Source organism: Paenibacillus sp. NEAU-GSW1, assembly GCF_009737085.1.
Lineage (GTDB): Bacteria > Bacillota > Bacilli > Paenibacillales > Paenibacillaceae > Pristimantibacillus.
Genome location: NZ_WOVL01000035.1, coordinates 1 through 49,767, shown reverse-complemented (window position 1 = coordinate 49,767; position 49,767 = coordinate 1). Strand labels below are relative to the sequence as shown.

General features: G+C 49.9%; 49 protein-coding genes, 8 tRNA genes and 1 rRNA gene. 12 read left to right on the top strand and 46 right to left on the bottom strand.

The annotated features are described in order from the left end of the window. Positions 1-180: 180 nt before the first annotated feature. From GOM71_RS21480 to yyaC, 13 genes are all read right to left on the bottom strand, one after another. Positions 181-1,764: a 2-isopropylmalate synthase gene (locus tag GOM71_RS21480; RefSeq protein ID WP_156284807.1), complete on the bottom strand. Its 1,584-nt coding sequence runs from the start codon at positions 1,762-1,764 to the stop codon at positions 181-183. A 782-nt stretch (positions 1,765-2,546) separates the two neighbouring features. Further along, on the bottom strand, positions 2,547-3,608 hold the full coding sequence (gene tsaD / locus GOM71_RS21475) for a tRNA (adenosine(37)-N6)-threonylcarbamoyltransferase complex transferase subunit TsaD (RefSeq protein ID WP_367649740.1): 1,062 nt from the start codon (positions 3,606-3,608) through the stop codon (positions 2,547-2,549). Then, positions 3,608-4,144 (bottom strand): ribosomal protein S18-alanine N-acetyltransferase, encoded by a 537-nt coding sequence (rimI, locus tag GOM71_RS21470; RefSeq protein WP_483311059.1) that lies wholly within the window; start codon positions 4,142-4,144, stop codon positions 3,608-3,610. Before rimI ends, tsaD begins: the two co-directional genes overlap by 1 nt. Continuing rightward, positions 4,141-4,971 carry a tRNA (adenosine(37)-N6)-threonylcarbamoyltransferase complex dimerization subunit type 1 TsaB gene (gene tsaB / locus GOM71_RS21465; RefSeq protein ID WP_156284805.1) on the bottom strand — a complete coding sequence of 277 codons (831 nt, stop codon included), beginning with the start codon at positions 4,969-4,971 and terminating at the stop codon, positions 4,141-4,143. Before tsaB ends, rimI begins: the two co-directional genes overlap by 4 nt. Then, positions 4,952-5,455 carry a tRNA (adenosine(37)-N6)-threonylcarbamoyltransferase complex ATPase subunit type 1 TsaE gene (gene tsaE, locus GOM71_RS21460; protein WP_156284803.1) on the bottom strand — a complete coding sequence of 168 codons (504 nt, stop codon included), beginning with the start codon at positions 5,453-5,455 and terminating at the stop codon, positions 4,952-4,954. Before tsaE ends, tsaB begins: the two co-directional genes overlap by 20 nt. A gap of 18 nt (positions 5,456-5,473) precedes the next feature. Further along, positions 5,474-6,523 (bottom strand): thiamine-phosphate kinase, encoded by a 1,050-nt coding sequence (gene thiL / locus GOM71_RS21455; protein ID WP_156284800.1) that lies wholly within the window; start codon positions 6,521-6,523, stop codon positions 5,474-5,476. A gap of 25 nt (positions 6,524-6,548) precedes the next feature. Continuing rightward, the gene (locus tag GOM71_RS21450) at positions 6,549-7,424 is read right to left on the bottom strand and encodes a YitT family protein (protein ID WP_156284798.1); all 876 of its coding nucleotides are present in this window, start codon (positions 7,422-7,424) and stop codon (positions 6,549-6,551) included. Positions 7,425-7,680: 256 nt separating this feature from the next. Further along, entirely contained in the window at positions 7,681-8,763 is a 1,083-nt protein-coding gene (locus GOM71_RS21445) for an HD-GYP domain-containing protein (RefSeq protein WP_156284796.1), read from the bottom strand. 173 nt (positions 8,764-8,936) lie between these two features. Then, a complete protein-coding gene (locus GOM71_RS21440) occupies positions 8,937-10,631 on the bottom strand; it encodes a histidine kinase N-terminal 7TM domain-containing diguanylate cyclase (protein ID WP_253944968.1) in 1,695 nt (564 codons plus the stop codon). 104 nt (positions 10,632-10,735) lie between these two features. Continuing rightward, positions 10,736-11,917: a class I SAM-dependent methyltransferase gene (locus tag GOM71_RS21435; RefSeq protein ID WP_156284792.1), complete on the bottom strand. Its 1,182-nt coding sequence runs from the start codon at positions 11,915-11,917 to the stop codon at positions 10,736-10,738. A gap of 38 nt (positions 11,918-11,955) precedes the next feature. Further along, entirely contained in the window at positions 11,956-12,600 is a 645-nt protein-coding gene (locus GOM71_RS21430) for a DUF6483 family protein (RefSeq protein ID WP_156284790.1), read from the bottom strand. A gap of 28 nt (positions 12,601-12,628) precedes the next feature. Continuing rightward, complete coding sequence (locus GOM71_RS21425) at positions 12,629-13,456, bottom strand: alpha/beta fold hydrolase (RefSeq protein ID WP_156284788.1); 828 nt, start codon at positions 13,454-13,456, stop codon at positions 12,629-12,631. A 30-nt stretch (positions 13,457-13,486) separates the two neighbouring features. Continuing rightward, the gene (gene yyaC, locus GOM71_RS21420; protein ID WP_253944967.1) at positions 13,487-14,050 is read right to left on the bottom strand and encodes a spore protease YyaC; all 564 of its coding nucleotides are present in this window, start codon (positions 14,048-14,050) and stop codon (positions 13,487-13,489) included. A gap of 203 nt (positions 14,051-14,253) precedes the next feature. On the opposite strand from yyaC, the gene GOM71_RS21415 reads away from it, so the two are divergent. Then, complete coding sequence (locus GOM71_RS21415; RefSeq protein WP_156284787.1) at positions 14,254-14,481, top strand: DUF1128 domain-containing protein; 228 nt, start codon at positions 14,254-14,256, stop codon at positions 14,479-14,481. 120 nt (positions 14,482-14,601) lie between these two features. Here GOM71_RS21415 and GOM71_RS21410 read toward each other — a convergent pair whose 3' ends face one another. From GOM71_RS21410 to GOM71_RS21395, 4 genes are all read right to left on the bottom strand, one after another. After that, positions 14,602-15,063, bottom strand: a complete 462-nt coding sequence (locus tag GOM71_RS21410; protein ID WP_156284785.1) for a hypothetical protein — start codon at positions 15,061-15,063, stop codon at positions 14,602-14,604. 242 nt (positions 15,064-15,305) lie between these two features. Then, positions 15,306-16,904: a UDP-glucose--hexose-1-phosphate uridylyltransferase gene (locus GOM71_RS21405; protein WP_156284783.1), complete on the bottom strand. Its 1,599-nt coding sequence runs from the start codon at positions 16,902-16,904 to the stop codon at positions 15,306-15,308. Positions 16,905-16,941: 37 nt separating this feature from the next. Beyond that, positions 16,942-17,928 (bottom strand): UDP-glucose 4-epimerase GalE, encoded by a 987-nt coding sequence (gene galE / locus GOM71_RS21400; protein WP_156284781.1) that lies wholly within the window; start codon positions 17,926-17,928, stop codon positions 16,942-16,944. A 41-nt stretch (positions 17,929-17,969) separates the two neighbouring features. Then, entirely contained in the window at positions 17,970-19,142 is a 1,173-nt protein-coding gene (locus tag GOM71_RS21395) for a galactokinase (RefSeq protein ID WP_156284779.1), read from the bottom strand. A gap of 222 nt (positions 19,143-19,364) precedes the next feature. On the opposite strand from GOM71_RS21395, the gene GOM71_RS21390 reads away from it, so the two are divergent. After that, the gene (locus tag GOM71_RS21390) at positions 19,365-20,240 is read left to right on the top strand and encodes an AraC family transcriptional regulator (RefSeq protein ID WP_156284777.1); all 876 of its coding nucleotides are present in this window, start codon (positions 19,365-19,367) and stop codon (positions 20,238-20,240) included. Between the two features lie 81 nt (positions 20,241-20,321). Further along, entirely contained in the window at positions 20,322-21,566 is a 1,245-nt protein-coding gene (locus GOM71_RS21385; protein WP_156284775.1) for an NAD(P)/FAD-dependent oxidoreductase, read from the top strand. An 80-nt stretch (positions 21,567-21,646) separates the two neighbouring features. Here the strand turns inward: GOM71_RS21385 and GOM71_RS21380 are convergent, their stop codons facing one another. Continuing rightward, complete coding sequence (locus GOM71_RS21380; RefSeq protein WP_156284773.1) at positions 21,647-22,192, bottom strand: general stress protein; 546 nt, start codon at positions 22,190-22,192, stop codon at positions 21,647-21,649. Between the two features lie 122 nt (positions 22,193-22,314). On the opposite strand from GOM71_RS21380, the gene GOM71_RS21375 reads away from it, so the two are divergent. Then, positions 22,315-23,544 carry a magnesium transporter CorA family protein gene (locus GOM71_RS21375; RefSeq protein WP_216651799.1) on the top strand — a complete coding sequence of 410 codons (1,230 nt, stop codon included), beginning with the start codon at positions 22,315-22,317 and terminating at the stop codon, positions 23,542-23,544. Between the two features lie 62 nt (positions 23,545-23,606). Here the strand turns inward: GOM71_RS21375 and GOM71_RS21370 are convergent, their stop codons facing one another. Continuing rightward, complete coding sequence (locus tag GOM71_RS21370) at positions 23,607-24,575, bottom strand: Gfo/Idh/MocA family protein (protein ID WP_156284769.1); 969 nt, start codon at positions 24,573-24,575, stop codon at positions 23,607-23,609. 245 nt (positions 24,576-24,820) lie between these two features. Here GOM71_RS21370 and GOM71_RS21365 point away from each other — a divergent pair, with 245 nt between their 5' ends. Further along, positions 24,821-25,654 carry a lipase family protein gene (locus tag GOM71_RS21365; RefSeq protein ID WP_156284767.1) on the top strand — a complete coding sequence of 278 codons (834 nt, stop codon included), beginning with the start codon at positions 24,821-24,823 and terminating at the stop codon, positions 25,652-25,654. Between the two features lie 79 nt (positions 25,655-25,733). Here GOM71_RS21365 and trhA read toward each other — a convergent pair whose 3' ends face one another. The 8 genes from trhA to efeO all read right to left on the bottom strand — a co-directional run bounded on the left by trhA (position 25,734) and on the right by efeO (position 33,525). Further along, positions 25,734-26,378, bottom strand: coding sequence for a PAQR family membrane homeostasis protein TrhA (gene trhA / locus GOM71_RS21360; RefSeq protein WP_156284765.1), 645 nt, complete (start codon positions 26,376-26,378; stop codon positions 25,734-25,736). A 64-nt stretch (positions 26,379-26,442) separates the two neighbouring features. Beyond that, a complete protein-coding gene (locus tag GOM71_RS21355) occupies positions 26,443-27,147 on the bottom strand; it encodes an alpha/beta hydrolase family protein (protein WP_156284763.1) in 705 nt (234 codons plus the stop codon). A gap of 63 nt (positions 27,148-27,210) precedes the next feature. Beyond that, complete coding sequence (locus tag GOM71_RS21350) at positions 27,211-28,623, bottom strand: glycoside hydrolase family 26 protein (protein WP_216651798.1); 1,413 nt, start codon at positions 28,621-28,623, stop codon at positions 27,211-27,213. Positions 28,624-28,780: 157 nt separating this feature from the next. After that, positions 28,781-28,981 carry a hypothetical protein gene (locus GOM71_RS21345; protein ID WP_156284759.1) on the bottom strand — a complete coding sequence of 67 codons (201 nt, stop codon included), beginning with the start codon at positions 28,979-28,981 and terminating at the stop codon, positions 28,781-28,783. Positions 28,982-29,044: 63 nt separating this feature from the next. Then, the gene (locus GOM71_RS21340; RefSeq protein ID WP_156284757.1) at positions 29,045-29,374 is read right to left on the bottom strand and encodes a LapA family protein; all 330 of its coding nucleotides are present in this window, start codon (positions 29,372-29,374) and stop codon (positions 29,045-29,047) included. 97 nt (positions 29,375-29,471) lie between these two features. Next, the gene (locus tag GOM71_RS21335; RefSeq protein WP_156284755.1) at positions 29,472-31,310 is read right to left on the bottom strand and encodes an FTR1 family iron permease; all 1,839 of its coding nucleotides are present in this window, start codon (positions 31,308-31,310) and stop codon (positions 29,472-29,474) included. 45 nt (positions 31,311-31,355) lie between these two features. After that, positions 31,356-32,654, bottom strand: coding sequence for an iron uptake transporter deferrochelatase/peroxidase subunit (gene efeB, locus GOM71_RS21330; protein WP_156284753.1), 1,299 nt, complete (start codon positions 32,652-32,654; stop codon positions 31,356-31,358). 4 nt (positions 32,655-32,658) lie between these two features. Next, complete coding sequence (gene efeO / locus GOM71_RS21325) at positions 32,659-33,525, bottom strand: iron uptake system protein EfeO (RefSeq protein ID WP_156284751.1); 867 nt, start codon at positions 33,523-33,525, stop codon at positions 32,659-32,661. A gap of 200 nt (positions 33,526-33,725) precedes the next feature. On the opposite strand from efeO, the gene GOM71_RS21320 reads away from it, so the two are divergent. Beyond that, entirely contained in the window at positions 33,726-34,601 is an 876-nt protein-coding gene (locus GOM71_RS21320; protein WP_156284749.1) for an SDR family oxidoreductase, read from the top strand. A gap of 58 nt (positions 34,602-34,659) precedes the next feature. Here the strand turns inward: GOM71_RS21320 and GOM71_RS21315 are convergent, their stop codons facing one another. After that, complete coding sequence (locus GOM71_RS21315; RefSeq protein ID WP_253944966.1) at positions 34,660-35,250, bottom strand: hypothetical protein; 591 nt, start codon at positions 35,248-35,250, stop codon at positions 34,660-34,662. 297 nt (positions 35,251-35,547) lie between these two features. Between GOM71_RS21315 and GOM71_RS21310 the strand changes: the two genes are divergently transcribed. The 3 genes from GOM71_RS21310 (at position 35,548) to GOM71_RS21300 (ending at position 37,617) form a co-directional block, all read left to right on the top strand. Then, positions 35,548-36,309, top strand: coding sequence for a class I SAM-dependent methyltransferase (locus GOM71_RS21310; protein WP_156284747.1), 762 nt, complete (start codon positions 35,548-35,550; stop codon positions 36,307-36,309). 12 nt (positions 36,310-36,321) lie between these two features. Further along, a complete protein-coding gene (locus GOM71_RS21305; RefSeq protein ID WP_156284745.1) occupies positions 36,322-37,260 on the top strand; it encodes a hypothetical protein in 939 nt (312 codons plus the stop codon). A 120-nt stretch (positions 37,261-37,380) separates the two neighbouring features. Further along, on the top strand, positions 37,381-37,617 hold the full coding sequence (locus tag GOM71_RS21300) for an NHLP leader peptide family RiPP precursor (RefSeq protein WP_156284743.1): 237 nt from the start codon (positions 37,381-37,383) through the stop codon (positions 37,615-37,617). A 33-nt stretch (positions 37,618-37,650) separates the two neighbouring features. Here the strand turns inward: GOM71_RS21300 and GOM71_RS21295 are convergent, their stop codons facing one another. From GOM71_RS21295 to GOM71_RS21285, 3 genes are all read right to left on the bottom strand, one after another. Further along, positions 37,651-39,513: a sensor histidine kinase gene (locus tag GOM71_RS21295; protein WP_216651797.1), complete on the bottom strand. Its 1,863-nt coding sequence runs from the start codon at positions 39,511-39,513 to the stop codon at positions 37,651-37,653. 298 nt (positions 39,514-39,811) lie between these two features. Further along, entirely contained in the window at positions 39,812-40,543 is a 732-nt protein-coding gene (locus GOM71_RS21290; RefSeq protein WP_156284739.1) for a metallophosphoesterase family protein, read from the bottom strand. A 69-nt stretch (positions 40,544-40,612) separates the two neighbouring features. Beyond that, positions 40,613-41,440 (bottom strand): sugar phosphate isomerase/epimerase family protein, encoded by an 828-nt coding sequence (locus GOM71_RS21285; protein WP_156284737.1) that lies wholly within the window; start codon positions 41,438-41,440, stop codon positions 40,613-40,615. 222 nt (positions 41,441-41,662) lie between these two features. On the opposite strand from GOM71_RS21285, the gene GOM71_RS21280 reads away from it, so the two are divergent. Continuing rightward, positions 41,663-42,139, top strand: a complete 477-nt coding sequence (locus GOM71_RS21280; protein ID WP_173275886.1) for a DL-endopeptidase inhibitor IseA family protein — start codon at positions 41,663-41,665, stop codon at positions 42,137-42,139. Positions 42,140-42,185: 46 nt separating this feature from the next. Here the strand turns inward: GOM71_RS21280 and GOM71_RS21275 are convergent, their stop codons facing one another. Beyond that, positions 42,186-42,464, bottom strand: coding sequence for a YqkE family protein (locus GOM71_RS21275; protein WP_367649739.1), 279 nt, complete (start codon positions 42,462-42,464; stop codon positions 42,186-42,188). A 37-nt stretch (positions 42,465-42,501) separates the two neighbouring features. Between GOM71_RS21275 and GOM71_RS21270 the strand changes: the two genes are divergently transcribed. Next, a complete protein-coding gene (locus tag GOM71_RS21270; RefSeq protein ID WP_156284731.1) occupies positions 42,502-43,170 on the top strand; it encodes a tetratricopeptide repeat protein in 669 nt (222 codons plus the stop codon). Between the two features lie 7 nt (positions 43,171-43,177). On the opposite strand, the gene GOM71_RS21265 is transcribed toward GOM71_RS21270, so the two are convergent. The 4 genes from GOM71_RS21265 to GOM71_RS21250 form a co-directional block, all read right to left on the bottom strand. After that, positions 43,178-43,441, bottom strand: a complete 264-nt coding sequence (locus GOM71_RS21265) for a hypothetical protein (RefSeq protein WP_156284729.1) — start codon at positions 43,439-43,441, stop codon at positions 43,178-43,180. A 70-nt stretch (positions 43,442-43,511) separates the two neighbouring features. Continuing rightward, positions 43,512-43,913 (bottom strand): hypothetical protein, encoded by a 402-nt coding sequence (locus tag GOM71_RS21260; RefSeq protein WP_156284727.1) that lies wholly within the window; start codon positions 43,911-43,913, stop codon positions 43,512-43,514. A 33-nt stretch (positions 43,914-43,946) separates the two neighbouring features. Next, positions 43,947-45,578 (bottom strand): glycosyl hydrolase, encoded by a 1,632-nt coding sequence (locus GOM71_RS21255; RefSeq protein WP_156284725.1) that lies wholly within the window; start codon positions 45,576-45,578, stop codon positions 43,947-43,949. A 143-nt stretch (positions 45,579-45,721) separates the two neighbouring features. Beyond that, positions 45,722-46,957 (bottom strand): aminopeptidase, encoded by a 1,236-nt coding sequence (locus GOM71_RS21250; RefSeq protein WP_156284723.1) that lies wholly within the window; start codon positions 46,955-46,957, stop codon positions 45,722-45,724. A gap of 171 nt (positions 46,958-47,128) precedes the next feature. Here GOM71_RS21250 and GOM71_RS21245 point away from each other — a divergent pair, with 171 nt between their 5' ends. Continuing rightward, on the top strand, positions 47,129-47,614 hold the full coding sequence (locus GOM71_RS21245) for an SEC-C metal-binding domain-containing protein (RefSeq protein ID WP_216651796.1): 486 nt from the start codon (positions 47,129-47,131) through the stop codon (positions 47,612-47,614). A gap of 94 nt (positions 47,615-47,708) precedes the next feature. Here the strand turns inward: GOM71_RS21245 and GOM71_RS21240 are convergent, their stop codons facing one another. The 10 genes from GOM71_RS21240 to GOM71_RS21195 form a co-directional block, all read right to left on the bottom strand. Continuing rightward, positions 47,709-48,701: a Gfo/Idh/MocA family protein gene (locus tag GOM71_RS21240; RefSeq protein WP_156284719.1), complete on the bottom strand. Its 993-nt coding sequence runs from the start codon at positions 48,699-48,701 to the stop codon at positions 47,709-47,711. Positions 48,702-48,822: 121 nt separating this feature from the next. Beyond that, positions 48,823-48,899 (bottom strand) — tRNA-Pro (locus GOM71_RS21235). A gap of 13 nt (positions 48,900-48,912) precedes the next feature. Beyond that, positions 48,913-48,989, bottom strand: a tRNA-Arg gene (locus GOM71_RS21230). A gap of 8 nt (positions 48,990-48,997) precedes the next feature. Then, positions 48,998-49,072 (bottom strand) — tRNA-Gly (locus GOM71_RS21225). Between the two features lie 3 nt (positions 49,073-49,075). After that, positions 49,076-49,162: transfer RNA gene (locus tag GOM71_RS21220), tRNA-Leu, on the bottom strand. A gap of 21 nt (positions 49,163-49,183) precedes the next feature. Further along, positions 49,184-49,259, bottom strand: a tRNA-Thr gene (locus tag GOM71_RS21215). A gap of 14 nt (positions 49,260-49,273) precedes the next feature. After that, a tRNA-Asp gene (locus GOM71_RS21210) sits at positions 49,274-49,350 on the bottom strand. Between the two features lie 12 nt (positions 49,351-49,362). Then, positions 49,363-49,438: transfer RNA gene (locus GOM71_RS21205), tRNA-Val, on the bottom strand. A 74-nt stretch (positions 49,439-49,512) separates the two neighbouring features. Next, positions 49,513-49,587: transfer RNA gene (locus GOM71_RS21200), tRNA-Glu, on the bottom strand. Positions 49,588-49,643: 56 nt separating this feature from the next. Continuing rightward, a 23S ribosomal RNA gene (locus GOM71_RS21195) occupies positions 49,644-49,767 on the bottom strand; the annotation flags it as partial.

Here is a 49,767-nt window from a genome sequence, read left to right as displayed (position 1 = left end):
AATAGTGTAAGCTAAACATGGAATCGATAAATTCGTTTCCCGGGTATCCTATTGCCATTTTTCTGAATCCCCTCCCTTTAGAAAGACGAGATCCTTCATACGTGCGTTATTCTTTTCACAGAAAAAAGACTGTGGGTAACCACAGTCTCCTGGTGAAATTTACGATTCAGTTGCTTGCGATTAAACGACTTCCGCCTCTTCCTCTGCGCCATCATCCTGCTTCTTGCCCGTCATAATCGCTTGGTTGCAGGCAGCGACATAAGCTTGAGCTGCGGCAAAAATGATATCCTTATGAATCGATGTGCCGCGGAATCGCTCTCCTTTGTTAATAATCGTTACGACCGCCTCGCCATGCGCATCCTCGCCTGTCGATACGGAATGCAGCTCCAGATCCTCGAATTCAGCGGCAACCGGAATCGCCTGTTGAATACAATGGATGACCGCTTCCAGCGGGCCTTCTCCCATGCCGGAGTAAGAGCATTCCTCGCCCGCCGCGCTGTCCTTTACCGTAACGGTGGCAATTCGGGATTTATGGCTGCCGGCCAGCACTTGCAGATCGACCAGCATGTAAGGATCCGGCTGCGTAGCTGTCGTCTCGCCTGCGATGCGGATCAGCTCGTCGTCGGTTACAATTTTTTTCACGTCGCACAGCGCTTTAAAACGGTCATATACTTCAGTCAGCTCAGCATCTGCAACTTCAATGCCGTATTCGGAAAGCCGATGTTTGATCGCATGGCGGCCGGAATGGCGGCCCAGAATGATCATGCTGCGTGAAATGCCCATCGCTTCCGGATCCATTATCTCATACGTATTGCGGTTTTTGAGCAGTCCGTCCTGATGAATGCCGGACTCATGCTGGAACGCGTTGCGTCCGACAATCGGCTTGTTGAAAGCGATCGGATAGTGCATAGCGCGGCTTACCATTCGCGACGTTTCATAAATTTCTCGCTGATTGATGTTCGTCTCCAGATTCAGCGCCGATTTTCGCGTCTCGATAATCATCGCCAGCTCCTCCAGCGAGCAGTTGCCTGCCCGTTCGCCGACGCCGTTAACCGTTACTTCGATTTGTGTTGCTCCCCCGCGAATAGCTGCCAGGCTGTTCGCCGCAGCCAGACCGAGATCGTTATGGTTATGTGCGCTGTAACGGACCGATTGGCCGCCGCGAGCCTGTGTGCGGACGGTACGGAACAGCTCCTCAATCTCATCCGGCAGCGCATAGCCGAGCGTATCCGGCAGATTGATAATCGTTGCGCCTTCTGCGATTGCCGTCTCCACCAGCTCGATCACAAAATCGCGGTCCGAACGGGTCGAATCCATTGCTGAAAACTCAATTTCATTCACAAATTGTTTGCCGTACGCGATCATTTCTTTCGTTTGCTTCAGCACTTCGGCACGCGTTTTCCGCAGCTGATGCTGCAGATGGATATCGGATGATGAGATAAAGACGTGCAGACGCCGTCTTGCCGCATCCCGAGTCGCTTTAATCGCGGCATCAATATCCACTTTCATCATTCGGGCGAAGCCTGCGATCTCGACGTTTTGCAGCTCGCGGGAAATTTGCTGCACGGCAGCGAATTCGCCAGGACTCGAAAGCGCAAAGCCCGGCTCAATAACGTCAATGCCCAGCTTAGCCAGCTGACGGGCAATTACGATTTTACGTTCAGGATCAATTGAAGCTCCCGGCGACTGCTCGCCGTCACGCAGTGTCGTATCGAAAATTTGAATTTGTTTCGTCACTTGATTGTTCGTTTGTTGTTGGCTCATCGTTATACCCTCCGTTAGATGCTTATTTTGGAACAAAAAAAACCTGCCGCCTCTTCTAGGAAGAGACGACAGGCTTTTGGCCGACCGTGGTACCACTCTCATTGGCTGAACCGTTAGATTCAAACCCGCTTGACGCCCGATTACGGTGGCCGGCCGTAATGATGTACGCAACCGCTTTAATGGCAGCTTTCCATCATTCCGCTCCCAGGCGAGTTCGAAAGGAAGCTTTGACTGCGTCGCACCGACCCGCAGCTCTCTGGTGAAGCAAGCAACTTGCTTGCTGTCATTTTCCCGGCTTCACTATCTACTATTCCTGTTCACAGCGTTAATGTCTATGTGATTGTGTTCGTTACGTAATTGTTTTTCCTTAATACGCGGTCAGACAATAAGAAAAGCCCGTCGTCTCTATGATTCAAGAGACGACAGGCTGTTATGTCCTGCGCGGTACCACCCTTGTTGACTATCGTTCGCTTGCTCAGTTACGAGCAGCATTCGTTAGTCCACCTTAGGCACATCGCCAACTCCGGATGTTAGTCGATGCGCACCCGATTACGGAGGTTAACCGTAACAACGTACTCGCTTTAGCTGCCATGGCCAGCTGCTGCCTCCGTTGATCCGCTCCCAGGCGAGTTTCAGGCTTCCTTCGACTGCGTTGCACCGTCCCGCAGCTCTCTAAATCCCGGATTGGCCTTACTATTCCTGTTCCTTGCGTTTGCAAAGTATGGAATTAAGTGATGTTGCTTATTATATTCCCCAAATAATATTCTGTCAATTCAATTTATTTAATTATTTTTATTGCCGGCCCAGCCTTCCAGCGAAAAGTTAGGCTCCGCCTTCATATCAAGCGGCGTAAACTCGCCGCGCTGCCATTTCAAATAGGCCGCAGCTCCAATCATCGCCGCATTGTCCGTGCAAAGGCGATGAGGCGGAACGAGCAAAGGGGTCGATTCAGCCTCGCAGCGAGCTGCGAGCGCCTCCCGCAAACCGCGGTTAGCTGCCACGCCGCCGCAAAGCAGCAGCTGCTTCGCACCGTATTGTTTAACGGCGCGAAGCGATTTTTCGACAAGCACTTCAATAACGGATTCCTGGAATCCTCGCGCCAACGCCGCTTTATCCAGCTCTTCGCCCTTCATGCCTGTCTGGTTAATGACCGCAAGCACCGCCGATTTCAATCCGCTAAAGCTGAAATCATAGGAATCAGCATCAAGCCACGCGCGAGGCAGCTCGATCGCCCGTTCGGACTCCCCTGCCAGCCGGTCGATATGAGGCCCGCCCGGATAAGGAAACTTCAGCGCGCGCGCCACTTTATCGTAAGCTTCACCGACTGCGTCATCGCGAGTTCTGCCGATCATGCGGAAGCTGCCTTCATCCTCAAGCAGTACCAGCTCCGTATGACCGCCGGATACGACTAGCGCCATGCATGGATATTCGAGCTCATGCACAAGCTGATTCGCGTAAATGTGACCCGCGATATGATGCGTGCCGATAAGCGGTACATCGAGAGCCAGCGCCAAACTTTTTGCCGCTACAATGCCGACAAGCAGCGCGCCGACAAGACCGGGGCCTTGAGTGACAGCTACTGCCGAAATATCCTCGAGCTTATAGCCGGATTCTTCAAAGGCTTGCTCGATCATAAGCGTGATTACTTCTACATGCTTGCGCGAAGCAATTTCCGGCACAACGCCGCCAAACCGCTCATGCACTTCGATTTGACTTGAAATCACATTCGACGCGATCTGTTTGCCGCCAATGACGACCGCTACCGACGTCTCATCGCAGCTCGTCTCGATCGCTAACAATACGCCTTTGCTTTGGTTATCTAATTGTTCATTCCCATTTTCGATCACGATTGTTGCTCCTCCGTATCGCCGTCATCTTCTCCGAAATGTCCCCTCGGGTCATTCGACCGCTCCTCGGAAAGCTCTGCCCACATAATGAGAGCGTCCTCCTGATTGTCCGAGTAATAGCCCGGCCTGATACCGGACGGCTCAAATCCCATTTTTCGATATAGCCGCTGGGCGACTTCATTGGATACACGCACTTCCAGCGTCATTTTGTTCGCGCCAAAGCCGACTGCCCTCCGCTGCAACTCAACGAGCAGCCGTTCGCCCAGCCCATTGCCTCGCCATTCCGCGCTTACGGCTATATTCGTCACATGGGCTTCATCTATAATAATCCACATGCCGCCATAGCCGATAATTCTGCCCTCGTGCACCATTACATAATAACGCGCGAACATATTGTTAAACAGCTCGTTGCGGAACGCTTCAGATGTCCATGGCGTAGTAAAAGCCTCTTGCTCAATTTCGACGATCCTTGCAATATCCTCCAGCGTCATCGCCCGAAAACGCACTTGCTCTTTCGACATCGCTGCTGTCATCGCTTCGTTTCCTCCGCTTGCGCTTGCTCCGCCTGTTTCGCCTTCAGCTTCACTTCCGCTTCCGTCAGCTGCGTGTAGTTCGGCGTAAAGGTGTGAGCATTATCGATTTCGCCCGCATCGAGCCTTAATTGTCCAAGCTCAGCTACATAGCGTCCTTCCAGTTCATACGGCTGAAGCCGCACCTCAACGCCCGCTTCGCCGCAAAGCTTCTGCAGACGCAAAGCCTCCGCTTCATGCAGCGACAAATCGCCAGCGAGCCAAATGCGGATCGCTCGTTGCGACGCTTCTCCGGCAATTCGCTCGGCAATACGGTCGACCCATTCATGCATTAAGCGCACGCCATCGTCGGCAAATCGGCTCCATTCGCCTTTCGGCGACATCGCAAATCCAGCTGTATATACTTGACCTCGCCGCGCGTCCATAATAGGCAGCACCCATTCCGTAATTAGCGATTGAGAGGATGAGGTGACAAAATTGTTCTCAACCGAGCTTTTCAAAGCTCCATAAGCGATCGCTTCAAGACTGGACACGCCTACGAGCGGCTTTTTCCACGCCCATGCCAACGTCTTCGCAGCCGCCACGGCAATTCTCATGCCTGTATATGAGCCCGGCCCGCTGCCGACAGCAATCGCGCCAAGCGCTTCGCTGCTTACGCCGCATTGCTCCATCAACTGTTTTAAATGGACAATAATATGGACCGAGTGATTGCGCTCGGCAAGCGACTGTATCTCGCCTAACGTCACCGATCCTTTTCGAATTGCGGCAGCCATCGCTGCCGTAGATGTATCGAAAGCCAATACAGGCCGATCATTTTTTTCCGCTATCATCGTTTCCTGCTCCTATCCCGTTCCACTCCGCACACCATAAGGCATACGGCTCGCCGATGCCCGTTAGACGGAAACGCCGTTCACCGTCACCGCCATGCTCGATATAAATATTAAGCCGATTTTCTGGCAGCAGTTCCTCAATTAAACTTGCCCATTCCACAATCGTCACGCCATTGCCGAAAAAATATTCGTCCAAGCCGAGCTCGTCCGCTTCATCCATCGACAGCCGGTACACATCCATATGGTAAAAAGGCATGTCTGCCCCGTCATATTCTTTAATGATCGTAAAGGTCGGACTGTTGACGATTTCTTTGACGCCAATCGCTTTGGCGAAATATTGCGAAAACGTCGTTTTGCCCGCGCCAAGGTCGCCGTCCAACGCAAGCAATGCGCCTGCATGCGCTTTAGCTGCGATCTTTTGCGCCAAAGCAGCCGTCTCCCGCTCGTCGCGCACTATAAATAATGCTTCTCCAGACTTGCTCATCAAACGTTCACCCGCTTACTAGCTAAAATGATTATAGCCTCGCTTCTCCACCCTAACCGCCCGCTCATCATCCTGTCGGACAAGATAAACAGCCGGTTCCCCAGCCTTTTCCTCCACATTGCCGATTATGTAGAACGGCAATCCTTCTTCGCGGAAGGCCGATTGCATCGCCTCGGCATCCTCCGTCTCCATCGTGCCAAGCAGGGCGTAATCTTCGCCGCCGTACAGCATCCAATCCAGCGGGTTGATGCCAACGCTGCCTGCATAGCTTGCCATGCTTCCGCTGCGAGGCAGCAATCGCTCCTCCAGCACGAGCGAGCAATCCGACGCTTCAGCAATTTCCCACGCTTCGCTGGCGAGTCCGTCGCTCACGTCGTTGAGCGACGTGCAGCTTCCGCGCGCCAGCAGCAGCCGTCCCGCCCGCACGCCGGGCTCCGGGCGGCGATGCGCCTTCAAGAGCGCGGCAACCGCGCGCTCCTCAACAGCGCTCGCGCCGACTGCCCGCTGCGCGAGCAGCCAGTGCAAGCCGGCCGCCGACATGCCGACAGGCGGGCCGGTCAACACAACGGCGTCGCCGGGCTTCGCCCCGGAGCGCCGCAGCGCCTTCCCCGCCTCGACGGCTCCCGTCACCGTCACGGCGATAACCAAATGCAGCGGCGACGACGTCGTATCGCCGCCCACAACCGCTACGCCGTAGCGTTCCGCACAGGCGTAAAGCCCGTCGTACAGCCGGCGCATTCGCTCCGGCCCGTACGACTTCGGCACACTGACTGACACCAGCGCGTGCAGCGGAATGCCGCCCATCGCGGCGATATCGCTAATGTTAGCGGCCAATGCTTTATAGCCGACGTCTTCGTCCGACATCGTCACATCGTTGAAATGAACGGTCTCTACCATCGTATCCATTGCCATAACCAGTTCATACGGTCCCGCGATGCCGGCAACGGCTCGCCTTGTATCGACAACCGCCGCATCGTCGCCGATGCCGAGCACCACGCCGCGGCTTCGCTGCCATTCCGCGCTTTGCCGCTCCGCCGTCCAATGGCGGATGCTTGCGAATTCGTCCAATGCTACTGTCTCCTTCAAACCGCTCCTAATGTATATCCCGTTTCTTAAAGCGTCCGCCCTTCACATCGTGAATATTGCCGACCGCAAGAAATGCAACCGGATCGAGCTCATGCACGATCGATTTCATTTTTGCCTCTTCAAGCCTCGTAATGACGCAGAAAATAACTTTTTTCTGTCCGCCGGAAAAGCCGCCTTCCCCGTGCAAATAGGTAACGCCGCGGCCTAATCGATCCATGATCGCTTCGCCGATCTGCTGCGATTCCTCGCTGATGATCCATACCGACTTCGACTCCTCAAACCCTTCAATTGTAATGTCGATCAGCTTAAAAGCAATGTAATAGGCGACAAGCGAATACATTGCCCGATCCCACCCGAATACGAAGCCTGCGCTGCATAAAATAAACAGATTGAAGAACATGACAATTTCGCCAACGGAAAACGGAAGCCGCTTATTAAATAAAATCGCGATAATTTCCGTCCCGTCAAGCGATCCGCCGAAACGGATAACCATCCCGACGCCAACGCCCAGAATAACCCCGCCAAAAGTGGCGGCCAAAAAATATTCTTCCGTCAACGGACGGACCGGATGGAGCAAGTAGGTGCCGATAGACATAACGCTTACGCCGTATAAAGTCGACATTGCAAACGTCTTCCCGATCTGCTTGTAGCCGAGTATCAGGAATGGCAAATTGAGCATGAAAAGAAAAATACCGAGCGGCAAATTGGTTAGATGAGACGCAATAATCGAAATACCTACGATGCCGCCGTCGATAATATGATTCGGCACGAGGAAAATCTCTAGCCCTACCGAAACGAGCACAGCGCCAATCGTAATAAAAAGTATACGGCGCAGCACCTCTAGCTTCGGCAGCTTCAAATGCTGATGATGTTGCTCCCCCATACGAGACCGCTCCTCTCCTCAGAGTCGACCTTTTTACTCTATTCTACCTTAAGAAGAGCGATATTGAAACGGGCAAGGTGAAACGGCTATCGCAGTCCTTTGGCAGCGCGGCGCGTTTCAATCCGAGAATTCTAAGCACAATATAAAGTGCATACTTATAAATCCTTAGCATTCAACCATAAGCAAATCCCCCCGCTTCGCGGCTGATGCCAGCGCTTGGCGAGGGGATTTCAATGCCCATATTTCACTGCAATGTCTATATCTCTTTCACGATCGTCAAGTGCAGTTCGTCCTTTAATTCCAGATCGTAAGGAGTCGCCGGTTCTTTACCGTCTGCCTCGCGAATGATGCGTATGCGCGGGCGATGCAACGCAAGCTCGCTGTTCACGGATACAACGCCAATCTGTCCCGAGCTGAGCAGCAGTGTCGTCGACACCGGGTAAATCGAAATATGACGGCAAAACAACTTGATCAAATCAAAATCAAAATACGTATTGCCAGCCGCAAACAAAAATTCAATCGCTTCCGACGGCGTATAACGCTTGCGGTGCGGCCGCGGCGAAGTTAAAGCATCGTACACATCGGCAATGGCGACAATTTGAGCGTACATATGAATTTCATCACGCTTTAGCCCTCTCGGATAGCCCGTGCCATCGTAGCGTTCGTGATGCTGAAGCGCGCAGTGAGCGGAAACGATGGAAATATCGTGATATTTCCGCAGGATGTCAAACCCGTCCTTCGTATGGTTTTCCACTATCGCCCGTTCTTCCGGCGTCAGCTTCCCCGATTTATTCAGCAGCTCCTTAGGCACTCTCGTCATGCCAATATCGAACATTAACGCACCAACGCCCAGCTCCTCAAGCTGATTGCGGTTATAGCCTTTGGCGATTCCCATCACGCCAGCCAGCACCGCGACGTTGACTGCATGCTGAAACAAATAACCGTCTGTCGTATGTATGCTGGTAAGATTAACGAGCACATTCGGCCTAGTCGACAGTTCCGTCATAATCTCGCCAAACACATTGCGGAAAGTACGGCCCAAATCGGGCGCTATCGCTCTTCCTTTTATTGGAGACTGTTCTTTGAACGAATTCATCGTTTTATAAATGACATCTGCTGCATGTCTTCGCGTTTCATCGCTTAACGTTTCATCCGGAACTAAATCTTCAGTTAATCCATCTTCAATATAGATAACATCAATTCCAAGTGTATGCAGACGATTAATAAAACGCTCGTTGAGCTCGACCCCTTCGCCAAGAAGAACGCTCCCATTGTCTTGGAAAATGGGCTTCGCGAGCTTGTCCCCCGGTTTCACCAATCCAATTTGCACTCTTCTCATCAGCTAGTTCCCGCCTTCGATCGTTTTTCTTGCGCTTTCCGGATTGGTTTTTATTTTATCAGATTAGAAGAAAAATGACTATCTCTCTGCTTGATACTTGAATCGAAATCTGTCGATTCACACAACAAAAGAATATAAAAAAGACAAGGAGAACCGATATCTCCTTGCCCCTATTAAGCGAGCTTTCGTTTCACGACTTGGTTGCGCCCGTTGTACTTCGCTTCATACAAAGCAGCGTCCGCCAGTGACAACAATTCGCGCAAGAAAGCTTTCGGATCGTCGAGCACCCGCTGGTCAAACTGATCGATCGATACAACGCCCATGCTGATCGTCACCGAAATCGGCTGGTTGCCGTTCCCCGAATTCATCACGTTATGCTCCACTGCTTCTTTCACCATATCGGCGATCAAATCCGCTTGCTCCCGATTCGTATGCGGCAAATATACGGTAAATTCCTCGCCACCATAACGGGCCAGCACATCTGTCAAGCGAAGCGAGCCTCTTACCGCATCGACCGTGCCGCACAGCACTTCATCGCCGACAAGATGACCGTACTTATCGTTAATCTGCTTGAACAGATCAATATCAAATAAAAAGATCGAAAAAGGGACGCCGTTCTTAATGTTGACCGCTACCTCTTGCTCCAGCTGCTGAAGCAAATATCTGCGGTTAAAACAACCGGTTAAGCTGTCGGTGATGGCCATGCTTTGCAGCTTCTTGTTCGCTTGGGAAAGCTCGTCCTGCATAACCATCAGCTCGCGGTTGCGAATATGAAGCAGCTCGTTTTGCGAGTTCGTCTCCTCCAGCAAAAGACGCAATTGCGTAATATCGTGGAAGGTCAGCAATCTTCCGATCGGCACTCTTTTCTTGTGGCCAAAGATAGGCGCATATTGGACAACCGCATAGTTCTGCTTGTCCAAATGAAGCGTAATTTCCATCTCCAGTCTCTCAAGCGGACGCAAGCGCTGCTCTGCGAAAAACGATTCCAGTTCCTCCGCAGCTAACTTGGGCAGCTGCGAGGCGATCGCCTCGTGTGTAAACCGCTCCCCGATCCGCAGCTTCAGAACGGTTCTCATTGCTTTATTTACTTCGATAATAACATCGTTTTCATCAAGCACGATGATGCCGGTCGACATCGTGTTCATAATGTCCTTGCGGACGTTCTCGATAATGTCGAGCACGCGATGCTTCGTTATGACATGCACCAAATATAAGGACGCAATAGCTATGCCTACGGAAATGATCGGATAATAAGAGCCGAAATAGCCGATGAAAATAATATTAATGAACAAATCGGCTAAGCCGAAGACAATCAATACGTACAAACCGTTCAAGGCCGTCCTCACCAGCTTCTTGTGCCGCGACGAAACATCTTTGCGTAGCGTATAGGCGACAATGAAAAAAGATACGCATAAATAGAGGAGCACTTGAGTGACCATGAACCAGAAGAACGGACCGTTCTCAAGCTGTGCGGTCAGAAAGCGATCGGACATATCGGATTTATCCTTCAAACTAAGAAACATGCCGTAAGGATTTACGAAAGCGAAGAGGGCCGACAGCAATCCGGGAGCAGACAGCAGCGCCAGCCTTCGCGCGCGGATTACAGGCGTTTGTCCCGTCAGAACGACGATGAATATAAACCAGCCGACTCCGATGAGCGATAATGACACATAGGAGCAGCTTAGATAAAACAGTTTATATTGCGGATCGTCCGTTGTGTGGGCAATGGATTGGAACAATGGCCAAACCATAAACACACTGTGCAAACCCAAATAAATTTTATGAAGCAGCGTTATCGAATTTGCGGTAAATATATAGAAAAACAAACCGAACAATACGATAAACACGCCAAAGTCCAACCAAATCATCGATTCCAATTATGGTCACCCATTCGTCTGAGCCATCTATTTCCATTGTATCAAATGATTTATAGAACGACAATTACTTCTCTATCATCCTATTATTTTTTAATCTAGCGGGTCGGCAACCGGTCTGCAAGCATCTTCTCGAGCGACGGAGACAAGTGCAGAAAATCGCGGTATTGCGTATACTGCTCCCATTTTTTCATTGAAACGGCCGACCTCTCTCCGCGAACGGCGCGAATGAGCAAATTTTTCGGCGTGTGCTCTGGATCAATAAACTCCAGCATCTGCACCTTATAGCCTATCGTCTCCAGCAACGTGCCGCGGGCCGCATCAGTGGCGAGCGCGGCAAACCGCTCCTTCAGCAGCCCTTGAGAAAGCAGCGGCGAGAGTGTTTCATTCTCGATTTGCCGAAATGCTTCATGCTGGCAGCAAGGAACCGACATGATAACCGAAGCATCCCATCCTACCGCTTTAGCAAGCGCCGCATCCGTCGCCGTATCGCAAGCATGAAGCGTAACGACCATATCGGCTTTGCTCAAGCCTTCGTATTCGGCAATATCGCCAACCATAAACGTAAGATTGACGTAGCCAAGCTTCTCCGCCAGTTTGGAACAAAACGCGATCACATCCGCTTTCAAGTCCAGTCCGACGATCCGAATGTCCCTATTCTGTTCCACAGCTAACAAGTGGTAAAGCGCGAACGTTAAATAAGATTTGCCGCAGCCGAAGTCGACAATCGTAATCGGCCTGTCCGCAGGCAAATTCGGCAGCACATCCGTTACCATCTCTAGGAAACGGTTGATTTGCTTATATTTATCTTGTTTCTTGGCGTGTACCGCGCCATCCTTTGTCATAATGCCGAGCTCAACGAGAAACGGAGCGGCTGTGCCTTCCTCGATTATCCGTTTTTTCTGGCGGTTATGTTGAAGCGCTGCAGCGTCGCGAAGTTCGCTCGTCGGCGGTTTGCGCAGAACGGCTGCCTTGCCCTTTTTGTTAAACAGCAGCTGGAGATCGGCATTCGGCGATTTAACCAGCGCTTGCCGATATTCTTCATTTAATAGTGAAACAAGCCTCTCGCCAGCATCCTGCGGCGGCAAATTGTCATGCGTCACTTTGTTCGTATAATGGTATTCAAACTGATAATGGAGCCCCTGCTTTAATTGAATCGGCCGAACTACCGTTTTTGGAGCGGCTTCCCCGTTCTTGCGCCGAAGCTGGCTTAATGTGCCCTGGAGCAATTCGCCTTGCTCGATCATTTGCAGCAGCTCTTGCTGCCATTGCTCTTCCATTTGTGATTCATCTCCTAAAATGTATGACCATCGTTCCTTTATTTTCCCAGCAATTCATTCAGCGACTGTTCCAGCTCTTCGCGGGACAAGCCGCCTTTCTCCAAGCTCTCGTCATCATGCAGCAGCAATCTGCGATAAAAGCCGACAGCCTCCTCCAGCGGTATGACACCGTCCTCTAACAGCTCATGCAGCACATTTTCCGCTTGGTCAAATTGACCTTCTCCTTCATGCCATTCGGCCTGAAGCTGTTTCGTCTCCGCAGGAAGCTCGAACGGACGAAGCCGTTCCAGCAGTTCTCCAGCTTCTAGCGCGGGATTTACGATCGTTGGCGGCGCGCCAAGCAGCGACAGCCGCATAAACAAATGAAGCGAACGCAAATAATGATAGAAGCTCGCGTCCTCGTTGCCTAAATCGTCAAACAGCTCCGCTTCTTGCTTCAGCAGAATAGCTATCGCTTGAATGTTGTCCGTCTCGACAACGCCATTCGTCGTCATGACGCCGATCAAATCTTTATCGGACAACGATCGAATAAGCTTTCCGCTTAAGCCAAACTTCTTATCGAGCAGCTCGTCAATGACGATGAGCGCTTCCTGATGCTTCATCTCCCGCTTCAGCTGCATTATTTGCCCAACTATATCCGTCATCTGCTCAATTACACGCAAGAAGTAATCCCGTTGAAACATCGGCCTTCCCCTCCCAAGTTAGACGCTTTTAGACTTTCAAAAAAGAGAGTACCGCTTCGGCAAATGCTTCCGGTTGCTCCAGCATGCCCATATGCCCGGCTTCAGACAGCAGCGCTTGCGTAACATGGGGACCATTCACGACATGCGTTTTCTCTCTCGGCACAATTTGATCGCTAACACCAGCAAGCAGCAATAGCGGCAAAGCGGTTGATTCCAGCACACCCGAACGATCCTGCCGAGCTTTCATACCAAGCGCTGCGCCTATAGCTCCGGCAACGCTTGTTCCATAGCCAATTTGCTTCGCCCTCTCAATCAGCGCCGCATCCGACGACGGCGCGAATAACTTGGGAACGAGACCGTCGACAAAAGCTGCAATGCCGTCTTTGCGAATGGCGGCAGCAGCCTTCTCGCGGTTTTCCTTGGCTGTTTCCGTATCCGGAAGCGGCGTGGAATGTACAAGACCGAATGCATTCAGCTTGTCGCCGTATTTTTCAGCAAAAGCCAGTGTGATGTATCCGCCGAGCGAATGTCCCAGCAGGCACGCTTTCTCTATATTCAAGCTATCCATCAAGCCGGCAACATCGTCTGCATATAATTCCATCGAATACGGCCCTTCACCCGATGCGGAGGACAAGCCCTGTCCGCGAAGATCGGGTGCGATAACTCTCGCATGGCGGGCCAGCAGCGGCGCTGCCAGTTCCCAATAAGCCGAGCTTCCGCAAAAGCCGTGCAGCAATATGACCGTTTGCTCGTTGCCCGTTCTATCGCCGTCTTTAGCCGAATCGTAGTAAGCCAATTCGCTCCCGCTTGCAAGCGTAATACGCTGTCCGGCAATCGATGTCTTCAAGTCGCTCATTTCGAACACTCCTTCATTAATAGCATGATTTTATATTCGCCGTTCCGTATAGTCCCAGGCTTCCGCAGCTTTGCTCCAGCTTGCATCAATGGCTTTAGCCAGAGTGACCGCCATCTCCATCACACGGAAAAGCGGTGTCGTTTGCAAAGTCATATAAGGTTTATAGCTAATAGCATTCACGATGCCCGCAATGCTATAGTTGCCCGCTTCCGGCAAATTAGCGCCCGTCGCTTGTCCCGGCTTTAACGGGCCGTACGCTGCGATAAAGTCGCCTACAAGCTGCGCTTTGCCAAGGCAAGCGTCTATCGCGATGACAACTTCATGTCTGGCCGCCGTCTCCAGCGCCCCCTCAACGCGATAAGCATCGCATGGCGAATCCAGCGTCCCGATGACATGAGGCCAGCCTTGCTCTCTCAGCATAGTGCCGACCAGTGGGCCAAAGCAGTCGCCTGTCGAGCGATCTGTGCCAATACAAATGAACATGATTTGATTCCTGTTCGGATGCTGCTTTGCAATCGCCGTCAAAAATACTTCCAGCGTATCCGGGATCGTTCGGTCAATGCTGCTTATACAGGCATCGATCATTTCTTTCATTCCATGCACCTGCTTCTTTCGTTGCTGCTCAAGTGTCGCCCGCTGCGCGGCAGCTTCACCGTCTGTTGCTTCATGGCTTCATTGTATACAATTTGGCAGCTCCGTTCAATTTCAGGCAACCGCCAATCGAAATGTGTTACAATGACGAAAGCGATTCGCCTTGCAGAGGCGGAACAAGATCAATTAGAGGAGGTCTGCATATAATGGCAAACCTGGACGAACAAACGCAGCAAAATGTTGAGTATATGATCGAGTCGATCAAGTCGAAGCTTAGAATGGCGACTGCCGCCGCGATGCAAGCATCCCATTTCGACATTAAGCAATATGAGGATATTAGAGACTTGTATGAGGTCGTAGCATCCAAGGAGCACTTCAGCATCAGCGAGGTCGAAGCGCTTGTATCCGAGCTTGGCAAGCTGCGCAATAAATAATTAATTATAAACAAAATATACCATTAACAAACATTAACTTTCATTTTTCGACCGCACTGCGTATTAAATACGAAGAAGAAGAGCCGTCCCTCGATCTGGGCCGGCTCTTCTTCTCTTCCATTATTCATCAATTTCAGCAGAAGCAGCGCTGAGAACAGCGGCGCTTTCGATAGATAACGTGATTGTAACCTGCTTCTGTTCGCCTTTAAGGAAGAACGCCAGACGCTCCAGCTTATCGGCAAGCTCCGTGCCGCTAAGCGTCGTATTCAATTGATAATTGAATCGATCCGCAGGCTGATTGTCCTGTGCCGCATATCCGCCTCTCCAGCCGCGGTCGGCTTGAGCTCCAGATTGAGCGAGCAGCTGCTCCGTCACAGGGTAAAATTTATCCGATTTATTGACAACGCGCTCATATATGCGCAGCTTCTTAAGCAACATATAATATTGAGCCGAATGCTTGAAATTCCAAGCTTCGCGAATGTCCTTTAATGTATAGTCCATCTTCCATCGTTTCAATTTCTCGACTTGTTCTTCCGCATCCAGGTTCAAAAAATCATCCAATGGCATGATTTGTTCCGGCATTTCGTAGATCCCTCCGATTACTCCTATATTTAGCGAAACCAAAACTCATTGTTGAAAGAAAATTACTGCATTATGTTTTTAATTTCATATAAAAAATACCATAATATTTGCTATCGTACAAATTAATTTCTTTACAGAATATCGAAAAGTTATAGAGAAGCTGTTGAAAACCAAATAAAGAGGCTGCCGCCAGACCGTATAGGTTCAAGCGACAGCCTGCGTCCTCGCGGACTGCTGCTATTTTATTGCTCATTCAACCCGATCGACACAAGGAACCGACGGAAAGCGGCTTCGCCAGCTGCATTGCGTTTATATACGCCTGCATCTTTAAGCACTTCGAGAAATTTCTCTCCAGTCTGTCCCTCTACAATCGCCTTCGCCTCGTCTGCCGCGCGCGCTGTGCCAAACCGCTCGACGAGCGATGCAATCCATCCGGCATGTTTGTTTAACGGATGCGACGAGCTGCTTAATTCATCTGAAATAGCAGTCTCGCCTGTCAAATAGGCGGAAATTTGCTCCAGCTCGTCTTTCAGACGCCCTGGCAGGACGGCAAGTCCCATTACTTCGATCAAGCCGATATTTTCTTTTTTAACATGATGCAAATGCTGATGCGGATGAAAAATTCCGTCCGGATGCTCCTCGCTCGTGCGGTTGTTGCGAAGCACGAGATCAATCTCGTATTCGCCGTTATCGCGGAGGCGGGCAATCGGTGTAATCGTATTATGCGGCGTACGCGTTCCGTCGCTGTTCACCGTATAAGCCAGCACTTCAGCCTCAGCATCGCTATATTCGCGCCATTCATCCAGCACGCGGCATGCGGCGCGATGAACGGCTTCTTTCGATGCGCCGTTGACCCGGATAACCGACATCGGCCAGCGGACGATGCCAAAGCGTACGCCCGGCTCCCTTGAACCGGTAAATACCGCTTCGATCGGCGCTTTCTCCATCGGGAAGGAATGGCGGCCCGCTTGGAAATGGTCGTGGCTTAGAATTGAGCCGCCGACAATCGGCAAATCCGCATTCGATCCGATAAAGTAATGCGAGTACTGCTCCACAAAGTCCAGAAGGCGTGCGAACGACGAATGCGAAATGACCATCGGCTCGTGAGCGCCTTTAAAGACGATGCTGTGCTCGTTATAGTACACGTAAGGCGAGTATTGGAAATACCATTGCTCGCCTTGCAGCGTAAGCGGCAGCACGCGCAGGTTTTGGCGCGCCGGATGATCGGCGCGGCCGGCATAGCCTACATTGGTTTCGCAAAGCAGGCACTTCGGATATTTCGCTTGCGGCAAGGTACGAAGGAGCGCTATCTCCTTCGGATCTTTTTCCGGCTTGGAAAGGTTGATCGTAATTTCAAGCTCGCCGTATTCCGTCGGCTGCAGCCAATATTTGTTGCGGCGAATCCGATCCATCCGAATATAATTCGAGTCGATGTTTAGTTTATAGAACGCGTCCGTTGCTTGCGCTATTCCATATTGTTCCGCCGTACTGAAAAATTGGCCAGCGGCTTCAGACGGGCGCGGCATAAGCAGCCCCATGATGCGCGCATCCAGCAAATCGCGGTATGTCGTTATATTATCGTCAATCAAGCCGATAGAATAGCCGTAATCAAGCAGCGGTTCCAGCAAAGGCACCGCGCTGTCTAGCTCTTCCTCCGCAACGGCGCCTTCGTAAGGCTCCGTGAAGCCGAACAGCTCCAACAGAGCGTTGCGCGCTGCGCTTGTGTCGAGCGGCTTAATCATGCCTTCGCGCAGGGCGAAGCGGACAAGCCTCTCGATCAGCAGCAAAGCATCCTCCGCTGTAGCGGCGGCGACGCCGTTTGTTGAATTTGTGTCCGTCATGGTGTAATGCTCCTCTCTATTTGCGCTTGCCGGTCAATTAGTCGTTATAGCCGTTTGGATTGGCAACATGCCACTTCCAAGCGCTTCCGATAATATCTTCCAGCTTGCCGAACTTCGGCTGCCAGCCGAGCTCGTTGCGGGCGCGCTCCGAGGATGCGACCAGAACGGCAGGGTCGCCTGCGCGGCGCGGCTCGATAACCGCTTTTATGTCGCGGCCCGTTACGCTGCGCGCAATTTCGATTACTTCTTTTACCGAGAAGCCTTGACCGTTGCCAAGGTTGTAAATCGCGCTGTCCGCGCCTTCGCGCAGACGGTCGACAGCCAATACATGCGCATCCGCCAAATCGCTGACATGAATGTAATCGCGGATACATGTGCCGTCCGCTGTATCATAATCGTCGCCGAATACGGAAATATGCGGGCGCTGTCCAAGCGCCGCTTGCAGCACGATTGGCACAAGATGCGTTTCCGGACTGTGGTCTTCGCCGATTTTGCCGCCAATGTGCGCGCCAGCAGCGTTAAAGTAGCGCAGCGATACGAACTTCAAGCTGTGAGCGACATCGAACCATTTCATCATTTTTTCCATTGCAAGCTTCGTTTCGCCGTAAGCGTTAGTAGGCAATGTGCGATCGTATTCGTCGATCGGCACATTTTCCGGCTCGCCGTAGGTTGCGGCTGTCGAAGAGAACACAATGCGAAGCACATTGTGCTCAACCATTTTTTCAAGCAGGCACAGCGTTCCGTACACGTTGTTATGGTAATACTTGCCGGGAATCTTCATGCTCTCGCCGACAAGAGAGTTTGCAGCGAAATGAATGACCGAATCGATTTTATTCTCAGCAAAAACCGTCTCCAAAAAATCCGCGTCCCGCAAATCGCCGACATACAGCTTGCCGCCTGTAACTGCATCGCGATGTCCTTGCTGCAGGTTATCGACGACTACGATTTCTTCTCCGCGCTCTGCAAGCGCGGCAACCGCGTGAGAACCGATATAACCGGCTCCGCCTGTTACTAATACTGCCATTTGTCCGTCACTCCCCAAAAATAATTATCTGTTTATAACGTTTAAACGAGTTGTTCCACGCCATTGCCGATGCTGCATACGTAGAAGTCCGGAGTCAGCCCCGTCGCTTCCGTGTATTTGCGGCCAACTTCTTCTTTGAACTTCTCGATGCTGTCTTCATGTACGAGCGATACGGTACAGCCGCCGAATCCCGCCCCTGTCATACGCGAACCGAGCACGCCATCGACGCCGCGCGCCGCTTCGACCATCGCATCGAGCTCAGCGCCCGTCACTTCGTACAGATCGCGCAGCGAATCGTGGGAACCGTTCATCAGTTGGCCGAACTGCGCCAAATCATTCGCTTTCAGCGCTTTGATCGATTGCAGCACGCGGTCGATTTCTTCCACGACATGCTGCGCGCGATTACGGACGATATCTTCCTTGATCAAATGCTTGTTGGCATTGAACTGCTCAAGCGTCAATTGACCGAGCAAAGTCAGCTCAGGGAATGCTGCTTTCAAATCGGCAACCGCTTGCTCGCATTGGCTGCGGCGTTCGTTGTATGCCGAATCGACCAATCCGCGGCGTTTATTCGTATTGCCGATCACGAGCTTATAGCTGCCCGATTGGAATGGAACCAGATCGTATTCGAGCGTGTCGCACATAAGCAGAATCGCATGATCCTTTTTGCCGTTTGCAACGGCGAATTGGTCCATGATGCCGCATTGAACGCCGTTGAATTCATTTTCCGATTTTTGCGAAAGCAAGGCAATTTCGACCGTATCCGTCGGTTGTCCTTCCAAAGTCAGCAGCGCATAAGCGGTCACCACTTCAATCGATGCAGAGGAGGACAGGCCTGCGCCATTCGGAATTTCGCCATGGTACAGCAAATCGTAGCCGGAGCTGAACGAAATGCCTTTTTGCTGCAGCTCATGTACGATGCCCTTTGGATAGTTCATCCAGTCATCCGCTTCATCATAAACGATTTCATTGATATTGAACTGTTTGGAGGAAGGGAAGTTGGTCGTTGCAAGACCGAGCTTGTTGTCTTCGCGTTTGCGGATAAGCAGCGTCGTGCCGAACGTCAAAGCCGCCGGGAAAACGTAGCCTCCGTTATAGTCTGTATGTTCGCCGATCAGATTGACGCGGCCTGGCGCATGGAAAACTTTAATTGAAGCTTCCTCTCCGCCGTACTGTTGTATAAATTGCTGTGTCAGCGCTTGGATGTTTGCCATAATGTGATCACGTTCCTTTGTTATGAGGTATGAGATTCCACTTCAGTATAGCGTACCTGTTAAATGAAACAAATGGCGGAAAATGCTTTTCACATGGATTAATGTGACTTTCATCGCTTTATCTCGCTATTTCGAGCATGCTAAAATAGCTCTAAACATCAGCATCTTTGAGCGCTGCTCAAAACCAATCCATCAAGTCGAGCGAGAAAAGGCGGACAACAAATGAATCGTCACTATTCCTACAAAGTAGCTTCTAATCCGGTAATCGACGTTTTTTCTGGCATTCAAGTATTGTTTGCCGGAGAGAGCCAAACCAAACCTTCCCACATTCTTGGGCCAAAAGTATATGACTTTTACTTGATGCATCTCGTACTTGAAGGCAAAGGCGTGTTCACCTGCGGCGGCAAGCGTTACGAGCTGCGAGCAGGCCATACATTTATGATCGAGCCTGAGCAGCTGGTCAGTTATGCCTCCGACGCGGACGACCCTTGGCGCTATCGCTGGGTCGCCTTCAAAGGGAAGGAAGCTGCTCCGTTAGTAGCCGCAGCTGGCTTGTCCGTCCTCCAGCCCATCGCCGATACCGGAAGCGGCCGGCGCGCCGGCGTCCTGTACAACCAAATTTTTCACGCCTTCCGGGTCGGTGATTCTGCCGCGCATCTGAAAGCAGCCGGCTATCTTCATTTGCTCGCCGCAGCGTATAGTTCCGCATTGCAACAGACGGAAGGAAACGCCGGCATCACTGCGGAAGGAGACAGCGAACGTCTGCTGCAGCAAATGATCCACTATCTTTCAACGCAATATGCGCATCCCGTATCCATTGAACAAATGTCGGAATCGCTTGGCTACAACAGAGCTTATTTGTCGCGATTTTTCAAACGGCAGACGGGAGTGACCCCGGTAACCTTTCTGCTTAAGCTGCGCATCGATAAAGCTCGGCAAATGCTTCGTGAACGCGATGAGCTGACGATTGAGCAAATATCCGCTTCCGTCGGCCTGCAGGATGCGCTGTATTTCTCTAAGCAATTTCGCCGTTTTTACGGTTTATCGCCTTCCGCTTATCGCGAAGACATGCGGAGGATGAATAAACAATCGACCTAGCCGCCCCGTATCCGCTTCAGCGTGCGTGGACATAGTAAATTCACAAACGAATTTACCACCTTTCAAAGGAGCCGTCCTTCGATGAAACTGCTTCATACCGGGGAGCTTTACTGGCCGACTACGTTAGCGGCCCCCAAGCAATATGAGCCGTTGCGCCGCTCGATACGCGTCAATGCCGTAATCGTTGGAGGCGGTATGTCCGGTATTATTTGCGGTCACAGACTCGTCAACAACGGCTTATCCGCCGTTATTCTGGAACGCAATACGATTGCCGGCGGCAGCAGCTCCGCCAGTACCGGGCTTCTGCAATATTCAAACGACGTTATGCTCTGCGAGCTGATCGAGCAGATCGGAGAGCAACGTGCCGTCCAGTTCTACTCTGCTTGCCGGGATGCGGTGGGGCAATTTGGACAGCTTGCGTCAAAGCTGCCGATAGATGTCGGGTTTCAAAATCAAAGCAGCCTTTATTACGCCAGCTCAGAACAGGATTTGCCGAAGCTGATGCGTGAATATGAGACGCTGCATAAGCATGGATTTGCCGTTGAACGATGGAGCGCTGACGATATTTCGAGGCATTTTCCATTTCGCAAACCAGGAGCAATCATTACGCATGGCGATGCTGAAATTAATCCATATCGCTTCATCCATGCATTGGCCGATAATGTTGAAGCTGCGGGGCTGCACATTTATGAGCATACCGACGTCGTTAGCTGCAAGCCTGTGCAGGGCAGTGAGCATCGGCATTGCTTGCTCACAAGCGACGGCTGTCAAATCGAAGCCGATCATATCATTTTCACGGTTGGCTACGAGCCCGAGGAACTGGCAGGAACGTTCATTAAAGCCGAACTCAACCGTTCCTATGCAGCCGTTACCGTCGTTCAAGATAAGCAAAAGCTTGAGCAGCTATGGCATCAGCGTTATATGATTTGGGAGACCGCTCGCCCCTATTTGTATATGCGCACCTCTATTGACAACCGAATTATCATTGGCGGCTTAGATGAGCAAACCGCGCATCCGATAGAAGGCGAAAAATCGAGGCAGCGAAGAATCGAGCGGTTATCCGAAAAATTAGCTGCGCATTTCCCGCAGCTTGACGCTGTTTTCGAATATGAATGGAGCGCGACATTCGGAGAATCGAAGGACAACCTTCCATTTATCGGACAGGATCCTGCCGTTCCAGGCCTGTATTACGGGCTTGGCTATGGCGGAAACGGCTCCGTATACAGTATGGTCGCGTCGCAATTACTGACTAATCTCATTCTTGGCAAGCATGATCCGATCGCAGAAATCGTTCGGCTGGATCGGCCGTCGCTGCTCAACGTGTAGCAAGCAATAAGCCTTTTTTATTAGAAAAAGCCGTTGCGCCTTTGATGAATTCATTCATTAGGCACAATGGCTTTTTGATTTTAGGAACCGGATATAATACGATGGGCGCTATTCTGGCGGAAAACCGCTTCGGCTACGCCAAGACGCGACAAATCCGGTCCCCCGTCTTTATCGAGCAACGCTTTGCTGTCATCCGTCTCTACAACGACAATCGCATGTCCGTTACGTAAAGCTTCACTGCAGAAATCTGCTTCATTGCTGTCCAAACCCATCGCTTGCAGCGCATTGGTCATGCCGGCATCGTCATCCGTGAACCCCCCTCCGGCAAAAACAGCGGCAAATGGCGCCGCGTTCCACCCCGTTGTTCCGCTCAAGCTCCCTCCGGCAATTAAGGCAGGATATGCCCATGCAGCGTCGCCCAGATTATGATCGGTATGCTCCCGCGTCTCAGCCAGCTCCATAATTTCGTCGACATGCATGTCCGACTCCATTTCAATACGGCGCGAATGCGAAGCATCCTTCGATAATACTTTGAGGTCGCCTTTCTCAAAACCGGCATTTAATAATGCCGCAACCGTATCGATAACTTGCTGCTCCGATTGAAAAGAAGCAAATTCTTTTGCCATTGCGCAACCACTCCCTCTGCTGTTGTCATAAGTAGTTATACCCTGCAGAGGCAATGATCACTCTTCCTTTCGCAGACTCGATGGTTATACCGGCAGGTTGTGCATCTATCCGGTTTCAAGGTATGATGGAGAAAGCGAAATGGAAATCGGACAAAGATGGAGGCAACTCGATGATTCATCGGATGCTTCACTATCCCGCCAAGTGGGAGTGGCATGTACTGCAGCATGAACGGCTGCAGCAGGTATCGGCAGAGGGGCTGCCGAGCCGAAAATTAAAAAAAATAATGTCGAACGCGACGGATGAAATGGAGGATGAGGACGACCAGCTTGAGCAAATGAAGCGGGCGCTGCCGGAATGCGCCTCCTGGCTTGATGATTGCTATGGACGCGATACTAACCAGATTCAAGTTGCCGCTTCAGCCGATCATGGTCCGCTTCTTCAAGGAACCGTCTTATTTCAAATATCTGAGCAGCATACCGATGTCTTGCCGTTTCATTTCTGGCTGACTGAAGATAAGCTCGTTACGCTGCATGACGACTTGCGGCTGATGATCCGATTTCAATCTGAGGCGGCGACTGCAAGGCTGGAGAGCTGCAGTTCCGCTCCGGAAGCGTTGTTTGTCATGCTCGGCATCGCGCTCGAACCTTTCCATATCGGCTTGGACGGATTTGAGACACGCCTGGGAAAACTGGAGGGCGCAATGCGCAATGCCAATCGGACGGGACTCATGGATGTTATTTTTGAGCGGCGTTATGATTTGCTGCATTGGAGCCATCTATTTCTTCCGGTCCGCGAGCTGCATGGCGCTGCAAAGGAAGCCTTTATGGACGCTTTAATGGAAAGCGACAGCTTTAAACGGATGACGCACCGCTTGGATCGTATCGAAACGCTGCTTAAGCATTACGCTTTGGAGATCGATACGCTTATATCAATGGACGGGGCAATCTCAAGCTTTCGCGGCAACGACATTATGAAGACATTGACGATTTTTACCGTTATGTTTACGCCCGCCTCCGTATTAGCCGCGCTCTGGGGCACTAACTTTCATCCGTTGCCATGGGATGATTACTGGTGGGGCTTTACGATGCTATGCTCGATTGTGCTCGTCTTAACGATTTCGATCTATATATGGCTCTGGCGAAAAGGCTGGACCGGCGATTTGTTGACGGGAAGGCGGCAAGCATCGAAAAAGCCGGCTCGAAATGACAACCATCCGATTAGCAACATCTTTAATGTTGAGCAGGATAAACCTTCATTGCAATTACGTTCTGTACAAAAAGCAGCAGAAATAGATTATATACAGCAGGAGCAGGAACCGCTGCCGAAACGGCGCAGCCGAACCGCAAGGTAAAGAAAAAGAAACCCTAGGGCAGGGTTTCTTTTTTTGTATCGATCGCAATTAGCGCCGGACAACTAAATCTTCACCGGCAAGCCGCTCTCGGCCGAACGGTTAGCGGCAATCGTTACCTTATGCGTACGCCATGCATCGGCATATGTCGAACGGATGCGGCTTGTATCGCCAGTTCGAACGGCATAAAGGAACGCATCATTTCCCTTCTCGTACGGATTGTTCCGGTTCAAATACTCTGTCTTCCGATCGGAGCGCAAATCGAGCAACCCGCTGTGGCTCAGCTCGAGCACGCCTTGATCGGTATAGATTTGCAAGCCGGCGCGGTCACCCGCTGGAATGGCGCACGTATTGCTGATCGTAGCGACACCGCCGCTCGCCAGCTTCATCGTTACCGTACCGACATCGGGCACCGTAACGCCTTCCTCTTTCGTCGACATGATACGGTTGTCATAAGCCGCATAAACCTCCGTTACCTCGCCGAGCAAATAGCGCAAGAGATCGACAATATGAGTTGTCTGCTCGATGAACTGTCCTCCCGAGCCCTCCATTTTGCGCCACCAATAAACGCCGGGCATCGAGCCCATCCAATAACCGAGCGCCATAAGCGACGTCCGATCCTGAAGCAGCTCTCTAGCCTTCTCCGTACCGTCCATATATCGGAAATGATAGCCTGCGGACGTTATAAGTCCGGTGCGTTCAACCGCTTCCGCAATTGCTGCAGGCGTCTCCAAATCGAGCCCGATCGGCTTTTCAACAAGAAACGGGATGTTCCGCTCAAGGAGAGCGTTTTCAACTTCGCCGTGAGCAAATGGCGGAACGCAAATATATACCGCATCCAGCTTGCGACCGTCTAGCATATTCGTAATGGATGCATAGCCTTTGGCACCGGCATACGGCTTAGCCGCCTGTACCGCTTTATCTTCACTTGTGCCGCAAAAAGCAGCAACGTTTACGCCTTCCATTTGAGCCAGCTTTTCCGCATGCATGCGGCCAAACCAGCCTGTCCCGACAATTCCAATCTGTAAAGCCATGTTGTGTCATCCTCTCTTTATTTAAATTAGCAATCCGTCCGTCAATAACGTTCAGAGCTTACCATTGTTTTTATTTCTCGGCAAGCTTGCCTATCGGTACCAATCAACTCGCCTATTCATACTATAGAAAATCAACTTGCTGCGCGTCTGCCGCTGTTATGTAAAGGGGATGGAGGTCAGCAATCGAGCGATCGAACACGGTTACTTGGAAGCCGAATGCGAATTGCGAATGCGGAGGGATAACGATGGCAACGCGAACAAAAACACAGACGCAGCCGTTACGTCAGCGGAGACAGACGCAGGATGTCGATATGCGAACCGCCTTGTTTTTGGCTGCCGTTTGCGGACAAACATATGCGCAATTTGAAAACAGCGACGGCTTGTTTCTTGTTCCCCGCCATTACAAAGTCGTCGGCGCCTTTTCAGCGCAGGTTTATGATTTTGCCGAAGAAAAATTCGGCTTCGTGCTGGAATCCGACCGCTCATCCGTACTCGCTTTTCGAGGCTCCGGCTCGGCCGTTGACTGGGTTGCCGACTTTATTGCGCAGCAAACGCCTTACAACTATGCCAAAAACAGCGGCTATGCGCATAAAGGCTTCTCCGATATTTATGCCGCCGTTCGCCCGCAGATGTTAGCCATCGTACAGCAGCTGCCGGTCGATAAGCCGTTATTTATTACCGGTCATAGCCTTGGAGGCGCGCTCTCGGTTCTGGCGGCTCTCGATATCGCAACGAATACCGGCATCAGTTCACCAATTGTATACACTTTCGGCTCGCCTCGCGTTGGCGATCCGCGTTTTGTCCGCACGTACAACAACAAAGTTGCAACACATTGGCGCTTTCAGAATGAGTTCGACATCGTTCCCCATTTGCCGCCGCTCGTCTATCAATCGCCAAATACGAAAAAAACGTATTACTACCTGCATGTCAAAGGTGAAGTCAAACGTTCGTTTCGCATGGGCTCCGTTTCTGGTAACCATATTTTGAGCAATTATTTCACCGATTTAGCGAGTGAAGACCCACTATTCGCCACTGCGCTATGCTCGGAGCCTCCCGGCTTTTGCCCGCTGCCTAATTAGTAATTTGAACAACAAAAAATCTCCGCTATGCCGCAACCCGTCAAGAGCAACGCCGAGCGAAGATTCATATAGCGGCTTATTAGGCCGGCAAAATATAAAGCAAAATCGCAAAGAAGTGTACGACCGAGCCGCCTATAACAAACAAATGCCAAACGGCATGATGATACGGAAAAGCGCGCCACATATAAAAAATAGTGCCGACCGTATACAAAAGGCCTCCGGCAATAAGCAGCTGCAAGCCGCCTGGAGCTAAACGGGTCGTTAACGGCTTCCAGGCAAAAACGATAAGCCAGCCCATTGCAATGTACACAATCGTGGACGTAAAAAGGAACTTGGACGCAAACATCGATTTGAACACGACACCTATAACCGCGCAGCCCCATACGATGCCAAACAGTACCCAGCCTAATGCGCCTTGAACGATATGAAGAACAATCGGCGTGTAAGTGCCGGCAATAAATACGTATATGCAAGAATGATCCAGCGATTCAAATATTCGTTTCGCTTTGCCTTCTGGAAAGCTATGAACGAGCGTTGAAGCCACATACAACAAAAGCATTGCGCTTCCGTAAATGGTGAAGCTTACGACGTGAAAAGCCGTTCCTTTTATTGCTGCAAAAACAATAAGCAGCACTAAAGCGGCAATGCTAAGACCCGTTCCAATCCCATGCGTAACCGCATTCGCAATTTCCTCACGCTTAGTAAAGATATGGGTGTTCGCCATTCGCTTTCCGCCTCCCTGATCCCTGAATACAGCATAAAATGCTTGCTATATTCAGTGTACCGAATCAGTTCCAGCCTTTCAACCAATGACGAACACGCTCGATCGTTTTATCCAAATTACATATCGAATCTTGATCGATATAAGGATGATTGCCGCGGAAATAATGGGCATGTCCGCCGATAGTCGGAATTCCCTCTACCTTGACCGGCGCGTATTTCATTCGATTCCAGCGCGGCACCGCGCTTCCCTTATCCGCAATCCAACCGCCCCAGCTGCCGATTCGGGTAATCGGATCATTCGGCTTGCCATCCGAATCAACGGAATGGAAATAGCAAACCCGCTCCTGCATATCGGGTTGAATCGGCACTCTGGGTGATCCGACCTGTACGATTCGATAGTTGCGAGACAGCTTCTGATTGTGCAGCATTCTGCCTGCCTGATAAGCGGCAACGCCTCCGCCGCTATGTCCGATAAGCAGCATCGGTTCATCTTTATCGCGAATGTTTTCCATTATTTTACGGAATGCGGCCCGTCCGCCAACTCGTCCAATGCCAATTCGGTTACTGAGATCGCTTCCCACTTCTACAATTTGCCTGTATAAATTGCGGCTAGCATCGCCATAGGGATGCAAAATATGAATAAACGGGTCCAGACCGTCTGCGCGAAACAACTTATCCAGCTTTTCTTTGCATTCGTTAAAAGCGGTTTGAGTCGTGGCAACTCCGGCAAGCAAATAGACGCTAATAGAAGAGCTTTTGATCGCCGTCATCGTAATCCCTCCGTCATGATGATAATTGTGCTGCATGTACATTATGCGAGGGGATGGACTAATTCATTCTCGAATATTTATGTTAGTTCCGTTCACTTTTACCTGAAAGCCCAGCTTTTCAGCTATTTCAATCAACGGAAGCGCGTTCAAATCCCTGTAAATTGGAACTGTGCCGTCGATTTTATATCCGCTCCATATTTTATGCCGAATCGGCTCGGACTGTGCGGTTAGCAGCTTATCCGCTTCAGACAGCCATCTTGTCAAATAGACCGGCCCCTCCGGGCTCAAAGGCCAATACATCTCAGTCTTCAGCATCCGCGTGAAAAAAGCCTCGTCGACGTACAATACGCCATTTTGTAGAAAAATAGCACCTCGATATGTAAAACGCTCGCTGACCGTTCTTTCCCCATCCTCAGCCGGCAGCTGCAATCGGCTCAAATAGTACGGATCGGACGTTGCTTTACGGTATGTTTGAAGCAGTTTCGGCTCGTTAGTGATCGAATAATCGTTTACCCGCCGAGCTTGATTATATTCAATCAAATTATTGACGTCGAAATAAAAGACCGCCTTAACGCGCGGATAGTAATGAGGCAGCAGCGAATACAGACGCTTAATATTATCCGCCGCATAATTTATATCTTCTGTGCGGTCCACCGAAGTATAATGGGTCGCCCCGTATTCGGACAATTGAATCGGCTTCGCGCGGCTAAATCGATTGTATACGTAATCAATCAGCTTTAGCGGATCTTCAAAATCCGACGCCTGCATCGCATCGCCATTGTGGTATTTGACATTATAAACGTTAACGCCGACCCAATCCACGTACCGGTCGCCGGGATAAAAGCTTTCGATCGGCTTCTCCGGCACGTTCAATACCGTCCATACCATCGCCACCTGCGGCGCTTCCTTCTCAAAAATATCATGAACCATCCGCCATACTTGGATATATTGTTCCGGATTGCCGCTATATGCTGTCCACATCCCGTTCATTTCCGACGCAAAGCGCAAAAAAATCGGCACGCCCGACTGATCGGCCGCTCTTGCAAAGCCGCGTAAATAGTCATTGTCCGTTACTTCCGCCAGACCGCCGTTCGGTTCCCAAGCGATATGCGGAAACGCGCCCTCGGCCTTTACTTGCTCTACCCATTCTGCAGGAAACGGTTCGCCATATCCGACATATTTGAAAAAGCTCGCATGCCGTTTGCCTGTCCTGCGGTTAAATTCGCTCATACTGCAGCCGATCTTGCGATCCTGCAGCACATATGCGCCAAGATAAGCGCCATTCACCGGCTCCAGCTTGGCTAGCCTATAATTATATCCGCTTGAAGTGACGTGCACCGTCCACGGCAGGGCTTGCAGATCCGTGTGGGAAGATAATGCCGGTACGATTCGGGAAGAACGATCCTGCGCCGCGACAGCTAATATAACGATCGCAGCCATGAAGCAAAGCTGCTTAATTGTTTTCGAGTCAGGCATCGTAGGCATCAGCATGGATAGCGCCTTCCTCTCCTTACCGCTTTATGGTACAAGGATAGGCATTCAACATTGGAATATACCCTTAAATGAATATAAAAAAGACCTTCGCTCCAAGCCGAAAGGCTGGGAGGAAGGTCTTGATTGCGCTGAAAACGGATTAGACGCCCATTTTTTTACGCTGATTGTTTACTTTTTTGGTGTTTTGGCTTTTCATTTCTTGCATACTGGTCGATTGATGCTTCTTGCCGAGCGCATTTGCGCCTTGCTTCTTCTGAGCAAGCAATTGCTTGGCTCTTTCCGCTTGCGAGAGCGGTTTTTTCGCCTCAACAGCTTCATTGTTTGTTTCATTAGCGGACATACGATCACCTCGCTTTTATTCACTTTCTAGCATATCAAGCAAAACGTCAAACGGCAAGACTGATTACTCGCCCTCGTTTGCTTTTTCAAAGACTGGTTCGGCATTTGCGCCAGCCGCTTTCTCGGAGTATTCAGGCTGTTGTCCCGCTGTCAGCTCTGCAATGCGTTTCTCCAACGAACGAACGCTGCGCTGCAGCTTGAATTGGCGAATGCCCCCAAACAGCCCGACGGTCAGCCCGCCTAACAGAGTTGAGGCGAGAATAACGAGAATGAGCGGAATATTCGTCTTTGTAAATAAAAAATTGACTTGCACCGAGTCCACGTTGATGACCGCGAACAATGCGATGACGAACGCGAACGCCAGTGCGGCGATCAGCAAGCTTTGGCCTTTCATTCGGGCACCCCGCTTTCAATTCATGCTTATGTATCATTTTACCACAGATGATACATAAAAAAAGATGTCCGCGCCTTGCTCTCGGACATCCTGCATTTTATTCGGTTGCCGCATTCCCGATCTTCGCCTTTTTACCCAGCTGTACCCATGCGATTCTTGCAATAATGACTGCCAGAACGGCAAGCTGCGGAATCGCCGTTTCCCAAGTCGGATACGCGCCAAGAAAGCTGATCGTCGGCAGTCCGGAAGATGAATGCGCCGGCAGCCACGAAGCGACTTGAAGCGAATGTATGCTTTCCCCGAGGAAGCGAACGACGAGGTAATAGATAAGCGCTGATGCAATAAGGAAGAACGGCCTGATCGGAAGCTTGGCGCTGTATCGGATAATGGCAAAACCGAGCGCCAACAACAGAACAAACGTAACGGCAATACCGAGAATCATATCGCCAGCAGCGATGGAGGAGGCCATGCCAACATAAAATATGGTCGTCTCCGCGCCCTCGCGCAATATTGCAAGCCCGGAAACGATGAACAGCGACCAAAGGCTGCCTTTCGCAAGGGCATTGCCCATTTTGCCGTCGATATAGCTGTTCCAAGCCCGCATATTGGATTTATTATGCAGCCAATTGCCTACTGTCAGCATAAGCAGGACAGATACAAGGCCGGTAATCCCTTCCATCGCCTCGCGCGCGCTGCCTGCTGCTGCCTGGGCAATGACGGTCGTCAGCAGAACAGCGGCAAGGACGCTAAGTCCAAGGCCGGTCCAGACGCCTGACCAAACCCATACGCTTTTGGCTTGATTGCCCGTTCGTTTCAAGTAGGCCAGCAGCGCCGCCAGAACGAGAATCGCTTCAAGCCCTTCGCGAAGCAAAATCATGCCCGCATCCCATGCCGTATACTTCGCGTCGGCTACGAGCGGCTGAAGCAGTCCGCGCATCGATTCGATGACCGCTTCCGCTTTATCCGGCGCTGGCGGGTCCGCCAGCACATATTTCGACACATCGGTCATTTTAATTTCAATCTTGCTGTACGTATCTGCGGAACGAAGCTGCACTTGCCCCTCAACGGAGGGCCATGCCGCAATAAACGATTGCATTTGCCCGTCTGCTTCATTGTAATGGCCGGCGGCAATGTCGGCTGAAGCTTTATCTAAAATAACGATAAGATCGGCAATCGTCATATCGCTTGATTCGGGCTCCGCCGCTTGAACGATTTTGCCGTCCTTGTAATCTGTGATCAATGCGATAAAAGCTTTCGTTTGCTCCGCCGCCTGCTCGGCTCGCGGCGGCTCAGCCTGCAACGCGATACGGATCATGCTCATCGCGGTTTCAAGCTTGCCGTATACAGCAAAGTTTTCGCTTCGGATCGAAGCTTCAATCGGCGGCCAGCCGTCATTGATTGTTTTATAAACTGCGCTTGCCTTGCTCCAGTCGCCCGCTTCAATGTGCGCGAGCAGCTGCTCCGCGTTCGGCAGCAAGCTTGCAGCAGCTTCCTTGCCCGACAGCTCAGCCTTCTCCGCCGCTGTCTCGCTCTTCACAAAGCTATTGATCGCTTTCGTCAAAGCGGTAAGAGCCGCTTTCGCTTCGCCAGGCTCCTTCTCCACATTGGCAAGCGTTTTTACGGCATGCGCAAAAGAAGAGTCCACGTCCGCTGCCAAGCTGGACGGCTTCTTATCCAGTTCCTTCCACAACGCATTGGCGTCATTCACATGCTTTGCCGCGCTTTCCCAATCGCTCTGCCCGGCAGCAGCAAGCGCCCCGCCGACCGTTGGCAGCAACTGGTCAAGCTCTGCTTTCTCGTTCTGCGCTGACGAAGCCGCCGCCGCTGGAACTTGCGACAAGCCAGCTGAAAGCATACTAATTACGAGCATCAGCAGCAGAAGCAGACCGGCCAATCTACGCCATTGTCCATTATCGAATGCTGTTTCTCTTCGCATCGCAATGGCAGCCCCTCTCTAAATAAAAGTACAATAATGAGGCCATTAAGCCTGGAACAACGTTTCGCCGATGTATCCGCCTTGCTTCACGCCTGGGAAGCAAGCAAACATTGCGCTGCCGGTATGAACGATATATTCGTTCAGCGTATCGCTCTTGCCCAGCTTCGTTTGCATCGGAATGAATTGCTTGCGAGGATCGCGATTGAATCCGACAAACATAAGTCCGGCGTCCAATTGACCGGTCCGTTTGTCCATGCCGCTCGAATACGAGTAGCCTCTGCGCAATATTTCAATCGAACCGTCGCCGCGCGCTAGCGCAACATGCGAGTTGACTGGAATTAGAGGCTTGCCGTCTTCGCCAAGCTTCGCCAGATCGACCTTGTCGAACTCGTTTTTACTGCCTAGCGGCGCTCCGCTGTCGCGGTGGCGTCCGAACGTCGCTTCTTGATCGCCAAGCGTCGAACGGTCCCACACTTCAACGCGGATCCGAATGCGGCGCGCGACCATATACGTGCCGCCTGCCATCCAAGGGGCGCCGTCTTCAGCTTGCGCCCACAAGATTTTATTCATCTTAACCGAATCTTTCACATCCGGATTAGCCGTCCCATCTTTAAAACCCATCAAATTGCGCGGCGTGGAGCCTGCCGGGTCCGCTTTCGCCGTCCGTTGAAAGCCTTCCTGCGTCCAACGCAATACCGCCTTGCCCCGAGCGATGCGGGCGAGGCTGCGGAGCGCGTGGAACGCGACCTGCATATCGTCGGCATTGACCTGTACGCCGATATCGCCGCCAGTCCATTCCTCCTGCAGCTCGTCGCCGCCGAAAGCTGGAAGATCGACAAGCGCCTCAGGCCGCTTCGAAGCAAATCCAAAACGGGAATCGAAGAAGGAAGCGCCTACGCCGAACGTAATCGTCGTCCTTGAAGGAGATAAGCCTGCGGCTTCTCCTGTGTCAGAAGGAGGCAAGTTTTCGTTATCATTGCTTTCGCCGAGCATCTGCCCTTTTGCCAACGCGGCTGCCGCTGTCGTCCAAGCTTGAAACAGCTTGCGCACATCTTCTTTGTCCGTTACCGTCAGATCGAATGCCGCAAAAAGCAGAAAGTCAGGAGCAGGCGTAACAATTCCCGCTTGATGCTCGCCGTAGAAATCGATAATTGTGCTGGCATCTGCACTCGCCGCAGCAGGCTTGGCTGCTTTGCCGCCGAACGCGCCCATAAGGCCGCTAACGCCAGCGGCGCCAAGCAATAGCCCGGCGCCCCCCGCTCCAGTCAGCCGCAGCATATCTCTGCGGCTCATCGGTTTTTCCAGCACATTATCTTCCGTTAGCCGGTTATTGTTATCTGTCATCGGATTACGCCCCCAGGATGGTGCCCATTTGCGACAACGGCTCAGCGAGCGCGTCCAGCAATTGGCTTAGCTTCTTCGTGTCTTCTTCTTTAAGCTCCAGGTAAGAGACGTAGCCGTCGGCATTTTTGTACGAACCGAGCGCGTCCTCCAGGCTGCTGAAGCTTTTGCCGATTTCGCCTTCCAGTTCAGCATTATGTTTTTTCAACTCTGGCTGAAGCAGCTCATATATTTTCTTTGCGCCTTCCACGTTAGCTGCGAAATCGTAAAGATCGGTGTGCGAGTAGCGTTCTTCCTCGCCTGTCACTTTCGATGAAGATACTTCATTGAGCAATTCAACGGCACCTGTTACAAGCAGGCTCGGTTCTACTTCAACTGTCTCCATCAAAGCGCGAAGCAGCTTGACGTCTTGAAGCAGCGTATCGGCATAGCCCTCCATGCCATCCGTAGTGTTCTTCTCCCACAGCGCTTGCTCGATGCGGTGGAAGCCTCTCCAATCCTTCTCTTCGACGTCATTCTCGCGCGCGTCGATATTCGGATCGAAATCGCCGAGCGCTTCGGCAATCGGCTCGATCCGCTCGAAGTACATGCGTGTCGGCGCATAGAGCTTCTTGGCGCCTTCTACGTCGCCTGTTTTTACCGCTGTTACGAATTTTTCCGTTTCAATGACGAATGAGTCCGCTTGTTCAATTGCAAATTGACGGTATTGCTCTGTAATTGCATCCCAGTCTTCAACCTTGGCAGCGGAATTGCCGCTGTTGTCTGCCGAAGCAGCCGGCTGAGCGTCCGCCGCTTTATTGTCCGTATTATTCGATCCGCAGCCCGTAAATACGAGCGCACTAGCGAGTACCAATGCTGTCAGTTTCAATTTCATCTCTGCATCCCCTTAAATAATCTTTGCTCTGTCTCGATCTGTTTGTTTTAGCACTAAATTAAAGTATAAATTCAAATGATAATCATTGTCAATTAGAAAAATAACTCTATTGAAATGTATCTGACGAATTTAGGTATGAAGCTCGGGCAGATGCAACAAAATAGAACATCATCGTAAACTTGGAAGGAGCAGCATTCGTCATGACTTCATCGTCCAACAATCAAAAAACGCCGCAGTTCCCGCCTCAGCATCAAAATCAGCAGCCGGGAATCGAAGCACAGATGAATCCGTTGCCGGTCTATAAATCAGAGAACTATAAAGCAGGGGGCAAGCTCGCAGGAAAAACGGCGATTATTACCGGAGGAGACAGCGGCATCGGCCGAGCTGTCGCCATCGCTTATGCTATGGAAGGCTGCGACGTTGCGGTGCTCTACTTGAATGAACACGAGGACGCAAAGCTGGTTAAAAACGAAATCGAGCAAACCGGGAAACGATGCTTATTGCTTCCGGGTAATATCGGCGATGAAACGTTTTGCCGAGAGGCCGTCGAGAAAACGGTGCTCGAATTCGGCAAGCTCGATATCGTTGTTAACAATGCCGCCGAGCAGCATGTGCAGCAAAGGCTTGAGGATATTACAGAGAAACAGCTGGAGGCGACCTTCCGAACAAACGTATACGCGATGTTTTTCCTGGCGAAGGCGGCGCTCCCTCATTTAAAGCAAGGCGCAGCAATTATTAATACAACATCGGTTACCGCTTATCGCGGCAATCCGACGCTGATCGATTATTCGGCGACGAAAGGAGCGATCGTCGCGTTCACCCGGGCGCTTTCCGCCAATCTTGCTGAGCAAGGCATTCGCGTTAACGGCGTAGCTCCAGGTCCGGTCTGGACACCGCTTATTCCAGCCAGCTTTGATGCGCAGTCCGTGTCGACCTTCGGCTCCGATACGCCAATGAAACGAGCCGGTCAGCCTTACGAATTGGCTGGCGCATACGTCTATTTAGCTTCCGACGACGCCAGCTTCGTAAGCGGACAAGTCATGCATGTGAACGGCGGCGAGGTCGTTAATGGGTAAACATAAAAAGAAACGCACGGGAGCGATCGCTCTCATGCGTTTCTTTTTTAACTGGATGCTAGCCCGTTAACGCCGTTCGGCCTTTGTCGACTGACGCTAATGCGCAAGGGTTGCCGCGGTTCGCACTCATATACGATTGCACCGTTCCTTGATAGATTAGCTCAAGCATCGGCGTATTCTCAAGATCGCCTGGACGTACCATTAATGGCGATTTATTTACCAAGTGAACGCCGCTTTCGGCAAATACAGACGCTACAAATTGCGAGCAGAAGTAAGCGTACTCACGCTTCATCTGAATATTAAAGAGCAATCCGACAACACCGAGCAAATTATAACGGTATTGATCGCGATTTCGATCCATATAACCAATTAAGTCGCGCATTTTCTCATAGGAAGCCTCATTAACTCGAACCCGATACAATGCGCATGCCGCCTGCTCGAAAAGCTCTCCCCGCAAATTTTCCTTCACGAAACCGCCAAAAAACGGATTATGCGGATTTTTCCGCCCGAAACTGTAAACCTCATTCAAATCACGGTCAAACGCAATGGAAGCGTGGTTTAGAGGATCTCTCGTAAATAGCTTGATCGTTTTAGTAAAAAGTGTCCCTGTATCGGTTAATAGTACGTATACGTCCAATTCGCTTGTCATGCCTTACTACCTCCACATTAAAGAACTTTCATTCCCTTTGATACAACTTTAATGCAGGAGCGCCGGTTTCATAACCTGCTCGGGTATTAACACTGGACTCGACCATAGTCTAGTTTTTACAGAGGTTGTTTTATGGGCGATCTTATAGTCCATTTTAATGGAATTTGACTGCTTTCTCAACCAAAACTTAGAAAAGGAGAAAGTTGTTAACGAGTGTTCTCTCTACTATTCTATTTCATAGCGAACGCTCTTGTGCTATATTGAAGCTTGAAAATTATAGCAGAATAGGGGTTCGCTATGACTGCCAAAATGACCGCTGTTTTCGACGAAATGCTCCAGTTGACGACTGAACTTTTTTTCGAGCAAGAACTGAAGCTGTTTTTCCGCTTTCCGGAGTGGGAGCAGCCGCCTGCTAATGTTATTGATGTCGGCTGCGGCAACGGCGCTTATTTGTCCCGACTCCATCAGGTTTATCCTGAATTGCCGATGACGGGCCTTGAAATCGAGAACTCAATCTTTGAATTCGCCAAAGCGAAGTGCAACGAAGGACTCGAATTCCATTTATCCAGCTATGAGAAAAGCTCATTTAAGACGCAAAGCGTAGCCGCGATCGTAGCAAGGCTCGTTATGCCGCATATCAACGATCGTTTGCATTTTGCCGAATGGGCTAATGCGCAAACAGCCGCCGGTTCGCGATTAATCGTGCTGGACGTTGACAGCGACGAGCTGCAATGGAACGAACGATTACCGCTTTTTTCGCAATTATATGTACAATCCCGTCAATCTATTCTGCGAAAAAGCTGGCTGACCTTCCCGAGCATCCTGCGGGTGGAAATGGAAAAAGGCGGCTTCCGCCACTTGCGCACCGTTCCTTATCGGCTTGCCGCCGATACATATGCAACGAAACTAAAGCTGTACCGCTATATGCAATGCGCAGCGGAACTATATAAAGGCGCGCCCCCTTCAGCCGAGCTTGAAGAGGAGCTGTCCGCTTGGCTGCGCGACGAATCCGCCAGCCATGAGATTCATATGTTCGGCATCGAATTCGAGAAGCGATAAGGAGACCTCGCCATGGAATATTTCAAGCCGTTTGAAGAAGAGATGAAGCTAGTGTTTGATGAAGCCAAAGCACAAATTTCCGGGTTCCCGGAACCTCTCAATAAGCTTGGACTCCGTTATTTGAACAAATTCGACGTGTTCCAACAGGACAGCGCAAAAAATTACATTTGTTATCTGCTGCCATACTGGATTCGGGAAATCGCGCCAATCAACGAACAGCAAACTCGCAAGCTGGCGATCTCCGGCATATTCATTATGCTGCACTATTTCATACTAGACGATTGCATGGATTCCGAGGTTGCAGACGCTAAGCAAAAGCTCGCTATCGGCCATTTGTTTTATTCTATATCGCAAAGGCAGTTTATTGAGCTGTTCGATGCGGAATCCCCATTTTGGACCTATTTGCGGCAATACGAGGAACAATGGGCAGTATGCGTAACCTCCGAGAATGCAGCCGATTATTTTCAGACTGATCTCCTGAGAATAGCCGACAAAGCTGCTCCCATTATATCGCTCGCTACCGGAGCGCTCCTTCTGTCCGATCGAGAACATCTCGTTAAAGATGCCGAAATTTTGATTGCCAATGTGCTCGTCACGCTTCAAATGGCTGACGACTTGGCGGATTGGAAAGAAGACTTAGCGGATGGCAGCTATAATTGCTTACTGTCGCTGGTCAAATTGGAATACGGGATAACGGAAGGCTCTCCAACAGAGAAACAAGTGAATGACGCCATTTTTATAAGAAACATGATGAAAAAATATGCGGAAACGGCTGGACGTATCGCGACAATAGTAAAACTCTCTTCTGTGAAGAGTACCCATCTCATGCAGTTTAATCAATCAATATGCGATAACATCACCAATGTAGCTGCTAGCCTCGAACAAAACCGCAAACAACGCATGGCGGGAGGATTTCATTATTTCTTATCTAATAGCACTATCCGGAACTAAGACCTTCGACTTAAATACTTAGTACAAACGGAAGAGATTTGTCGAAATTTTTCTAGATTTAGCATAAAAATGATGATAAACTAGTAATGGAATCCCATTACATAGCATAGGGTGATGAACATGTCCACAGAGCAAATGTTAAAAGAACAAATTATTCAAAAAGCATGGGAAGATGAATCCTTCAAGAAGAGCCTTCTTGCAGATCCCAAATCCGCGCTTAAGGAAGCTTTCGACGTTGACATCCCTGATGAAATTGAAGTGATTGCCGTAGAGGAAACACCTTCCCGCTACTATCTTGTCATTCCACAACCGCCGGCCGAAGAAAAAGAAGCTCAGGTCATGGCAGAAATGTGGTAATTTACACGTTAGCGCCGAGCCAATCGCCCGGCGCTATTCTTTTGCACTAGGGAAATGAATGACCGCCTCTGTCCCTTTCCCTTTTATACTGTTATAGTGGATAATGCCTTGCATTCCTTCAATAATACGAAATGTAACCATCAAACCAAGTCCTGTGCCTTTTGACTTTTTGGAAAAATACGGTTCCCCTAACTTCTTCAACTCATCTTCCGTCATTCCCTCGCCATCATCACGAACTTTAATAATAATCTCTTCGTTGCTTTCATATGCCCATACCTCAATTTTTCCTTCGTCTCTCAAAGCCTCAATACTGTTTTTAATAATATTGATCAAACCCTGCTTAAATTTAGAAGATTGACCGCGCACGTACAGCTCTTCTGCTGCACTAAAAATAATTTTACCTCCCTGCAGATTGGCAAGCGGAATGAGAATACCAACGATCTGCTCGAGCTCCTGACTAATATTCATCAAGCCTGCGTTTTCCGTTTGCGGCTTGGCAAAGGTTAAAAAGTCAGTGATGATTTCCGATGCGCGGTCCAATTCTTCTATAGAAAGCGTAATGTAGCTTCTTTCTTTATTCTCTATTGATTTTTCATGCAGCAATTGCAAAAAGCCCCGAGTCACTTGCAACGGATTGCGAACTTCATGCGCAATGGATGCGGCCAATTGGCTTATGATCTCCATTTTCTCCGAACGTTGCAGTTCTACATTGTACATTTCCAGCTTTTTAGAGTATAAGAGCAGCTGCTGATGGTTGTGGGCAATTCTTTTGGCGAAAATCATAATAAGTGAAAGCACAAAACAAACAATGCCCCACTTCCAAAGGAAAAGCTCATACTCTGTGTTCTGAGCGTAAAACCATATAATTTCCACAATGCTAAACAGCATGAGAACCCCTAATCCCAAGCTTAATAAATACGCTTCCTTGTTGCCCTTTAGACAATAATAAACCAACGTCCACAGCAAAATACTAGCGCTAGCGAGCAGCACGAAACCGTAAAAAGTAACCGAATAAAGGAAGTATAGCTCGTTTATCCTGTCATTAGACAGCAGATTAATGATCATAAATAAAACAGAGCTAAGCGAGAATATAACCAGAAATTTGGACGCTTTCCGGATCAATCCATAAGGACCGGCGCCGAGAACGCGATCGATAAAAACAAATATTGCGGGCATCATAATCGATTGGGCTACATCGAATAATTTATAGTACAGTCTGCCGTAATTACCGTAAAAGCTATAAAGAAAAGGAGAGTACGTAACGATCATGACTCCAACAGATAGAATGATGAGGCTAAGCGCAATCCAGCTTACGAAAAAATCTCGGCTAACAAACCCTGAGCATGCCAAAATACAGATAGCGATAAAAATGAATGCGCCTCCGATAATAATATCGATCAACTCATGCTGCATATACGTTTTGAGCAATCGCTGATATTCATCCAGTATGATCGCTTCCGGGATGCCTATTCGCCCGTCTTTGCTTTCAAGCTTCATATACAAAGTTTGATAAGAGGAATCCGTATTTAAGGGCAGGAAGATTTTATTTACATCGTATCGATAGTTTCTAGATGAATGATAGCTTTCCCGTCCATCGAAATATATCGTTACCTTTTGCGCATACGCCTTGTTAATGAGAATGCCAGGACTGTTGAGCTTAAACTCCGGGATTTTGAATTTAACCCACATCGTCGAAGCGTTTTTAGGCTTCGTTTCCTCGGCGCTCTTTGCTGACAGCCATTTTAGCGTATCTTCCTCATGAGGTGAAACAGCCTGCGACGCGTCCCAGCTCACTTCCCAGTCTTGAATGATGGTTTCAGCGGCAGGATGCGAACTTGCCAATATCGGTGATGCGATAGTGAAAAATTGGATAGCAAATAAAACAATGATCATCATGGCAGATCGCTTGACTGTATCGCGCATTTCACCACACCTCAAAGCTTCTATCGAAATTCCATTGGATCGAAAAGTCCGCTTCACCAAATGTTATTCCAATTATAACATAATCGCTAATCCTAGGCAGAAAAAACTATAATCTCAATCGAAATTTGTAATAATTTTATAGATCTCGTCGATTTTTCACAATAGACTTATATGTCGAAAGACCTATATGTATATTTTGGAGAGTAATAGTCTTCAGAATATATTTCGAATAAAAAAGGACGAAGCTCCTCCGAAGCTTCGTCCCCCTCTATTATTTGATCAATGGCACCTTATACGTACGTAAGGAATCGGCACCGCGAATTTCCAACGCGTTCAACTGCAAGCCGACCGAGCAGCCGCCGTCAATTCCGATTTTGCCTTTCCCGAACCAAATATCAGCCTTGCCATGCAAATCAATCGTTTTCGTATGCCCGAATATGACCTTCTTGTCCGTAAACGGCTCAGAACTGTGAAACGGCTCCTTCATATACAAAAAATCGCGTTTCGGCTGCTTCTTCCAATCGGCGTAACGCGGATTTAAGCCTGCATGCACGTAGATGAAGTCCTCATCCTCATAGTAATAAGGCAACTGTTCGAGAAAATCGATATGGTCCATATACTTTTCCTTGATCGTTTCCTGGAGCACTTCAAACCGTTTGGAATCAGGCGCTGAGGCGCCTTTCTCTAGCTGGCTCCCTGTGTAGCTGCTGAACGTCTCATACCCACCGTGCTTGAAAAACTTCTCTTCCGCTTCCTTGCTTCTTCCCAGCACGACATCGACCAGTCGCTCGTCGTGATTGCCCTGTATAGCGATAGCGCCGTCGTTCCGTACAAGGCTCATCGTCTGTTCAACGACTTGCCTGCTATCCGGCCCCTTATCGACAAAATCGCCAAGCAATAGCAGCTTGTCTTTGGCTGGGTCATATGCAGTCAGCTCCAGCAGTTGATTAAACGCATCGTAGCAGCCATGAATGTCGCTAATGACAAGCGTTCTCTCTTTCATGCCATCCCCTTCCTTCCTATTTGTTATAGATTCCACGGGAAGGGATGTTTTTCCTTCATGTTCACGCATTTATCGACTATTCGCCCGAATTTCTTCAATATAACGTTTAGAATGCGCCATCTGATGCTCTTTTGCTTCTTCCATAATAATATGAACGCCCGGCTTGTACGAATTAAGCAGCTTCATATAAAGCGGATAGTTCATTTCCCCGAATCCAGCCGGAACAGTAATTATTTCGCCGTTCTCATCGAATTTCCGGTCCTTGGCATGAGCGGCTACAATACGGCTGCCAAGCAGTTTGAACGCTTCTTCAATAATCTCGTCTTGACGGTCGAAATTGTCCTTCTTCAGCAAATTGCCCGGATCAATCACGACGCCAATTTGCGAAGAAGGCACCTCCTCGAGAAGACGGCTCAAGTCGCGGGCTGTACCGACCAAGTGATCGTTAGCGGCTTCGATCCCAACGATGACGCCCCATTTTTCAGCTTCCTCCACCAGCTCTTGCACTGTCTCCTTAAGTACCTTCCAATCGCGGTCCGGCTGGTCGCCGTCGGCCGGACGCCCCGTCTCAAACGCAACCATAGGCGCACCGAGAAAACGGGCATGACGAATCAGTTCTTTAAACCGCTCAATATTTTCACGCAGCAGCGTTCGATCTCTTTCGAAAAAATGCAAATAACAGCCCAGTACCGAAATCGATACGCCTTGCTTGTTTAACTCTTCCGCGATCGACATTGCCAGACCCGGGCTCAGCTTGCCCGGCTTATTGAAATCGACATCGTTAATGGCTTTCCATATCGCAAGCTGAATATGAGTAAAGCCGGCCCCGCTCACTTTCGCTGCAAGCTCCCGATAAGACAAACTGCCGAATAAATGCGCAAGTACCCCAACTGTCATATATAATCAACCTTCTTTCGCTAAGATCAGCTATCCCGACTATTGAATCTATTATACTCCGAGCAGCGCTCCCGCTTCCTCCCATTCTTTAAAAAGAACGGATTTTTAAACAATATTGCCGGTTTTCTATCATCCTCGTGTATCCCTCCCTTGTCCAGAACCATTCTAAAAGCGCTACATATGATGGTAATAGTAGCAATTGTAGAAAGGAGAATGCCGCATATGGCCGTCATGAAAGAGACCCCGCTGCCTCGACTTCGCACTTTAATCAATAATGCCGAGCTTTCTTGGTTTAAGGTTTACGATTCCTCCTATGGACGAAAAGTGATTAAAATAAAAGGCGACGAATACGCCCAACTGCCCGATCGTTTCAGCACAAAAGCCAAGGTGCTCGCTTATTTCAAGCAATACTGGAACAGCAGCATCAGCCAGAGGTTGTTTTGCAACTTGCAATCAATCGTCTATAAAGGCAGGCTTTATGTCATCGTCGGCGATCCCGGCCCTGTGCCGATTGTCGTCGTATCGTTGCTCGTCAAGAACGAATCGAGCAGCCATCTGCTTGTCCGAACATCGCTTTCGGGTGATCCTGACCGCAATCACATCGTCTATTATCGGATCCAAAAACAAAGCAACGGCAAGCTCGTTATTACGAACCGGGCAACCGATTATACCGATTATCGCTTTACCGCATGCAAGTAAATGCAAAAAAAGAAATCCCGAAAGCCGGCGCTTTCGGGATTTCTTTTTATTTGTATTTGCCTGAGTCGGTCTTATAGTGATCGAGCAAATACGCCATATCGTTCTCCAGCCGCTTTTGCTCCTTCTTGCGCTCAGCTTCGGCTTTCTCCAATGCTTCTTGCTTGTGCTTTGCTTCAGCTGCCTTCATCTCGTCAGCCTGCTGCTTTAGCTTATGGAGCACATCTGCGCTCAGCATATCCTTAAGCGTCGGCCCCTGCTCCTCGCGCGTCGAATCCTTGTGCGCGGCAGGAGGCGCTGATTTTCTTTTTTTAGACAATGAACTCACCTCTGCTTGCAATACTTATCCTTTATTATAGCATGAAATGCAAGTCATTTTTTCGTCGATTGTCCGCAGAACCGCGTTCGGCTTAAAAGGACTTCTGTCGGCGGATACAGAACAAATCGGAAACATGCTTCGCCGTGTATTGGAACTAGAGGGCTGGGGCGAATCGCTGATCAATCTCTATATCATTCAGTCGCTTGCCGAGGGCTATTATGAATGGGACAGGCGAGACGAATGCCGTTCGCTCCTCTTCCTTGTCGACCATGCGGCAATTACCCATACCACGCCCATAGCGCGTATATGCCTGGCGGAAGGGCATATTTCTGCAGCACGCGCAGAAGCTGCTAAGCTGGGTATAACCATCCAGGATCGGCCGACCTTTGATCGCTATTACGAATATATGACACTAGTTCGTTTGCTTTATGCGATGCGCAAAGATAGCGAGGCGCTTCGCCTGCTTGAACTAATGCAACCGCAAGCCATGCGGGAAAACTGTCTCTCCAGTCAAATGGAGATTCTTGTCCTGCAAGCTTGCCTCATGTACCGATACAACAATCGCGCGTTAGCGATGCGCCGCCTGAGGCGTCTCCTCCCGGACGAAGGCGCTTGCCGCCCTGCAGACGATGCAGCAGCCGCCGGAGCAGGCATGATGAGAGCAAATCACAAAGAGAGCGCCAAACCGATCAACGGCTTGCGCTCTCTTTGTTAATCTTTGTTTAGTAACTATTTATGGATAGTGCCGAACCTAATATGATAACGAACAGAACAACATAAATAACGATGCCGATAAGCGCCCAGATGAGAGCGGCTTTAGCGTAATTCGCCTTGGAAGGATTGGTATTGCCTCCAAACGCCCATACGAAAAGCATAATGATGTTTACGATCGGTATAGCAAGCAGTAAAATCGTGATGAGCCAATCCTTTACGCTAATGACTGGCGCAACTTGCTGCTGCCCTTGACCTGCGTTCTCAGCACTCATTATTTATTCACGTCTCCCCCCGCTTGTTAAAAGCCATTATTATGTTACATATGCGGGGGGCAATTTATGACTATTTTTGTTCCGGTTGATGATCAGAATGATACTCGATGCGAGCAGACTCCGGCTTTTCGACCTGTCCTTTATCTTCTTCCACCGTGCTGCTCTCCGATAAAAACTGAATTTCTTTCAAATTGTGCTGGATTTCATCTTGAAGCCTTGTAATGGTCTGAATCATCGGCTCCAGCTCCGCATTCGGAATGTCCGCGTCCTTATTCGCTTGCCGGATCGTAAACACCAGCACGCCAATCTGCTGATACTGCCTTTCAATTTCGTTCAGCTTCGAGTTGTTTTGCATTTTCAAGCGATTGATTTCGACGAGCGTCTTTGCCTTGTGGCCGGCCTCAACGACGCCTGCCTTCACTTTGTCTCCAGCTTCGGCGACTGTCGCCTTCACCTTATCCAAAAATCCCATCGCGTAGCCTCCTGTCAAACACTTATACTTTTCTTAGGTTTTAAACGTATACGGCTTACGGGACGCTTCTCTGCCCTTCGAGTCAAATACGACAATTTCGAGCTTGTGGCTGCCGGCCTTCAGTTTGCTTGGATCGATTGTAAATGCATACGGGTATTGCTGCCTGGACAATACAACAACGCCGTCTACTTTAACAACAACTTTGCTAATGTACGGATCATACGTCTTCACCCAGGCAATCCCCGTTACGTTGCTGCTGATCGTCCCTTTATCAGCAAATTTCGCAACGTTTTTGTTGTAGCCTGAATTTCCGTCCGATTGTCCTGTTTGTACAACCTCCGACAAATAGTAAGAATCCTTTATAAGATTGCTGTATGCTTTCAAAACCGTTTCATTCTCAGTCAGGCTAAAATTGTTCAAGCTCCGCTCCGCGCTATGCGAATCCGTCAACGTATTCAAGCTGAACCAGTTGATCGATTTCAGACGCGGATATTTGAGCTTAGCCCCGTGATAGAGCATGTTCATTTTTGTAATCGCAAAATTAATCGTCGACGTGTTGCCCGCTTTGCTGTAATGCGTCGCGCCGTATTCGCTGATCATGATCGGCTTGCGGGATGCATACGTTTGGTATACATAATCGAGAGAATCGAGCGGATTGACTTGATCCGCCGGCGTGTTGACGTTGCCGTTGAAAAACTTAACGCTGTACACGCTAAGACCTACCCAATCCACCCACTCGTCACCCGGATAGTAAGCGGCAATTTTTTGCTTCGGATTTGCTGCCGGCGACCATACCATAGCGACGTTTGGCGCTTCTTCTTTCATCACTTTCGAGATTAGGCGGAATTTCTCGATATATAGCGACGGATTGCCGTGCCATTTCACCCAACTGCCGTTCATTTCCGATGCAAAGCGCAGAAAAATAGGAACGCCTGCCGCTTTCGCTTCTTTGGCAAAATCGCGCAAATATTTATCGTCCTTGACGGCACTTAATCCCGTATCGGGCTGCAGCGCAAGCTGAATCGCTCCGCCGGCTTTTTTCACCTGCTCCGCCCAATGATAAGGAAACGGGCTGCCGTATTTGTGATAGTTAAAGTAAACAGCGTGCTGCTTGCCGGTTAACTTATTGAAAGCTTGGAATTTGCCGTCGCCCTTGCCCTCGACGCCGCTGTCTTTATCCACATAAGCGCCGATATACATGCCGCTAGCCGGCTCGAATTTCGCCAGCTTAACAGAAGGCGGTGCGGCTGCTTTGCCATCCTTCTCCAAGTAAAGCTCAATATTTGTATTCAAAGCGTCGGCCATAGCAAGCACCGCATAATAAGTATTGAGATCGCCGGATTTTTCACCGATCTTCTTATGTATTTTCGCTTCGCGATAATAAGTGTCAGCTGCCTTCTGATATTGATGATCCAGCTCATAGGCTTCAGCCAGCTTGCGCAAATAGCCTGCTTGCTCCGATTGCGCGACTGCAAGCTCAAACTCGCGAATGGCAAGCTTAACTTTCCCTTGCTTCAAGTAGTTGACACCATTCGTATAGTGCTTCCAATGATGAATGGTATCCGCCGCTGCGCTCACCGGCTTCGCAAAAGGCTGTACTGCTGCAAAGAGCAGAGATAATGCCAGAAGAAAGCGCAAGGATAGTGTGATGTGCTTGTGTGTCATTCTTAGATTTCCCCCTCAATTCGGTTGATAAAACGTGCTAGCCACAACATTTTACCATGATTTAGGCGGCGAAGTGTCGATTTTTGCAATAAAAACCGGACAGTTCGTGAAAACTGCCCGGTTTTTTGTCGAAATGATATTTTTTATATCGCCCAATTGCCGTTACGGAAAATCGGTACGACAGTCCCTTCAGACGTGATGCCGTCGATATCCATTTCCCCAGAGCCGATCATGAAATCAACATGGGTGATGCTCGCGTTAACGCCGCTCTGTTCAAGCTCTTCGGCCGACATCGTTTTGCCGCCTTCAATATTGAACGCATAGCCGCTGCCAATCGCCAAATGATTGGAGGCATTCTCATCGAACAAGGTGTTGTAGAACAAAATATTAGATTGCGAGATCGGGGAATGATGCGGAACGAGCGCCACTTCACCCAAATAGTGCGAGCCTTCGTCCGTTTCGACCAATTGCTGCAATATCTCTTGCCCTTCCTCCGCCTCTGCCTTTACGATACGCCCATTTTCGAACGTCAGCTTAAACCGATCGATAATGTTGCCGCCGTAGCTTAATGGCTTCGTGCTTGAAACATAGCCGTTAACGCCGGTTTTTAATGGCACCGTAAATACTTCTTCGGTAGGCATATTCGCCATGAAAGACACATTGTTGGCATTAATGCTGCCCGCGCCAACCCAAATATGATTCGGATGGAGCTCGATCGTCATATCCGTTCCCGGCGCTGTATAATGCAGCTTGCTGAATTTGCGATTGTTCAGCTCCGCGCTCTTCTCATGGAGTGAGCGGTCGTGCTCAACCCACGCAGCAACCGGATCTTCAGCATGAAGACGAACCGAGTCAAAAATCGCCTTCCATAGCAATTCAACTGCTTCCTCGCTGCTTGCATCCGGAAATACTTTCTCCGCCCACTGTCTGCCCGCTGCTGCGACTACGGTCCAGCTAACCAGATCCGACTGCATCGCTTGGCGGAAACTTTTCAGTCCTTGTCCTGCTGCCTTCTGGAAGCTCGAAATCCGTTTCGAGTCGATCCCCTTTAATAGATCGGGACTTGAAGAAATAATCGAAATAAACACCGCACCTCGGTCTACAAACGAATCGCGTTTTGCCGTCTCCCAATCCGGATAACGGGCAAATACATCCTCAGCCGCTTTTTCATACTTCAAACGAGACAAGGCATCATCTGTCCACTCAATATGTACATTGCTTGCCCCGGCTTCATACGCTTTGGCGGCGACATACCGGATGAGCGTTGCAGATTCGACTGCACCCGTTACGAAAACCTCTTGTCCTTGCTGTACGTTTGCGCCGGTTCGAATAATGAGCTCTGCATATTTTTGCAGATTGGCTTCAAAAGTTTGCGTCATTATACATTTCTCCTAACCGTTTGGTCTATGTTAATTTACGTTCTATCGTTCACAGTCATTCCCATTCCAGCTTAATCCAATCAATTCCCAAATCGAGTCCGATTTATGGTATGATGGATGAATGTGTTTATTGCAATCCGATTACATTTCGAAGGAGCTTTGAAAATTATTATGTCTAAAATAGGTAGAAATGAGCCGTGCCACTGCGGCAGCGGCAACAAATATAAGAAATGCTGCATGGCAAAAGATGAGCAAACCGCCCGCGAAAATCGTCAACAGGCAGCGCCGGCTACTCGAATGCGTTCCGTAGAACAAGGCGACTTGACTTCGTTCATTACAGGCCAATTGAATTGGAACAACTCGGTCTATGCCGATCTTGCTCTCGAATTGGCGAAGCAATTGAAAGACGGCTTTACACCTGACCAGACGGCAATGACGATTATGGTATGGCATACCTATGCCAATGCTACAAACCCGACCTATCGCAAAGCAGGCGTATTCCTTGCCGCTCTTGAATATATGGCATGTGAAGTAAATGGCATCGAGAAGAGTCAAACCGAGCTCGCTGAGAAATACGATGTTTCCGCGGCTACCGTATCCAAGCGATTCCAAGAAATTTCCGCATTTCTGCTCGAACAAGCTGCTCAGCCTGCATAAAAGCAGGCCTTCGAGCAAACAGACGGCATTGCATCAGTAAGCGAAATGGAGCTCCGCTCAAAGCTTGTGATGCAGCCGTCTTTTTTGTTGCCTATTATTTTGCATCAGCCGGGAAAACAAGCCCAATTTGACGGCGCGCTTCATCCATAATTTCCATAACAGCCATCGAGTTAGCGAAGGAGTTTACAGGCGATTCCAGCACTCCTCTGCGAACCATATCGGCGAACGCTTGAATCTCGTAGACCATTGTATTGCTCGCTTGCGGTCTGCTGAGATCTTCCTCTTCTCGCCCGTCCCGATACTGAATGCGCACGCTTGCCGGTTGACTGATGCGTTCAATGATCATGTTTCCGTCCTCGCCTTGAATTTCAGCAGGCAGATTAGAACCGGATATTTTCGAGTGAAGCAGCGTCGCTTCCATATCCCCATAGCTTAATACAAGACTTCCTTTGCCATCCACTCCCGATTCCAGCATGACTGCGCTCGCTTGAACGCGATCCGGCTTGCCGAACAGTACGACGAGCGGATAAATACAGTAGGTGCCGATATCCATTAATGAACCGTTGGAAAGTTCCGGCAAGAAAGCGTTCATCACTTCCCCTTGCTTGTACGCATCGTAACGGGAAGAGTACTGGCAGAACGATGCAAAATAGTTGCGCACCTTGCCAAGCTTATGAAGGTTTTGCTGAATCGCTTCAAAGTTCGGCACAAGCGTCGACTTCATCGCTTCCATAAGCAGCACGCCGTTGCTTTTAGCCGCTTCAATCATGCTGGAAAGTTCTTTGGCATTGGATGCGATCGGCTTCTCGCATAATACATGCTTGCCTGCATTCATAAATGTAATCGCATATTCGGCGTGAAGCGAGTTCGGGCTTGCAATGTAGATTGCATCTATAAGGTTGCTCTTAGCCATCTCTTGAAGATCGGTGAACGTATTGGCGATCCCATGCTTGTCCGCATACTGCTTCGCTTTCTCTGCCGAACGCGAAAAGATTGCTGTTACCTCAACCTGCTCTGCATTGCGTGCAGCATCAACAAAAGATTCGGTAATGAAATTGGAGCCGATAATTCCGAAGCGTACTGTCATAGTGAAACCTCACATTCTTCTTTATGTCGTTTCTACATTCTAACATAGGAACGCTCTGACCAAAAACAAAAAAAGCTTGCGCTGCGTACGAATACGCAATTGCAAGCTTCGATTGATTAACTGGTCGGGATGACACGATTTGAACATGCGACCCCCTGGTCCCAAACCAGGTGCTCTACCAAGCTGAGCTACATCCCGTTTTTTGTAAAGATGGCGCGGCCTAAGAGATTCGAACTCCTGACCTTTTGATTCGTAGTCAAACGCTCTATCCAGCTGAGCTAAGGCCGCAAAAAATATGGAGCGGAAGACGGGAATCGAACCCGCGACCCTCGCCTTGGCAAGGCGATGCTCTACCGCTGAGCCACTTCCGCATATGGTGCGGTCGAGAGGACTCGAACCTCCACGGCTGTTACACCACTAGAACCTGAATCTAGCGCGTCTGCCAATTCCGCCACGACCGCATGCATATTTGTTTGTAAAGATGGTGCCGGCGATAGGAGTCGAACCCACGACCTACTGATTACAAGTCAGTTGCTCTACCAACTGAGCTACACCGGCGTATTTGATTTAAATGGCGGAGCTGACGGGATTCGAACCCGCGGTCTCCTGCGTGACAGGCAGGCATGTTAGGCCTCTACACCACAGCTCCGCAGTATTTAAATGGTGGAGGCTGAGGGGATCGAACCCCCGACCCTCTGCTTGTAAGGCAGATGCTCTCCCAGCTGAGCTAAGCCTCCGGATTGACCTCGGGTTCCCCGAAAAGTAATCGGAATAACCTTCGAAGTGCTCCTTCACTTTTTGGGGTGAAGTTTGGTGACCCGTAGGGGATTCGAACCCCTGTTACCTCCGTGAAAGGGAGGTGTCTTAACCCCTTGACCAACGGGCCTTACTAGCGTTTGCACGCTTGAAAACTGGATGCGAAATGTTTGAACTCTTTAGCATTAGGATAAGCCCTCGACCGATTAGTACTGGTCAGCTCCACACATTGCTGTGCTTCCACCCCCAGCCTATCAACCTCGTCGTCTTCAAGGGGTCTTACGAATTGGGAAATCTCATCTTGAGGGGG

Coding starts and splice junctions, on each gene's coding strand:
- GOM71_RS21480 (WP_156284807.1), bottom strand. CDS start 1,764: ATGAGCCAACAACAAACGAACAATCAAGTGACGAAACAAATTCAAATT.
- rimI (WP_483311059.1), bottom strand. CDS start 4,144: ATGACAGCAGCGATGTCGAAAGAGCAAGTGCGTTTTCGGGCGATGACG.
- tsaB (WP_156284805.1), bottom strand. CDS start 4,971: ATGATAGCGGAAAAAAATGATCGGCCTGTATTGGCTTTCGATACATCT.
- tsaE (WP_156284803.1), bottom strand. CDS start 5,455: ATGAGCAAGTCTGGAGAAGCATTATTTATAGTGCGCGACGAGCGGGAG.
- GOM71_RS21450 (WP_156284798.1), bottom strand. CDS start 7,424: ATGGGGGAGCAACATCATCAGCATTTGAAGCTGCCGAAGCTAGAGGTG.
- GOM71_RS21445 (WP_156284796.1), bottom strand. CDS start 8,763: ATGAGAAGAGTGCAAATTGGATTGGTGAAACCGGGGGACAAGCTCGCG.
- GOM71_RS21440 (WP_253944968.1), bottom strand. CDS start 10,631: ATGATTTGGTTGGACTTTGGCGTGTTTATCGTATTGTTCGGTTTGTTT.
- GOM71_RS21435 (WP_156284792.1), bottom strand. CDS start 11,917: ATGGAAGAGCAATGGCAGCAAGAGCTGCTGCAAATGATCGAGCAAGGC.
- GOM71_RS21430 (WP_156284790.1), bottom strand. CDS start 12,600: ATGTTTCAACGGGATTACTTCTTGCGTGTAATTGAGCAGATGACGGAT.
- GOM71_RS21425 (WP_156284788.1), bottom strand. CDS start 13,456: ATGAGCGACTTGAAGACATCGATTGCCGGACAGCGTATTACGCTTGCA.
- yyaC (WP_253944967.1), bottom strand. CDS start 14,050: ATGAAAGAAATGATCGATGCCTGTATAAGCAGCATTGACCGAACGATC.
- GOM71_RS21415 (WP_156284787.1), top strand. CDS start 14,254: ATGGCAAACCTGGACGAACAAACGCAGCAAAATGTTGAGTATATGATC.
- GOM71_RS21410 (WP_156284785.1), bottom strand. CDS start 15,063: ATGCCGGAACAAATCATGCCATTGGATGATTTTTTGAACCTGGATGCG.
- GOM71_RS21405 (WP_156284783.1), bottom strand. CDS start 16,904: ATGACGGACACAAATTCAACAAACGGCGTCGCCGCCGCTACAGCGGAG.
- galE (WP_156284781.1), bottom strand. CDS start 17,928: ATGGCAGTATTAGTAACAGGCGGAGCCGGTTATATCGGTTCTCACGCG.
- GOM71_RS21395 (WP_156284779.1), bottom strand. CDS start 19,142: ATGGCAAACATCCAAGCGCTGACACAGCAATTTATACAACAGTACGGC.
- GOM71_RS21390 (WP_156284777.1), top strand. CDS start 19,365: ATGAATCGTCACTATTCCTACAAAGTAGCTTCTAATCCGGTAATCGAC.
- GOM71_RS21385 (WP_156284775.1), top strand. CDS start 20,322: ATGAAACTGCTTCATACCGGGGAGCTTTACTGGCCGACTACGTTAGCG.
- GOM71_RS21380 (WP_156284773.1), bottom strand. CDS start 22,192: ATGGCAAAAGAATTTGCTTCTTTTCAATCGGAGCAGCAAGTTATCGAT.
- GOM71_RS21375 (WP_216651799.1), top strand. CDS start 22,315: ATGATGGAGAAAGCGAAATGGAAATCGGACAAAGATGGAGGCAACTCG.
- GOM71_RS21370 (WP_156284769.1), bottom strand. CDS start 24,575: ATGGCTTTACAGATTGGAATTGTCGGGACAGGCTGGTTTGGCCGCATG.
- GOM71_RS21365 (WP_156284767.1), top strand. CDS start 24,821: ATGGCAACGCGAACAAAAACACAGACGCAGCCGTTACGTCAGCGGAGA.
- trhA (WP_156284765.1), bottom strand. CDS start 26,378: ATGGCGAACACCCATATCTTTACTAAGCGTGAGGAAATTGCGAATGCG.
- GOM71_RS21355 (WP_156284763.1), bottom strand. CDS start 27,147: ATGACGGCGATCAAAAGCTCTTCTATTAGCGTCTATTTGCTTGCCGGA.
- GOM71_RS21350 (WP_216651798.1), bottom strand. CDS start 28,623: ATGCCTGACTCGAAAACAATTAAGCAGCTTTGCTTCATGGCTGCGATC.
- GOM71_RS21345 (WP_156284759.1), bottom strand. CDS start 28,981: ATGTCCGCTAATGAAACAAACAATGAAGCTGTTGAGGCGAAAAAACCG.
- GOM71_RS21340 (WP_156284757.1), bottom strand. CDS start 29,374: ATGAAAGGCCAAAGCTTGCTGATCGCCGCACTGGCGTTCGCGTTCGTC.
- GOM71_RS21335 (WP_156284755.1), bottom strand. CDS start 31,310: ATGCGAAGAGAAACAGCATTCGATAATGGACAATGGCGTAGATTGGCC.
- efeB (WP_156284753.1), bottom strand. CDS start 32,654: ATGACAGATAACAATAACCGGCTAACGGAAGATAATGTGCTGGAAAAA.
- efeO (WP_156284751.1), bottom strand. CDS start 33,525: ATGAAATTGAAACTGACAGCATTGGTACTCGCTAGTGCGCTCGTATTT.
- GOM71_RS21320 (WP_156284749.1), top strand. CDS start 33,726: ATGACTTCATCGTCCAACAATCAAAAAACGCCGCAGTTCCCGCCTCAG.
- GOM71_RS21315 (WP_253944966.1), bottom strand. CDS start 35,250: ATGACAAGCGAATTGGACGTATACGTACTATTAACCGATACAGGGACA.
- GOM71_RS21310 (WP_156284747.1), top strand. CDS start 35,548: ATGACTGCCAAAATGACCGCTGTTTTCGACGAAATGCTCCAGTTGACG.
- GOM71_RS21305 (WP_156284745.1), top strand. CDS start 36,322: ATGGAATATTTCAAGCCGTTTGAAGAAGAGATGAAGCTAGTGTTTGAT.
- GOM71_RS21300 (WP_156284743.1), top strand. CDS start 37,381: ATGTCCACAGAGCAAATGTTAAAAGAACAAATTATTCAAAAAGCATGG.
- GOM71_RS21295 (WP_216651797.1), bottom strand. CDS start 39,513: ATGATGATCATTGTTTTATTTGCTATCCAATTTTTCACTATCGCATCA.
- GOM71_RS21290 (WP_156284739.1), bottom strand. CDS start 40,543: ATGAAAGAGAGAACGCTTGTCATTAGCGACATTCATGGCTGCTACGAT.
- GOM71_RS21285 (WP_156284737.1), bottom strand. CDS start 41,440: ATGACAGTTGGGGTACTTGCGCATTTATTCGGCAGTTTGTCTTATCGG.
- GOM71_RS21280 (WP_173275886.1), top strand. CDS start 41,663: ATGGCCGTCATGAAAGAGACCCCGCTGCCTCGACTTCGCACTTTAATC.
- GOM71_RS21270 (WP_156284731.1), top strand. CDS start 42,502: ATGCAAGTCATTTTTTCGTCGATTGTCCGCAGAACCGCGTTCGGCTTA.
- GOM71_RS21265 (WP_156284729.1), bottom strand. CDS start 43,441: ATGAGTGCTGAGAACGCAGGTCAAGGGCAGCAGCAAGTTGCGCCAGTC.
- GOM71_RS21260 (WP_156284727.1), bottom strand. CDS start 43,913: ATGGGATTTTTGGATAAGGTGAAGGCGACAGTCGCCGAAGCTGGAGAC.
- GOM71_RS21255 (WP_156284725.1), bottom strand. CDS start 45,578: ATGACACACAAGCACATCACACTATCCTTGCGCTTTCTTCTGGCATTA.
- GOM71_RS21250 (WP_156284723.1), bottom strand. CDS start 46,957: ATGACGCAAACTTTTGAAGCCAATCTGCAAAAATATGCAGAGCTCATT.
- GOM71_RS21245 (WP_216651796.1), top strand. CDS start 47,129: ATGTCTAAAATAGGTAGAAATGAGCCGTGCCACTGCGGCAGCGGCAAC.
- GOM71_RS21240 (WP_156284719.1), bottom strand. CDS start 48,701: ATGACAGTACGCTTCGGAATTATCGGCTCCAATTTCATTACCGAATCT.